34 protein-coding genes and 5 pseudogenes are annotated in these 41563 nt (G+C 60.1%); 17 read left to right on the forward strand and 22 right to left on the reverse strand.

Annotated elements, in window-relative coordinates:
* On the forward strand, positions 1-934 hold a 934-nt coding region (locus tag ABVQ20_RS39150; protein ID WP_354465139.1), incomplete at its 5' end, for an aminotransferase-like domain-containing protein.
* Between the two features lie 937 nt (positions 935-1871).
* Here the strand turns inward: ABVQ20_RS39150 and ABVQ20_RS39155 are convergent.
* From ABVQ20_RS39155 to ABVQ20_RS39185, 7 genes and pseudogenes are all read right to left on the reverse strand, one after another.
* Positions 1872-3698 (reverse strand): ABC transporter ATP-binding protein, encoded by a 1827-nt coding sequence (locus tag ABVQ20_RS39155; RefSeq protein WP_354465140.1) that lies wholly within the window; start codon positions 3696-3698, stop codon positions 1872-1874.
* A 428-nt stretch (positions 3699-4126) separates the two neighbouring features.
* A pseudogene (locus tag ABVQ20_RS39160) lies at positions 4127-4305 on the reverse strand (ATP-binding protein); the annotation flags it as partial.
* 397 nt (positions 4306-4702) lie between these two features.
* Entirely contained in the window at positions 4703-5038 is a 336-nt protein-coding gene (locus ABVQ20_RS39165) for a hypothetical protein (RefSeq protein ID WP_354465141.1), read from the reverse strand.
* Between the two features lie 314 nt (positions 5039-5352).
* The gene (locus ABVQ20_RS39170) at positions 5353-6699 is read right to left on the reverse strand and encodes an LLM class flavin-dependent oxidoreductase (protein ID WP_354465142.1); all 1347 of its coding nucleotides are present in this window, start codon (positions 6697-6699) and stop codon (positions 5353-5355) included.
* A 46-nt stretch (positions 6700-6745) separates the two neighbouring features.
* Entirely contained in the window at positions 6746-7492 is a 747-nt protein-coding gene (locus tag ABVQ20_RS39175; RefSeq protein ID WP_354465143.1) for an ABC transporter ATP-binding protein, read from the reverse strand.
* The gene (locus ABVQ20_RS39180; protein ID WP_354465144.1) at positions 7468-8349 is read right to left on the reverse strand and encodes an ABC transporter permease; all 882 of its coding nucleotides are present in this window, start codon (positions 8347-8349) and stop codon (positions 7468-7470) included. The genes ABVQ20_RS39175 and ABVQ20_RS39180 overlap by 25 nt, the downstream gene beginning before the upstream one ends.
* Before the next feature lie 31 nt (positions 8350-8380).
* On the reverse strand, positions 8381-9433 hold the full coding sequence (locus ABVQ20_RS39185; RefSeq protein WP_354465145.1) for an ABC transporter substrate-binding protein: 1053 nt from the start codon (positions 9431-9433) through the stop codon (positions 8381-8383).
* Positions 9434-9762: 329 nt separating this feature from the next.
* Here ABVQ20_RS39185 and ABVQ20_RS39190 point away from each other — a divergent pair, with 329 nt between their 5' ends.
* Positions 9763-10287: a DUF309 domain-containing protein gene (locus tag ABVQ20_RS39190; RefSeq protein WP_354465146.1), complete on the forward strand. Its 525-nt coding sequence runs from the start codon at positions 9763-9765 to the stop codon at positions 10285-10287.
* Between the two features lie 835 nt (positions 10288-11122).
* Positions 11123-11335, forward strand: coding sequence for a cold-shock protein (locus tag ABVQ20_RS39195; RefSeq protein ID WP_354465147.1), 213 nt, complete (start codon positions 11123-11125; stop codon positions 11333-11335).
* A 127-nt stretch (positions 11336-11462) separates the two neighbouring features.
* Here ABVQ20_RS39195 and ABVQ20_RS39200 read toward each other — a convergent pair whose 3' ends face one another.
* Entirely contained in the window at positions 11463-11924 is a 462-nt protein-coding gene (locus ABVQ20_RS39200; RefSeq protein WP_354465170.1) for a Ros/MucR family transcriptional regulator, read from the reverse strand.
* Positions 11925-12506: 582 nt separating this feature from the next.
* On the opposite strand from ABVQ20_RS39200, the gene ABVQ20_RS39205 reads away from it, so the two are divergent.
* The 6 genes and pseudogenes from ABVQ20_RS39205 (at position 12507) to ABVQ20_RS39230 (ending at position 17536) form a co-directional block, all read left to right on the forward strand.
* Complete coding sequence (locus ABVQ20_RS39205) at positions 12507-13187, forward strand: TonB-dependent receptor (protein WP_354465148.1); 681 nt, start codon at positions 12507-12509, stop codon at positions 13185-13187.
* Positions 13188-13205: 18 nt separating this feature from the next.
* Positions 13206-13608: pseudogene (locus tag ABVQ20_RS39210) on the forward strand (hypothetical protein); the annotation flags it as partial.
* 72 nt (positions 13609-13680) lie between these two features.
* The gene (gene pmtA, locus ABVQ20_RS39215) at positions 13681-14277 is read left to right on the forward strand and encodes a phospholipid N-methyltransferase PmtA (protein WP_184877978.1); all 597 of its coding nucleotides are present in this window, start codon (positions 13681-13683) and stop codon (positions 14275-14277) included.
* An 862-nt stretch (positions 14278-15139) separates the two neighbouring features.
* Complete coding sequence (locus ABVQ20_RS39220) at positions 15140-15664, forward strand: hypothetical protein (RefSeq protein WP_354465149.1); 525 nt, start codon at positions 15140-15142, stop codon at positions 15662-15664.
* Positions 15665-16687: 1023 nt separating this feature from the next.
* The gene (locus ABVQ20_RS39225) at positions 16688-16963 is read left to right on the forward strand and encodes a DsbA family protein (RefSeq protein WP_354465150.1); all 276 of its coding nucleotides are present in this window, start codon (positions 16688-16690) and stop codon (positions 16961-16963) included.
* 351 nt (positions 16964-17314) lie between these two features.
* Positions 17315-17536: a hypothetical protein gene (locus ABVQ20_RS39230; RefSeq protein WP_354465151.1), complete on the forward strand. Its 222-nt coding sequence runs from the start codon at positions 17315-17317 to the stop codon at positions 17534-17536.
* Positions 17537-18322: 786 nt separating this feature from the next.
* Here the strand turns inward: ABVQ20_RS39230 and ald are convergent.
* Positions 18323-19438 (reverse strand): alanine dehydrogenase, encoded by a 1116-nt coding sequence (gene ald, locus ABVQ20_RS39235; protein WP_354465152.1) that lies wholly within the window; start codon positions 19436-19438, stop codon positions 18323-18325.
* A 159-nt stretch (positions 19439-19597) separates the two neighbouring features.
* Between ald and ABVQ20_RS39240 the strand changes: the two are divergent.
* Positions 19598-19696, forward strand: a pseudogene (locus tag ABVQ20_RS39240) (AsnC family transcriptional regulator); the annotation flags it as partial.
* 1085 nt (positions 19697-20781) lie between these two features.
* On the opposite strand, the gene panD reads toward ABVQ20_RS39240, so the two are convergent.
* The 12 genes from panD to ABVQ20_RS39300 form a co-directional block, all read right to left on the reverse strand.
* Complete coding sequence (panD, locus tag ABVQ20_RS39245; protein WP_354465153.1) at positions 20782-21234, reverse strand: aspartate 1-decarboxylase; 453 nt, start codon at positions 21232-21234, stop codon at positions 20782-20784.
* 52 nt (positions 21235-21286) lie between these two features.
* Entirely contained in the window at positions 21287-22270 is a 984-nt protein-coding gene (gene bioZ, locus ABVQ20_RS39250; protein ID WP_354465154.1) for a 3-oxopimeloyl-[acyl-carrier-protein] synthase BioZ, read from the reverse strand.
* Entirely contained in the window at positions 22267-23532 is a 1266-nt protein-coding gene (locus tag ABVQ20_RS39255; protein ID WP_354465155.1) for an adenosylmethionine--8-amino-7-oxononanoate transaminase, read from the reverse strand. The genes bioZ and ABVQ20_RS39255 overlap by 4 nt, the downstream gene beginning before the upstream one ends.
* Positions 23532-24167, reverse strand: a complete 636-nt coding sequence (gene bioD, locus ABVQ20_RS39260; RefSeq protein WP_354465156.1) for a dethiobiotin synthase — start codon at positions 24165-24167, stop codon at positions 23532-23534. The genes ABVQ20_RS39255 and bioD overlap by 1 nt, the downstream gene beginning before the upstream one ends.
* Positions 24164-25303, reverse strand: coding sequence for an 8-amino-7-oxononanoate synthase (locus tag ABVQ20_RS39265; protein WP_354465157.1), 1140 nt, complete (start codon positions 25301-25303; stop codon positions 24164-24166). The genes bioD and ABVQ20_RS39265 overlap by 4 nt, the downstream gene beginning before the upstream one ends.
* Complete coding sequence (bioB, locus tag ABVQ20_RS39270) at positions 25300-26298, reverse strand: biotin synthase BioB (protein WP_435528515.1); 999 nt, start codon at positions 26296-26298, stop codon at positions 25300-25302. The genes ABVQ20_RS39265 and bioB overlap by 4 nt, the downstream gene beginning before the upstream one ends.
* Positions 26299-26345: 47 nt before the next feature.
* A complete protein-coding gene (gene nadC / locus ABVQ20_RS39275) occupies positions 26346-27200 on the reverse strand; it encodes a carboxylating nicotinate-nucleotide diphosphorylase (protein WP_354465158.1) in 855 nt (284 codons plus the stop codon).
* A 2-nt stretch (positions 27201-27202) separates the two neighbouring features.
* Positions 27203-28741, reverse strand: coding sequence for an L-aspartate oxidase (locus ABVQ20_RS39280; RefSeq protein WP_354465159.1), 1539 nt, complete (start codon positions 28739-28741; stop codon positions 27203-27205).
* 19 nt (positions 28742-28760) lie between these two features.
* A complete protein-coding gene (gene nadA, locus ABVQ20_RS39285) occupies positions 28761-29735 on the reverse strand; it encodes a quinolinate synthase NadA (protein ID WP_354465160.1) in 975 nt (324 codons plus the stop codon).
* A gap of 63 nt (positions 29736-29798) precedes the next feature.
* Positions 29799-30761: an NUDIX hydrolase gene (locus ABVQ20_RS39290; RefSeq protein WP_354465161.1), complete on the reverse strand. Its 963-nt coding sequence runs from the start codon at positions 30759-30761 to the stop codon at positions 29799-29801.
* 381 nt (positions 30762-31142) lie between these two features.
* The gene (locus ABVQ20_RS39295; RefSeq protein ID WP_354465162.1) at positions 31143-31472 is read right to left on the reverse strand and encodes a hypothetical protein; all 330 of its coding nucleotides are present in this window, start codon (positions 31470-31472) and stop codon (positions 31143-31145) included.
* 477 nt (positions 31473-31949) lie between these two features.
* Positions 31950-32204, reverse strand: coding sequence for an exopolysaccharide production repressor protein (locus ABVQ20_RS39300; protein ID WP_354465163.1), 255 nt, complete (start codon positions 32202-32204; stop codon positions 31950-31952).
* A gap of 708 nt (positions 32205-32912) precedes the next feature.
* On the opposite strand from ABVQ20_RS39300, the pseudogene ABVQ20_RS39305 reads away from it, so the two are divergent.
* A pseudogene (locus ABVQ20_RS39305) lies at positions 32913-33365 on the forward strand (carbohydrate kinase family protein); the annotation flags it as partial.
* A 629-nt stretch (positions 33366-33994) separates the two neighbouring features.
* On the opposite strand, the pseudogene ABVQ20_RS39310 reads toward ABVQ20_RS39305, so the two are convergent.
* Positions 33995-35143, reverse strand: a pseudogene (locus tag ABVQ20_RS39310) (IS701 family transposase); the annotation flags it as partial.
* Between the two features lie 829 nt (positions 35144-35972).
* On the opposite strand from ABVQ20_RS39310, the gene ABVQ20_RS39315 reads away from it, so the two are divergent.
* From ABVQ20_RS39315 to tnpB, 6 genes are all read left to right on the forward strand, one after another.
* Entirely contained in the window at positions 35973-36917 is a 945-nt protein-coding gene (locus ABVQ20_RS39315; protein WP_354465165.1) for a Gfo/Idh/MocA family oxidoreductase, read from the forward strand.
* Positions 36918-37033: 116 nt separating this feature from the next.
* Entirely contained in the window at positions 37034-38068 is a 1035-nt protein-coding gene (locus ABVQ20_RS39320; protein WP_354465172.1) for a Gfo/Idh/MocA family protein, read from the forward strand.
* A 120-nt stretch (positions 38069-38188) separates the two neighbouring features.
* The gene (locus ABVQ20_RS39325; protein ID WP_354465166.1) at positions 38189-39304 is read left to right on the forward strand and encodes a KpsE/RkpR family capsule polysaccharide export protein; all 1116 of its coding nucleotides are present in this window, start codon (positions 38189-38191) and stop codon (positions 39302-39304) included.
* Between the two features lie 109 nt (positions 39305-39413).
* A complete protein-coding gene (locus ABVQ20_RS39330; protein ID WP_354465167.1) occupies positions 39414-40559 on the forward strand; it encodes a capsular polysaccharide export protein, LipB/KpsS family in 1146 nt (381 codons plus the stop codon).
* A gap of 234 nt (positions 40560-40793) precedes the next feature.
* Positions 40794-41240, forward strand: coding sequence for an IS66-like element accessory protein TnpA (gene tnpA / locus ABVQ20_RS39335; RefSeq protein WP_354465168.1), 447 nt, complete (start codon positions 40794-40796; stop codon positions 41238-41240).
* On the forward strand, positions 41237-41446 hold the full coding sequence (gene tnpB / locus ABVQ20_RS39340; protein ID WP_354465169.1) for an IS66 family insertion sequence element accessory protein TnpB: 210 nt from the start codon (positions 41237-41239) through the stop codon (positions 41444-41446). The genes tnpA and tnpB overlap by 4 nt, the downstream gene beginning before the upstream one ends.
* Positions 41447-41563: the final 117 nt, after the last annotated feature.

Below are 41563 nucleotides of genomic sequence, written 5' to 3' on the forward strand. Positions count from 1 at the left end.
GCTGTCCGACAAAAGCTTTGCCGTCGAGCCGGCACGGCTGTTCCTGTGCAACGGCGCCCAGCACGCCATCGACATCGCGCTGCGCCTGGTGGCGAAGCCCGGCGACAGCATCTTGGTGGATGCCTTCACCTATTCCGGTTTCAAGGCAATCGCTGCAGCCAGCCATTTCACCTTGGTGCCTGTGGAGATGGATGAGGAGGGAATGGATCCAGAGGCGCTGAACCAAGCCTGCCGTCGTTCCGGTGCGCGGGTGCTCTATTGCATGCCAACGCTGCAGAGCCCCACAGCACGCACCATGAGCCTGACCCGGCGCCGGGGTATCGCTGAACTGGCTGAGGAGTTCGATCTCACCGTCATCGAGGATGACGTCCACGCGTTTTTCTTCACCGAGCGTCCTATACCGATCGCCTCGTTGGCACCCGGCCGAACCTTCTACGTCACGTCCTATTCCAAATGCATTGCACCGGGCTTCCGGCTCGGCACATTGACCGTCCCGACGGCCTACATTGCGCAAGCCGAGCTCCTCCTGCACGCCTCCGCCTGGTTTGTGGCTCCAATGCTGAGCGAGGCAGTGGTGCGGCTGATTGAAAACGGCAAGCTGGAAGAACTTCTGCGTGAGCGGCGCCGGCAGGCGCTGGAGCGTTACCGCGTGTTCCTGGAGGTCTTTCCCAATGCCGCAGGACTTCAGTTCCCGGCCTTCTTCGGATGGTTGCCATTGCCGGCGGAGTGGTCCGCAGATCAATTTGCCGCCGCTGCGCGGGGTCGCGGCATATTTGTGACGCCGCCCATCGCCTCCGCGATGGGTGAGGGTAACCCCGGCGCAATTCGCATTTGCCTTGGCGCGCCAAAGGACCTTAGAGAACTCTCTGATGTGCTTCAGGCCCTGCGCGATATCCTGGATCGCCATCCAGTAAACGTCGTTTCCGTCGCATAGCCGGTGCTTGTTCCCGGCCAAGTCCCAGTGGCTGCCAGCGGACCCTCGCGGTTACTGTTTTGCCGTTGGATGGATGGCGGGCCAAAAAGTCCGCCAGCTCATGACGACCTTCGCAATGCTACGACACGCTGCCAGCGCCCACACTGATGTTCTATGTGTCGAAATTTCCATTGCAGTTGAAGCAGCCGGTGAAAGGAAGATGGGGGCTCGGGACCGAACAAGTGCGACCCGGATGGTCATGTTCCCAACAGATACGCCGGGACCAGGTTAACGGCCACACAAGATCGATCGCTCAGATGGCCAATCGCACAATTTGCACGCCAAAGGAGGAGACAGCGTTCCTCGATTCTATCCCCGATCCACAGCCACGTTCAGGTGGGCCCATTGAAGCCGAAGCCGCGTTAGCGTCCCCATCCAGCCGCTTTGAGCAAGTCTACACGATCCTGTCCGAGGCCGCCGCCGAGACGCTCAACACCATTGCCTCGGATCCCCGGCACCTGTGCCAACTTGGCCATCCCGGACGAGACTTGCCAACAGCGCCGTCAAGCCCTCGGCGTTCCCCACCGCGCCACCGCCGCACCGCGGCATGGCCCTTGCGCAGCGGCGCCATCAATACACAGCGCGCGAAGATCAAACGCCGCATCACGCCGTGCCAGCGTCAGCGGGCCAGTTCAATCTGGCTTCAAGGAACGTAGCGCACGGCGTCCGGTCGCCAACCGTCTCCGCGCGATCTCACAGTACCTCCAAGTTTAGCTGGTAAGATGCTGAGTCACGCCCGCCCGAAGGCGCAATCGACAAAAACCGAATTGCACTGCAGGAAAGCTGAAATTACAGAGCACTATTTCAGAGACGTGCGGATAGTTGACGGACGACTGCGCCATTTCTCCTCCAAGAACGGGAACAGCATTCCTCCACCGAGAAGCGTCGTTCTATCGTATTAAGCATTGGCGACCAGCCCCTCCGTCAGTTGCAGCGCCTGCCGCTCGAACAGGCGCCGGTAGATGCCGCCGTCGAGGCGGATCAGCGTGCCATGATCGCCCTCCTCGACGATGCGGCTACGGTCAAACACGAGCAGCCTGTCGAGCGCGCGCACGGTCGCGAGCCGGTGCGCGATCACAAGCGTCGTCCTGCCGGCCATCAGCCTTTCCATTGCCTTCTGGATCAGCGCCTCGGACTCCGAATCGAGGCTCGACGTCGCCTCGTCGAGGATCAGGATCGGTGCATTGACCAGGAAGGCTCGCGCAATCGCTACCCGCTGACGCTCCCCGCCGGAAAGCTTCATCCCCCGTTCGCCGACCAGCGTCCCATAGCCCTTCGGCAGGCGTGCAATGAACTCGTGCGCACTGGCGAGCTTTGCGGCTTCCTCGATCTCAGCATGGCTGGCGCCGGGACGCCCATAGGCGATATTCTCGGCAAGCGATCTATGGAACAGGATCGGCTCCTGCTGCACGGTCGCGATCTGCGAGCGGAGCGAAGCCTGTGTCCCCTTTGAAATATCCTGCCCATCGATTAGGATCCGGCCGCCATTTACATCATAAAGCCGCTGGATGAGCTTTACAAATGTGGTCTTGCCAGAGCCGGAAGGGCCTACCAGCCCGACCCGTTCGCCGGCCATAATTGAAACCGAGAGGTCGCTATAGAGCGGCAGCGGATGGTTGCTGTAGTGGAAATGGACGTTCTCGAACTGGATGCGGCCTTTCGTGATCCGGATCGGCTTGGCTTCCGGACGATCGGCGACGTCGAGCGGCTGGTTCTGGATTTCGACCAACTCCTCCATGTCGTTGACCGAGCGCTGCACGTTTCGCACATGCATGCCGACATCGCGCAAATAGCCCTGCAGCACAAAGAAGGACGTGAGCACAAACGCAATGTCGCCCGGGGTCGCTTGGCCATCCGACCAGAGAAGCAGGCTGTAGCCGATTGCGGCCGCCCTAAGCGCGAGCAGCGTGATGCCTTGGACCGTGCCGTTGATCGTTCCGCGCACCCACGTGCGGCGCGTCCGATGCCGCCACTTCGCGATGACCTTCGCGAGGCGCTCTTCTTCCCGTTGTTCGGCGCCGAAGCCCTTAACGACTGCGTTGCAGCTGATGGCGTCCGCGAGCGCGCCGCCGAGCTTGGTATCCCATCTGTTGGCAAGGCTCGCCGCCGGGGCGACATAGCCGAGCGACAGCGCGATGGGCAGTCCGATATAGACAAGCGAGCCGCAGGCGGTCATCAATCCCATTACGGGCCAGTACCAGCCAAGCAGCACAGTCGAACCGATCAGCATGATGAGTGACGGGAACAAAGCGTCCAGGATGGTGTCGTTCAGAAGACCGAGCGCCGACGTGCCGCGCGTGATTTTGCGCACCGTCGAGCCAGAGAAGCTGTTGGCGTGCCAGTCGGCCGACAAGCGTTGGACGCGGCGGAATGTGTCGCTCGCAATGTTGGGCATCATCTTGAGCGTGAGATCGATGATGCCGATGTACGCGACCTGACGCATGACGAGGGCGGCGAGAGCGAGCGCCATCAGCGTGAAGAAAGCACTGAGCGCTACGTCCCAAGCAGTCTGTTCCGCCGACGCCCCACCGGCAACAGCATCGACGAGTAGACCCATATAGAGCGGCGTCAATAAATCAGCGAGCGTGGCCGCAAGCACCGCGGTCATGATGATCCCGAGCCGGGCCGGCTGGCTACTCCATTGGTGGGCAGTGAAAGCGAGAACGTCGCGAAAAGCGCCGTTCTCTCGGAATGCGTCTCTGACGCGACCATGATATGTTGCCACCTTCGTCACTCCATCGATCGCGATGTAAATACCGGTCGGCAAATCCTGCCGCTTCGCGATGAGGGACTCACAAATCGTGCCAACCGCGCAGAAAGGGCATCAGAGAAAATTTGTCCATGTTATCCAAATCCTTAAATGAGAGTCTCTCAGGAAACCCTGCCCCCAGCGCGTCGCGGGTTTGACAAACCAGACAGTCGGTTGCCCGTCGTTCCGGGAACAGCCGCGAGGAGTCCTGCGCGACTGAGCGGAATTCACGCGCGTTTGCGTTGACCGATGTCCAACGAGTTTGCGCATGGCAGCATTAGAGGCCCTCGTATTGTCCTGGGCATGGTACATGCGTGGTCATCCACGAACGCTTCGCCGATTGAGGAGAAATCGTCCCATGATCACGCTCACCGAAAATGCCGCCGTCGCCATGTCGGCCGCGCTTTTCCGAATCGGCGAGCCTCATGCACAGCGGAACCGAACAGTTCACCGACCTCTTCCAGAGTTCTGGCCACTTTCATCCCACGTCCTCCGCCGCCGAAGCCGGCCTTAATGGCAGGCGCCGAACCGACCTCCTGGCGAATGCGACACCTTCCGCCGCCGAGGCAAGCGGCCCATCCGACTTCCGCCGTGTCGCACGTTCCAGCGGCTCGGCGCCGGCGAGGCGTGCGCCCACTCGGCTTCATTCCGCGTCACCTTCCATTCCCGGCTAAGCAGCGTTGCGAGCGCTTTTTTCGTGAACCAGTCGGGGCCTCGAGCACCACGTCGATGGTCAAGGTGTCATCCGCCTTTGGTAACTTCGTAGCAGGGGGCCCTGAACGGATCCACAGCCAAAGTTGGTTCGCTCGCCGGCGTCAGAATGTCGCCTAGCTTGACCGGCGCGAGGACGACCTTCGCCAAAGTGTCCATCGCGACCGAGCCGAGAAAATTTCTCGCCGGCGAAACCACCGCGTAACTAGCCCCGCGTGCTCTCATCAAGCGCGAAGAATTGACTAAAGGGCGCGGCGAGGCTGCGGCCGTCAGCCGTAACGATCGTCAGCGGCGCCGGCGCCCGTGACGGCAAGTGTAACCGGGCGGCTGGCCTTTAAGGCGAAGCGGCCATAAGCGATCTCGATGGCTGCATCGCGACGCCGATTGCCGAGGCAGTCATTGGCTTCGATAAGACGCACGATCAAGAGCACTCGATTCAAGCACACTTCGGTCAGCCTGACAGGACCGGCCAAGGTCCTGATAGTGGACAGGGCGATCAGCACGGATCGTTGCGCGGCTTGCCAACCGTTTGGAACGGCGGGGACGGCGACTTCCTTTCTCCAGCTAAGCGAGTCCGGCGTCGTAAAGACCGAAAGAGCTGCCATTTCCTTTTTTCGGGTTCCGCTGAAAGTCTTCTGTCTAAACGTGATTATTATGGTCCACTCGTTGTATTTCCCAAAGCCATTGCACGGTATAGTGACAGCACTTGGCGGCGTGCGCGGCACGGAAGGGGAGGAGGCCAGGGCAAAGGCTGAAGCACGGTGAGACGGCGCAGACCGTCACGCTCTTCACGAGAGACTATTCTCCACAGGTAATCGTCATCATCGATCCGGCGGGTCGGGAGACTCCAGAACCAGGACGTACGCATCCCTGCGGGGGTTGTCGAATCCCTATAAGATTGAATGTTCGCGAAGGCAGCTCAGGCGGTCGCCTTTTGCGGGTGGCTGAACGTGCTGTCAGGGCGCGGCAGACCGAAATGGTCCCTCAGCGTTGCCCCGTCATAGTCGTGCCGGAAAAGTCCGCGCCGGCGCAAGATCGGCACCACCTCCTCGGCGAATACGTCGAACCCGCCCTGCAGATAGGGCGGCATGACATTGAAGCCGTCCGCGGCACCGTTGTCGAACCATTCCTGGATCTTGTCGGCGATCTGTTCGGGCGTCCCGGCCTGGACCCAATGCCCGCGTGCCCCGGCGAGGCGGTGGAGCAACTGGCGGATCGTCGGATCCTCGCGCTCGATGATGTCGAGTACAACGTGGAAGCGGCTGCTCGCGCCGCGCTCACCCTCGAGACTGATGAGCTCGCGCGGAAATGGCCCGTCCAGGTCGTAGCCGGAAAGGTCGGCGTCGACGATGCGGCGTAGCTGATCGAGAGAATATTCCGGCTGCGTCAGCTCGTTGAACTCGTCATGCAGTGCGCGGGCTTCAGCCTCGGTTGAACCGATGAAAGGACTGATGCCGGGCAGGACCTTGACGTGGTCAGGGTTGCGGCCAACCGACTTCACGCGCGCTTTGATGTCGGCATAAAATTCCTGCGCGTTGCCGAGAGTCTGATGTGCTGTAAATATCGCCTCGGCATAGCGGCTTGCGAATGACCGTCCGTCTTCCGACGAGCCCGCCTGGACATAGACCGGACGCCCCTGGGGCGAGCGCGGAAGCGTCAGCGGGCCCTTCACCCGATGATATTTGCCGATGTGGTTGATTGGGTGGATCTTGTCGGTGTCGGCAAAAATGCCGGACTCCCGGTCCGAAACGAGCGCGTCGTCCTCCCAGCTGTCCCAGAGCTTCGTCACCACATCAACGAATTCGCTTGCGCGCTCGTAACGGTCGGCGTGGGTTGGATGTCGATCAAAGCCGAAATTCAGCGCTGCCGACGCATCGCCCGTGGTGACAATGTTCCAACCGGCGCGCCCGCCGCTCAGATGATCGACAGAAGCAAACAGCCGGGCCAGGTTGTAGGGTTCGTTGTAGGTGGTCGAAGCGGTCGCGATGAAGCCTATTCTCTCCGTCACGGCGGCGAGTGCCGAAATCCATGTCAGCGGCTCCAGCCTGAAGCGGCTTGCGTAGCGGATGTTGTCGGCGAGCGCGGGCCCATCGGCAAAGAACAGCGCGTCGAACTTGCTCGCCTCGGCCTTTTTCGCCAGTTCCTGGTAATAGGCGATGTCCAGCACTCTCTCAGGGGCGGAATCCTTATAGCGCCAGCCGGCTTCATGATGGCCGCCAGGATAGATGAAAAGGTTGAGGTTCAACTGTCGTGATTCGGTGGGCATATGTTTGTCCTCCTGGGGTGACTCTGGGCGACAAGTCTTCGGCCGCTCAGATCGGCAGCACAGGCTTTGTCTCGACGCCGAGATGACGCAGAAGTTCGGAGCGGATCTCGCCGAACCGGCGATGGCTGTGATCGCGTGGCTTGGGGACATCGATGACGATGTCGGCGGCGATCGCGCCATTGTCGAGCACCAAAACCCGGTCCGCCAGCGTCACGGCTTCGTCCACATCATGGGTCACCAGCAGGACGGCCGGCTGGTGACGGGCGCAGAGCTGGCGCAGCAGATCGTGCATGCGCAGGCGGGTCAGCGCGTCGAGCGCACCGAACGGCTCGTCCGCCAGCAGCAGTTCGGGATCACGAACAAGCGATCGCGCCAATGCCACCCGCTGCTGCTCGCCACCAGAGAGTTCGACCGGCCATGCGTTCTCGCGGCCGCGAAGGCCAACCTCTTCGAGAGCCGCCCGTCCGCGTTGGGCGGCGTCCGGCAGGTCGAGACCAAGAACCACATTCTCCAGCACTCGTTTCCATGGCAACAGTCGGGCATCCTGGAACACCACCGATTTCTTATCGGGTGTTTCGAGCCGGCCGGACCCGGAGACTTTGTCATCGAGATCGGCGAGCGCGCGCAACAATGTACTCTTGCCCGACCCGCTACGGCCGAGAAGGGCGACGAACTCTCCCTTCTCGATGTCGAGACTGAGGCCGTCGAGGATGGTTCGCGGCCCGAAACTTCTCACAAGGCTCTCGACCCGCACCACGGGCGCGCCGCTCAATCCGCCAGGGTGCGACGCCATGACAGGGACCTTTCCTGGAAGAAGCGGACGATGCCGTCGGAGGCGAGACCGAGCAACGCGTAGACGGCGAGACCGACGATGACGATGTCGGTCTGGCCGTAGTTGCGTGCGAGATCGATCATGTAGCCGATGCCGCTGGTGGCATTGACCTGTTCGACCACCACCAGGGACAGCCAGGCATAGGTCACCGCGAAACGCAGGCCAAGGAAGAAGCCTGGAAGGGCGCCCGGCAGGATGACCTCGCGGATGAATTCGCCATAGCCCATTCGCAAGGTCTGGGCCAGTTCGACATAACGGCTGTCTATGCTGCGCAAGCTGCTGTGGGTCTGGATATAGATCGGGATCAGGACAGCCAGCGCGATGGCCGTCACTTTCATGCCCTCGCCGATGCCGAACCACAGCATCAGCAGCGGGATCAGAGCGAGCGTCGGTATCGCCCGCTTGATCTGAACGGGGCCGTCGATGATCGCCTCGCCAAGCCGGGATAACCCTGAAATGAGAGCAAGCGTGGTGCCGATCAGGACGCCGAACACCAGACCCTGCGCTGCCCGCCAGGCAGACGTCATCAAATGATCCTGAAGCTTGCCCGCGGCGATGAGATCGATGGCAGTGCCGACAACCGACCAAGGCGCCGGCAGCGTTCTTGGATCGATCAGGCCGGCGATACTGCCGATGGACCAGATCACGAGAAGAAGTGCGGGCCCGATCAGCGCGCCAAACGGGATCGCTCGCCCAAGCGCCAGGCGACGCCTCGTCCCGGTCTTGCGAGGCTGTACAGCGGGCGCAAGCAACCCCCTTTCATCCGATGCGTAGGGAATGGGGAGTGCAACTGCGGCGGTATGTGAGATTGCGTTCATCTGCGTCGTCTCCAGTCTTGAGAAGCGGGCGTCAGGACGCGTTCAGCGCATTGGCGGCGATCGCCTCGAAGCGCCTGTCGAAAAGATCCTCGGCCTTGATCGGGGGCTTGTTCAGTTCCCTGGCCAGGAGATCGATCGTCGCCTGCTGGCGCGCGATCACATCGTTCCAGTCGGACGGGATGTCGAACCGTCCGTCGGCGTCGACGAGATACTGGCCATCTTCGCTGTTGAGGCCCTGGGTGGCGACGTAGTAGCCCTCGATCCACTCTTTCGGATGCTCCTCCACCCATCGGGCCGCAAGTGCCCAGTAGCGCACATATTCGCCGAGAGCGGCAGCTTTGGCCGGGTCGTCAAGCACGGCCTGTGGGGCATAGAGATGGGCTGGATCATCGCGCAAGCCGTGCGGGATGGTGGTAGCGCCGTCGGCACCATACTGGTGCAGATAGTGCTTGACGAGGACACCCCAGATCGGTGCGACGTCAACTTGCTTGCTGGCAAGTGCCACCGGATAGGCATCGCCTTTGCTGGGCAGTTCAATGAGATTGACATCCTCCTTTTTCAGGCCGGCGGCCTGCAGGACCCTCAGCACCAGCGCGCCTTGCGCCTGACCAGGGCTGAAGGCGATCCGTTTGCCGCGCAAATCCGCGAGCGTCTTGACCTCGACGCCGGGCGCAATGCCGAGTTGATAAATCGGGTGCGCAACCGGATCCTTGCGGAACTTCGCGGCAATGATCTTGACCTTGAGCCCCGTCCAGGTCGCGTGGATGGGCGGAATGTCGGCGACGGATCCGACGTCCAATGCATCGGCGCGAAAGGCTTCGATTGTCTGTGGACCGCCGCTGATATTGGCCCATTCGACCTTGAAGGGCAGTCGGTCGATGAGCCCCGAGAGTTCCAGTGCCCTTTGCGTTTCGGGATCGCCGATACGAAGCAGCGTGCCCTCCGGGATTTTGGTCGGCAGTATACCCGCGTCCGGACTACCCGCCCGGGCACTGAAAGGGGAGGAAAAAGCGACCAAGGTTACCGCCAAAGCGGTCACCAATGTTCCAAACCGTCTTCTCGAAAATCTGTCCACAGCCAACATCATCTTGCTCCAATTTTGGAAAGGCTTCGACTTTCGCTGTCCATTATGTCTATCAATTATGTAGACGATAAAGTATCGGATGCTGTTCTTTGCCACCCGAGGGAAACGCTGTTCGTCTCCAATGCTCATTTGGGGCATGGGGCGCTCAAAGGAGGCGGGTTGGGTCGCTGGCAGCGCAGGTTGCGGCCGCCCATCAAAGATCTTGCGGCCCCACCTTACAGCAGGCAAGCAGGAGAGCAGTGCTCGCCAGATATCCCATCAGATTCCATGCGACATGAATTGCCATCGATGGGGCTTTCATGATTGCTAGGTCTATGTCACGTCCTCGCTTGCTGCCCGAAAAGAATTTTCCGAGCTACGCATACCTGCCTGGCAAACATCCGCATCCTGTGCGCGACCCCTTGGGTCACAGTTACCAAAGCGACCCGGTGACCGTTGCCGTTGGCGAAGCGCTCAGTTCAAACGAGTTTCGGTGGGGTATCGACCTTTTCAACCACGGCTATTACTGGGAAGCTCACGAGGCTTGGGAGCCTCTTTGGCACGCTTCGAAACAAAGCACTCAGCATCGCCTGCTCTTCAAGGGATTGATCCTGTTAGCGGCGGCCGGGGTGAAACTCCGCGAGGGAAAGCGGGTCGCTGCAGCGCGCCATGCGACAAGGGCTGCGACGCTTTTTCGCCAGGTGGTGAATTTGCCGAGCCCAGGCTTTGAGACCGCACTCGGAATGACACCTGCCGCGCTTGCAGTATATGCCGAAGCGGCCTTAACTTCCCTGGCTGCTTTGCGGAAGCCGATGCCTGGCCAGCCTGAGCCCGTATTCGATTTCATTCTCGCACCTAACTCAGGGAGCGTCTGATAGGCCCCCAGCGGCTGGCGCGCCGCTATCAGAGATCGTAGCTTCCCTGTTCTCTTCCGCGACATCGTTCGCGATGGCGGCGATGTCGAAACCGCCCCAGATCGTCTGTGCCGGCTTCCTCACTCCACGCTTCTGTTTGATTTCGACGACAAAGGGTCGCGGCTGTTTCATTCGTGCTCTCGGATGCATTTGGGAAGTTGCGAAGCGTCGTCTAAGTCGATCGGACCGTTTGGTCCACCGCTGCCCGCATTTTCCAACGGTTTTGGAAGACGTTGATGTCTTTGGAGCCACAACGTAAGTGGCTCACCACCGACCCCCGGCTCACGTTCTCGATCTCCTGTCCTGCCTTCATTGCGGTCGCCACGACGATCATGTTGCCCGCATAGTCGCCTTTGCTGTGCCCATTGCTAAGCTGTAGCAGATTCAGAATGCATAAAAGATGGCCGCCCCTGTCCATACGCTCACGTTCCCTCAGGAGATCAGGTGCGTCCAACGCATTTTCGGAATCGGTCAGAGGTGACCGATTCATCCTGGTGATGGACCAAGACTTCAGCCGCCGGTTAAAACGGGCAATCGAGGCGACACTTCGGGCTGGTGCTTCGATCACAGTGCTCGCTTGTCAGCCAGCCGGATGTCGTGGGGGGGGACGCGTGGTTCGGCTCGGCAAGCGATCGCCGGCTCGGTCAATCCTCAAGCCGCTTAGATCAAGCATCTTATCGTCGCTTCGGGCCTTGCGGTCTTTTGCATTTGCTGCGCCTATATTAGCGCTCAATAACAACCGGTCCGGCTTGATGGCCGAACCAAACGCGTTGCGAACTTTACAAGGAATACGCATATGGCGACTGGAACCGTGAAATGGTTCAATAGCACTAAGGGATTTGGATTTATCCAGCCCGACAATGGCGGTCAGGACGTTTTCGTCCACATTTCCGCTGTCGAACGCGCGGGCCTCTCGAGCCTGGCTGACGGCCAGAAGATCAACTACGAGGTCGAGCAGGACCGCCGCACTGGCAAGTCCTCTGCCGGCAGCCTCAGCAAAGCTGGCTGATTTTTCTTCTGCATTCTCGCAAGGTCCCGGATGCATCAAGGCGGGGGTAAATCTCCCGCCTTTCATATTTGTTGCGGGCTGTCCGGCTGGCCGCTTCGCGCGCCAGAACGACCCTTGGGAGAAAAACTCAGGCGGCGACTTTCTTGCGGGTCTTCGCCGGCACCGGCTCTTCAAGCTCTTTCGGTTTGCGGCCGAGCCCCATCGTCTTGGCCAATGCCGAGCGCGTAGCGGCATAATTTGGCGCGACCATGGGATAATCCCCCGGCAGACCCCATTTGGCGCGATATTCATCCGGCGTCAGCCCATAGTCGGTCGACAGATGGCGCTTTAGCGATTTGAATTTCTTCCCATCCTCAAGGCAGATAATATAGTCCGGTGTCACCGACTTCCTGATCGGTACAGCAGGGTTGAGCGGCTCCGGCTTCTCGACGGAAACGCTGCTGGTCGTGCTTTTCAGCGCCGCATGCACTTGGCCGATCAGCGCAGGGAGATCGCCCACCGGGACTGGATTGTTCGATACATAGGCTGAGACCACATCCGCGGTGAGCTCGATGAGAGCTTCGATCTTGTTGTCGGCTTCTTCTGTCATGAAACTCTCCGGGCGGTTTAAAACACAGTCGGCGAAGTGTTGCTTCATAGCGGCGGTTGGCGCGGAAAGCAATAAAGGCGCCGCTGGACCATTGCGATGCTCATCCCGCACTTGGCTGCGCACGCTCCCGCCATTGTGCGCCGACGGATCCGCCCGCTGTTGGCACATCCATGCGCGATGTTGCATTGGGGAGCGATCCTGACCTGAGACCGCGCCGACGAGCTGCATCGCGACCTTGATGGAAGGGGAGGGGAAGGCCGGTGCCCGAGCAACCAGAGGCGCCAAAGCTCGTGCTCACGGGGAGGGGGAGGCAAGAGCCTTGAGCCTATTCGGACATTTCAGCCCTGTTGTCGGAAAATCGGCCACTGGCGGCCAGCATCGCATTGCGTGTCCCTCGGCGCAGCGGCATGGCTCATGACGGCATATATCCAAACGGAGTATAATTTTTGCCGGCTTGCTCGTTCTTTGGAAGCGCGTTCGTCGTCAAAGCCGTGAAATGAGCTCAAACAGGTGCCGCCATTCAACGGTTTCCTCCCATTCCGCTGAACGGTTTACCGCCACATCTCTGATTGAGGGAATATCATGCTTTTTCGCAACATTATCGCTCCATTGGGCGTCTGCCTGTCCATCGCTACGCCAGTCTTCGCGGCCGATCTGGTTGAGGTACCGCCGCCAGCCGCGCCAACCTGGACAATTGGGATCGAGGGAAGTCCCGAGTTTTACGCGATCAACAACGGCAGCAATACCGCTCGGTCGCTTGCGGATACCTACTTCAAGTTCAGCGTTTCGCACAATTTCGACAACAATTTTGTCGGCGGCGTGTTCTTCCAGCCGACCTTCAAGACGGGCGGAAAATCCCAATTTTACGGCGAAGCGAGTCTCGGCTACAAAATCAAGCTGACCGACGCCTTTACCCTGACGCCCAGCCTGGGCCTTGGCTACACCTGGCACGACACGGGGATCATCAAGGGTGGCGACGCCAATGCCCAGGTTCCCTACTACGCCCTGTACCTCGCAGGCGATTGGAAGCTGACCAAGCAGTGGACGTGGAACGTCTTCAATGTGCGCTATCGCAACGCCTTCAACACCACCTGGGAAACGCCTAAGGTGGCGACAGGCGTGACCTACAACATCGACTCGACCAACGCGGTCTATGCCAACGTCGGTTACTCGTGGAAGAAGACCGACACGACTTCGGCTCCTTACAAGGATCTCTCGGCCGACAAGCTCAACATCGCGATCGGATACAAGCACTCGCTCTGACCACGACAATATCGCGGCTATCCGCGGCAGCTTTTCGGGCGGTATGCAGCGCGTCGGCATCGGGCGGCCGCTGACGGTACCGCCCGAAATGCTACTGCTCGACGAAGCGCTCGGCGTCCTGGACGCCATGACCAAGATCTCCATGCAGGAGAGCTGGCGCGCAATGAAGAGAACCTCACCATGGTCACCCCCGACATGGCGGAAGTGATCTATCTAGCCGGCCGGATGCTGATCCTGCCCAAAAAAGGGCGGCGCGGCGCGGCCAATCGACATCGATTTGCCGTGACCGCGAGACCGCGGCGAAAGCCACTTCGTGCGCTACGGTGAAGAGTTGCTGCGCGAGTTCGGCCTGCACTACATGGCGGCTGTTGCATGGCGCTGCAGTGCGCTCTCGGATGGGAACCCGTCGTACCGGGCTTGAAAATGCCGCAAGGCTTGTACAAACGTGCGTCGTCAACATGACCCAGGCAAATAGCCGTAGCAGGGAGTGGATATGGTCTTTCGATTGAAGGAGCGCCTCGGCAGGAAGTTTGAAGAGGAAGTGCAATTCTTCAAGGGCTGGCAGAAGGATAAGAAACGTGTGGGGGCGCTCATGCCAACGTCTGTGCATGCCGCGCGCCGGATGGCAAGCGTGATTAATCCAGCATCGGGAATGCCGGTTCTTGAACTTGGCGCCGGAACAGGCGTCATCACCAAGGCTATCCTCGAAAGAGGCATCAAGCCGCATCAGCTGATTTCGGTCGAATATTCGAAAGATTTCTATCATCGCTTGACGCGAGGCTTTCCAGGCGTGGATTTTCGATTGGGCGATGCGTTCGCGCTGGGGGAAGTGCTTGCCGAGCGGAGCGGGGAGCAATTCGACTGTGTCATAAGTGCGGTGCCGATGTTGAGCTTTCCGATGGAACAGCGCATTGCCTTGCTCGAGGATTTGCTGGCCCGCATTCCTGCTGGGCGACCTGTGATTCAAATCACCTACGGGCCCTTGTCGCCGGTGATCAAAATGCCCGACCGCTACGTCGTGTCTCACTATGATTTCGTCGTCCGCAACATCCCGCCCGCACAGCTCTGGACATATCGACGAGCAGTGTGACCGGGCGAGACCCGCGGAGGACGGCCGAGTATCGCAATCATGCTGAAGCACAGGAAAAACGGTGACGTCACGAAGCCGCCATCGGTGCGAAATCTCGTGCCGACCACCGGCTACATAGAACCGACGTAGCACCTCGAACATCGGTTTGCCGTCCTGGGGATGCTCCTCTTAGACAACATCGAAGATCGCTGTTCTCGTCGCATGCGGTTCGGGCGCGTTGTGCACCCGCCGCAAGCTCATCTGCTGCGCGCTTCGCCTTGTGGACAACGGTCAGCAAAACCACCACCGCATCGAAATCGAGCTCGCCGGGTATAAACGCCGAGCAAGACCCGCGGGCGGGAAGGGAGTTTGAGGAGTGGGCTTTGGGGCAGCCCTTGACCCTGCCCCGCGTGTCGTGAGTGACGTGTTTCTGACATCCAGTCCGGATGTCCGCTGAGATGTGGCACGATGAGGTAGTTCAACCGGTACGCAAATTTCGAGCAAATCGGGTATGGATTCTTAATGGGCACGTGCGCGGTTCGCGTCGCGCACTAAATCCGAACTGGCGACCTGCCACGCCAACTGCACTTTGGCCTTCCCGAGCAGTTATTTCCAGAACCATCCCAGAGATCGTGTTCCTTTAGCAGCCCAGCAACAATCTAGCGCCATTGCCTTTCGTCTCCCCATCGCCGGTGGGAACATTCATTCTCTACAAAAAATGATGAATTAAACTTTTATTATATTTGGTCGATCCGATTTTTGGAATGATCATCCACGTTGTAGTCAAAATTGTTTTCTGATGAAACCTGTGGCTCGTCTTCATCGTTGTCAGGATAGCAGTGCTTGGAATTTGCAAGTACCGCAATTTTAAGGGAGGCCTCAAATGACAGAAATGTTTAAACGTTTGGCTGGCAGCCTTGCGAGCGGAGCTGTTCTCGCAATTCTTTGCATGCCAGCCAATGCAGCTGGAATTAGTGTAGGCGGCGTCGGCGGAGTATCCGTCGGTGGCGGAAGCGCTAGCGCCAACGTCGGCAGTTCCGGTACACCAGCAAACGGTAGTGCCAATGCCTCGATCGGCACCAATAGCGCCAACGCAACTGCCTCAATCGGCAGCTCCGGCGTGACGCCTGCTGTCGGCGGAACAAGCGGGGTTGCCAATGTAACTCTCGGGACCGACAACGCCACCGTCGCGGTCGGGACCGGGACCGGTCTGGGTGTCGGCGTTGGCGTCGGGACCACTCCAACGACCATCGGGATTCCCAGCAACCCCAATCTGCCCGGCATCGCTGCCAACCTGTCGAGCGGCCAGTTGGCGCGGATGAAGAAGCGCTGCGTCGAGGTCATCAACAACGAAGGCACGTATGATAGCGACTTGCGTCAACTTTGCCTGCAACTCGCTCGGCGCTGAAGAGAGGGTCTAAAACCTCCTGGAGCTGCTGACACTCCAGCTTCGAAGGAGGACGGCCCGCCGCGCCGAAAGGCGCGGCGGGCTTTTCGCGTGATGGCGCAATGTCCAGCGTGCAAGCGTAGGCTGACCCGGACTTCGGGCTCGCTGATCCCTGGGGGTCCAGAGCAAAGCTCTTCGATTGTAGCGGCGCTCATCGACAGGATATTGTGGCGTATCTCGTCGTCGCACTGTTCGCTGCGGCCGCATTACGACCCCTGACCACATTGGCGAGTTCCATGCGCACAGCACGGGTCATCTTCGTCTTCATGATGCCTCCTTGGTGGTGAGAGCATCGTGGCGGCATTCGCCTTCACGGGTAACGTTTTAGGTGCGGCAACGAACCCACTTGATAACGTTTTCCTTGAGGCAGTGTCGGTGACCCTGGCCTCGCGCGAAGTGAAATGGCGAAGATCGGTGGGGACGTTTCCCAGCGGCTCGACGTCATCCCAGCACCCGGCCACCGCGCTCAAAGGTCTCGATGACAATCACCCTACCGCCGCAGGATGGGCAGGGCGGCCGCCAATTGGACTGCCCCCTTGATGGATTTGCGCCGCATCTCTTGCTATAGTTCCAGCTTGCTTCGACTGCCGAGGCGAGCCAACGAGGGCGATGTGAGGCAGTTCGATTTCTTTTACTTCTTGGCAGCGGCTATGCCTATCTTTCCGTGATGCGCATCGGAGCGACCGCGAACGAGGCGGGCGTTGCCGTGCGCTGGCGGCCTTTCAATGTCCGCACCGTGATGGCCGAAAACAATATAGCGCTCCGCACGCAGGTGGCGAAGGTCTCCTACATGTGGCGCGCCGGGCGGCGACCCATGGTGTGCCCTTCGTCAAGGCGCCGGTCTGGCCGACGGATGCCGGGCTTCTCGCCAACCGGGTTTCTATGGTGGCGGCGGAAGGGGCTGGTGCGAGGCCTATACGTTGGCGAGCTTCAAGGCTTGGTATTTGGAGGGAATGGCGCTGGGCGATCGCGCCCATTTCGAGCATGTGCTGCCCCCCGCTCAGCCAAGATGTGGACGCCGCAATCGCCGCAGCCAACGCGCCGTCCGCTCATGAGCGGCTCAAGGCACAGACCGATGCGGCGCGCGGCTACGGCATCTTCTTCGGCTCTCCGGCTTTCGTCGTGGACGGCGAGACCTTCTGGGGCATCGACAGGCTCGAGGAGGCTTTCGCGTGGGCCGATGGCAGGCACAGGCTACAGAAGGCGGTAAAGTCAGGGTTGCGCAGCTCAAGCGCGAGCGGCACTTGCTCCCTGTCCTGACACCTCGCAACCGGGCTCTGTGGTGAGATACGACGCGGGCCCAGGCTGCACGCATCGGATGCGGTCAAGCCATAAAAAAATGGCCGGCGCCAAGCAGGGGGAGTTGCCTGATGGCGCCGGCCAAACGGCGGGATAGAGCTCCGCCGCACACCCAAACCTAGCTGAGTCTTTACGTTACGTCACTTGTGGTTGGCTCGCGCGCGTCGGATTGCGGCTCGCTTGGTACGCCAGGGAACGCGATCAGCCGATCAAATACTCGTGATCTATGTGAACGTCACGGATTGGTCACCATGGCGAGGATAGCTGTGTCGGCGCAAGGAAATTAGCTCTTGCTTAATTTAGGAGGACACTATGATTCGCAAGGTTCTGGTTACAGCTTCGGTTGTCGCGCTCGTCAGCATGCCGGCGTTTGCCGCCACCCAGTATTGGGTTGGAAAGGACGCCACAACCAAGAAATGCTCCGTGGTCACCACGAAGCCGGACGGCAAGAAGGTGACCGATGCGGGAACCAAGGCCTACGATTCCCAGGCCAATGCCGAAAAGGCACTGAAGCTGTTGAAGGACTGCAAGTAACTGGCGTCCCCCGACGCGGCCCGCTCGGCTTTCGGCCGGGCGGCCTTTTCTCTTGCACGAAGCCTGGCGGCGCGCGACGCGGGGCCTTGATGGCAGCCCGTGATGGCGGTTCGGCGAGCGGTGTGACTGGATTGCCTTACCGCCGCCGCGAACCGCTGGTTGCGCGACGCATGTCAGGCAAGAACCCGCTCCAGCAATGGGCGGGTTTTTTCATGCATTAATTTATTGGTAGCGCTGTCCCACTTGCCGTTGCGTAATTCGGCGGGTAGGGCAGATGGTGGTCCCCTCTCCGACGGCACTCCCATTACTTTAAAGGCTCTTGGCCTGGACGGCGGTTGGACATCTACTCCCCCACGCGTGTCTTTTGCAAAGGGCCTTTGACAGAGAGGGTTAGACCCACCGGAATGCTCCTGCGTTGAAGAGACAGATAGTCCGTGTGTTCGTCGCCGCGAGACATTGTCTGGCCACCGAAGAGGCGGCGGGACAGGTCCTATCGGTTCCACAGTAACAGTCTGGTCGAGACCGGGACGATTGCACCGAACAGCCAGAGGCGAATGCTCGTGCTTCCGGGGTGCTCCTCAGTCGCACCAGGAAGCGAGCGATTTCGGCTGGCGATGTCCAGGTTCGGACGCGTTCAGCTTCATCGTCGACCAGCGTTTCGCCCCGACGAGCTGCACCGCGACATTGACGAAAAGGGGAGGGGAGACGCCTCTGCCGATCGTCGCCAAAAAAAGCCCGCCGGAACGAACCGGCGGGCGAGACGGGAGGAAACTTTTTTTGGTGAAATCAGGCCGCGAGAACGGCTTTCGGCTCAACCAGTTCGTAGCCGAGTGCCTCGGCGACCGCTCGGTTGGTGATCTTGCCGTTGTAGACATTGAGGCCGTTGCGCAGGTGGTGGTCGTCGACCAGCGCCTTTAGGCCTTTGTCGGCGAGCTGCAGGCCGTGGTGAAGCGTTGCGTTGTTGAGCGCATGCGCCGAGGTGACCGGCACTGCGCCCGGCATGTTGGCGACGCAGTAGTGGATGACGCCGTCGACCTCGTAAGTTGGCTCGGCATGGGTGGTGGCATGCGAGGTTTCGAAGCAGCCCCCTTGGTCGATGGCGACGTCGACCAGCACCGAGCCCTTCTTCATGCCGGACAGCATTTCGCGCGAGACGAGTTTCGGCGCGGCAGCACCCGGGATCAGCACGGCGCCGACGATGATGTCGGCCGAAAAGCACTCTTCCTCGAGCGCCTCGACTGTGGAGTAGCGGGTGTGCACGCGGCCGGCGAAGAGGTCGTCGAGCTGGCGCAGGCGCGGGATCGAGCGGTCGATGATGGTGACGTCGGCGCCAAGGCCGGCCGCCATTCTGGCGGCATGCAAGCCAACGACGCCGCCGCCGAGCACGGTGACCTTACCGGGCAGCACGCCGGGCACGCCGCCGAGCAGCACGCCGCGGCCGCCATTGGCCTTCTGCAGCGCCGTGGCGCCGGCCTGGATCGACAGGCGGCCGGCGACTTCCGACATCGGCGCCAGCAGCGGCAAGCCGCCGCGATCGTCGGTGACGGTTTCGTAGGCGATTGCGGTCACGCCGGAAGCGAGCAGGCCCTTGGTCTGTTCCGGATCCGGAGCGAGATGCAGATAGGTGTAGAGGATCTGGCCATCGCGCAGCTGCACCCATTCGTTGGGCTGCGGCTCCTTGACCTTCACGATCATGTCGGACTTGGCAAACACGTCGGCGGCGGTCTTGGCGATGGTGGCGCCGGCGGCGCGATACGCGTTGTCATCAGCACCGATGCCGGCACCGGCGCCTGCCTCGACCAGCACTTCGTGGCCGTGCGCGACATATTCGCGGACCGAGCCTGGCGTGAGGCCGACGCGATACTCATGGTTCTTGATTTCCTTGGGGCAGCCGACGCGCATCTTTTTATATCCTGATCCGGCCCTTTGAGGGCGCGTTCCCTGTCTAGGCTCAGTGAACCACGAATCGTTGCGCAAGTGTTTGCGAATGCGCTTGCGCAGGAGGGCGAGATTCGATAATCGTTGCGCGAAATTGCCATGTTGTCGCAGGAATCGCGAAAAATGCCGCTCGACAGGATCGATATCGCCATTCTCGAGACATTGCAGAAGGATGGTCGGACATCGAACGATGCTCGCCGGATTCAGTCCGGCTTGAACCGTTGCTCTGCATGACGGCTTGACAAAACGAGTGGGGCGATCGTGACGCGCTGCTGCAAACCACGGCTTGCCGACGATGTCCTGCTGCCCACCAGTCGCGACCTGTTTGCGGCGCAGCGATTAGATTGACTGAAAGCACGCGCCAGCGTTTTCACAGCCGAAAAACCCGCCACTCTTGGGGGCAAGAGCGGCGGGCTTTCTGCAGAGCTACTCGAACTGAATACGCGTTCCCACTCACATTAGCTGCGGATAATTAAGGCCGCATTAACATGCAAAATTTGGGCATCTAAATCGATCCGAGTGCAGGATGCCGCGCACCCGGGCGTTCGGCGCCTAAATTGCCGCCGTGGTTAAATTTACAAACGATCAGCGATCAGAAAATCCGCGCTTGACGCTACGTAAGCTCTCGTGTTTTTCGCTGTGCGGGGAACGACTTCCATTCTCGGTCCAGGGCGACGAAAATGAGGGGCAGCAATGGTGGCTGGCGAACCTAATGACGTGCGCGTCAAGCGTTGCGGTGGGGGATGGGCCGTTCATATTATTGAGGACGGCAAACTGACGATTCATCGGTTCACGACACAGTGTCCCGCCGAGAATTTCGCCGATGACCAACGGGCCAGGCTCGGCCTTGCTAGCAAGCCACCGATTGACGAGCGCTGATGTCAGCACCGGATTTGGGGAGACCTTGGATGGCTGGTGAGCCTTGGCGCCACCGGAAGAAGCATATTCCCGAACGTCTATTTCAATGCTGCTTGCGGCTCTCAGGCTAGCCATGTGACCTGCTTGATCGACACGGCGGCCAAGATCATGAAAAGCCAGGTCGTCAAGGACCCGGCCGCGGTGCCGGAAAAGGCAGTAAGAATTTGCAAGCCGCCACCGCAACTGACTCAGACTGGAGCCGCGTGGCTGTTGGCTCAACCGCGGAGATGCGGACATTGCGCGATCTCACGAAAGCCCCCTTTTGCGAAAGGCGCGACGAGGCTCTCCTCAAAGCTGGAGTGTCATTGATGCGTGAGGCTTAGGTCCTCTCTTCAGCGCTGGGCGAATTGCAACGGGGAGGAGAGGCCCTCTCAGATGTGCGGCGGGAGTCAAGCCCCGGAGACCAGGGCAGGAATGGCCAACGCCTCATTCGCCTCGTCAAGGATGGAGAAACTGTAACGGCCTTCTGCGTCAAGATCGACGGAGTAGCTCAGGCGGTCGAGTATGTGATTGTCCTGGTCGAACGTTACGATCCGCGGTTTTAGCGAGGTGATATGCGCTTCGTCCAGGTAGATGGAGTTGCAGACGATGATCTGGTCGTCGGGCTGGCAGGTGCGAGCGGCAGCACCATTGAGGATGCAGCATCGTGACCCGCGCTCGCCCAGAATGACATAGGTCGAAATCCGCGCACCGGAATTCTTGTTCCATATGTCCACGAATTCCATCGGCAGGATTCCAGCTGCTTCGCAGTGGTCAGGGTCCAGCGTTATCGAACCGTGGTAGTTGAGGTTCGCTTCGGTGACGTAGATGCCGTGCAGCTTGCCGGCGACGAGTTTTCGCATTGGTTCTGTTGTCCCTATTCACAAGGTCAATCTTGGCAGCCGGGTCGCCTCGCTAAATTCCGACGGCGAGGGCACCGCCGCTGAGACCGGCGCCCGCTGCTGCCAGAAGGATTTTCTCACCTGGTCGAAACGGCTCGGTCTGATGGGCCAGCGAGAGCGAGAGCGGGATCGTCGCGGCTGAAGAGTTGCCGTAGTCGGCGATCGTCTTGACGATGGCTTGATCCGCTATGCCAAGGTTTCGTCCGACCGCATCGAAAATGCGGGCATTGGCCTGGTGCGGCACGAACCGATCGATGTCCTGCGGCTGCAATTGGGCCGCGGCGAGCGCGTCCTTTGAACATGCAGTCATCATGTCCACGGCCCTGGCGAACACTTCGCGGCCATCAGCGATCGTCATCCGGGTTTCCCCGAGGTCGAGGCCGCCGTGGAACGGCATGTTGCTACCGCCCGCCGGAATCTGGATCAGCCCGTAGCGTGAGCCGTCCGAATCCACCGAGGCGCCGAGGATGCCCCGCTCCGGGTCCTCGCACGGACCAATCACCAGGGCACCCGCGGCATCGGCGAAAAGGACCGAGCTTGCGCGCTCGGCTGGGTTGATGCGGCGGCTGAGGATGTTGGCGGCGATGACCAGCGCTGGTTTGCCGTGCAGGCGGGTGAATCCATCGGCGAACATCAGCGCATAGATGAAGCCGGCGCAGGCACCAGCGAGGTCGACCGCACCTGCGCGGCCAAGGCTGAGCTTGTGCGCGACCAGGGGTGCACTGGGCGGAAGCAGATGGTCGGGTGTCGAGGTGGCAAGCAACAAAAGACCAATGTCGCCCCGGGCGATGCCGGCATTCGCCAGCGCCATGTCGCCGGCCTGCGCGGCAAGGCCCGACAGCGTGTCTTCGTCCGTTGCCCAGAAGCGCGAACGAATTCCGGTGCGCCGCTCGATCCAGCCGGGCTCTAGCCCGAGACTGTTTTCGATCTCCGGGTTCTCGACCTTGCGCGCGGGCGCATGATGACCAAACCCGAGAAGGCGCGACGACCTGCTCACGGCTTGGCGCCGAAACGCTCGCCGGCCTCCTCGATGGCGTCATAGAGCCCGTCGAGCTCGTCGCCGGTGATGCAATAGGGCGGCAGAAGATAGAGGACATTGCCGAGCGGACGCACGAGCAGTCCGCGCTCGAGGAAGAATGCGCGCAGTTTCGGCCCGATGTCGGCCAGATAGCCGGCGGAGCCTGTACGCAGGTCGAGAGCCGTGATCGTCCCGGTCGCCCGGCTGTCGGTGAAGCGAGGGTTGTCGCGAAAGCGTTGAAGCCCGGCGGCCTGCCTCGCGCTCAGGGCCGCGATCCGCTCGGCCACCGGTTCGTCGTGCCAGATCTCGACATTGGCGAGTGCGGCCGCACAGGCGATCGGATTGGCGGTGTAGGAACTCGAGTGGAAAAACGTCTTCTTCCTGTCCTCGGAATAATGGGCCTGGAAGATGGCATCGGTGGCGAGCGTGGCGGCCAGCGGGATCACGCCGCCCGTCAGCCCTTTCGAGGTGCACAGGATATCCGGAGAGATGGATGCCTGCTCGCAGGCGAACATGGTTCCGGTGCGCCCCCAGCCGGTCATCACTTCGTCGGCGATCAGCAGCGTGCCGGAGGTCTCGGCGATCTTCTTCAATTCGGCCAGAACCCAGGCCGGATACATCAGCATGCCGCCGGCGCCAAGCACCAGCGGCTCGACGATCAGCGCGGCGGCGTGTCGGTCACGGGAGACTGCCTCGAATCGATCCAGCGTCTCCTGCTCTCGCCCCGCGGCCGGGAAGGGGATGGTGTCGACCTCGAACAGCAGCGGTTCGTAGGCAGCGTTGAACACGCCGCGGGCGCCGACGCTCATCGTGCCGATCGTGTCGCCATGATAGCTGTGCTCCATAACGACGATGCGCGAGCGCGGCGCGCCGATGTTGCGGAAATAGCCGAGCGCCATCTTCAGCGCGACTTCGACCGAGGTCGAGCCGCTGTCGGAATAAAACACCCAGTCTAGTCCGGAGGGAGCGAGACCGACGAGCGCTCTGGCCAGGCGTTCGGCCGGCTCGTGCGTGAAGCCTGCGAAGATGATCTGGTCGAGGCTCGATGCGGTCTTCTCGATGGCCTTCATGATGCGGGGATGCCGGTGGCCATGGGTGACGACCCACCAGGAAGAGATGGCGTCCAGGATGCGCGTGCCGTCCGCCTTGTGGAGATAGGCGCCTTCCGTCAGGACGATTTCTGGGATCGCCGGCTCAAGCGCGTGCTGCGTGAACGGATGCCAGACTTGAGACTGCGACATCATTCGCCTCCGGCAATCGAGGCAAGGTCAAAGCCGGCAACCATCGCTTCTCTCAGCGTTTCGCTCGTCAGCGGATCGAGCAGCGGCAGCCTGCCGAGCTGTGGCACCCCGCTGAATTCCACGATGGTCTTTTGCGTGTCGGCCACCTCCTCGCCAATGAAGGCGAGGCCGATGATCGGGATGGAGCGGGCCCGCAGCGCCTCGATTGAAAGGAGCGTGTGGTTGATTGTGCCCAGCGCCGTGCGGGCGCACAGAATGATCGGCAGCCGCCACTGCGCGAATATGTCGATGAACTTTGTCTGCCGGTTGAGCGGCACCATCAGGCCGCCGGCGCCTTCGATGACGAGCGGACCCGGCAAGACTGGAAGCGAGAGCCTTGCCGCCTCGATCGCGACGCCGTCGATCTCAGCCGAACGATGCGGCGACAGCGGCTTGCTCAAGCGGTAGACTTCCGGCAGCACGCGCCCTGGCGGCAGGCCGGCAAGCCGCGCAACCGCCTCGCTGTCGGTCTCGTCGTCGAGACCTGATTGAACCGGTTTCCAGTAGAAGCCATCGAGCAGGCCGACGAGCCCAGCCGAAAACACGGTCTTGCCAATTCCGGTGTCGGTTCCGGTGATGACGATGCGTTTGGTCATGCCGAGCCTAGCACCTCGGCAAGTGCCTCGACCATCGCCGAAATGTCGGCTTCGTCGACATTCAGCGTCAGCGAAATGCGCAGACGCGACGTGCCCTCGGGCACAGTCGGCGGACGAATGCCGCGTATGTCGAAGCCGCGCGCCTGCAGTGCCGCCGCCACCGCCATGGTGCGCCTGACGTCGCCGATCACAACTGGCTGGATCTGCGAGCCGCTCGGTAGAACGCCGCAGCGCTCGGCCAATTGACGGCCCGCCAAGGCGATGCGCTCATGCAGCTGAACGCGGCGCAGCGGCTCGTCGGACAGTATGGCGAGCGCTTCGCGCGCCGCGACCGCCATCAGCGGCGATGGCGCGGTAGCGTATATGAATGGCCGGCAACGGTTGACGAGATAATCGCACAGCGTTCCCGGTCCGGTGACCAGTGCGCCAGACGCGCCGAGCGCCTTGCCGCAGGTATGGAGCGCAATGGTGTTGTCGCGGCCCTCGAATGCGGCGGCCAGTCCCCGGCCGTCCGGTCCCCAGACGTCGGTGGCATGCGCCTCGTCGACGACGAGGAATGCCTCGTGCCGGTCGGCAAGCGCAACCAGGCCCTTCATCGGCGCGCGGTCGCCATCCATGCTGTAGAGGCTTTCGACCGCGATCCAGACGCGCCCCGTGCCGCCTTCGGCGCGCCAGCGCGTGATCGCATCCTCGATGGCATTGATGTCGTTGTGCGCGGCCAGCACGAACTGCGCGCGGCCGGCCTGGGCGCCCTCGTGCATGCTGGCATGGGCGAGCTCGTCGAGGACCAGCAGGTCGCCCTTCTGCGGCAGGGCGGTCAGGAGTGCGAAGTTGGCGATGTAGCCGCTGCCGAAGAACAGTGCGCGTTCGGCGCCAAAGAACGTCGCCGCGTCCGCCTCCAGTTGCTCATGTTCCGGTGCATTGCCGCGCAACAGCCGCGACCCGGTGGCGCCAACCGGTGTGCCCCGCGCGATCGCCGCCGCTACCGCATCGCCAAGCCTCCTCGAGGGGGCAAGCCCGAGATAGTCGTTCGACGAGAAATCGAGGCCGGCGCGCGGCGACAGTGTCCGCAACCGGTCCTTGCGCGCCAGTCCCTGCAAGGTCGCGTCGTAGCGGGCAAGTGGTGCCCCGTTCATTGCGCCTCAAGTTCCATCGGCTCGATGCCAAGGCGGCGGAACAGGAGGCTATCCTTGTCTTCGCCGGGATTGTTCGCCGTCAGCAGCGTGTCGCCGACGAAGATCGAGTTGGCGCCGGCAAAGAAGCACAGCGCCTGCATTTCATCTGTCATGGCGATGCGGCCGGCCGAAAGTCGGACATGCGATTTCGGCATCATGATGCGCGCCAGCGCGATCACGCGCACGAATTCGATCGGCTCGATCGGCTTGGCCTCGGCAAGCGGGGTGCCGGCGATCGGGATCAGCATGTTGATCGGAACGCTTTCGGGATGTTCCGGCAGATTGGCCAGCGTCACCAGCATGTCGATCCGGTCCACCGGCTCTTCGCCCATGCCGACAATACCACCGCAGCAGACCTTGATGCCGGATTGGCGGACGAGCTCGAGCGTTTCGAGCCGGTCAGCAAAACTGCGCGTGCCGATGATCTCGCTGTAGTAGCGTTCCGACGTATCGATGTTGTGGTTGTAATAGTCGAGACCCGCCTGTTTCAGCCGAGCGGTCTGCTCGAGATCGAGCATGCCGAGTGTCATGCAGGTTTCCATGCCGAGCGCCTTGACGCCTTCGACCATCGCCACCACCGCATCCATGTCGCGCGTCTTGGGGTTTCGCCACGCGGCACCCATGCAATATCGGGTGGCGCCCGCATCACGCGCCTTGGTCGCCTCGGCGATGACGCGCCTGACCTCTATCAGCTTGGACGCCTTCAGGCCGGTTTCGTGATGCGCCGACTGGCTGCAATAGCCGCAATCCTCCGGACATCCACCTGTCTTGATGCTGAGAAGTCGGCTGAGCTGGACCTTGTTGGGTTCGAAATTCTGCCGGTGAACGGTTTGCGCCAGGAAGAGCAGATTGTTGAAAGGTGCATCGTGAACAGCCCGGGCCTTCTCCAGGGTCCACATCCCGTCATCGTTGGATTGCGCCTGTGAGATGTTATGGGCCGGGTCGGTGGCGTGCATGTTCATCCTTTTCCTCTCGGCGCGTCCAGTCCGATGACCATCGCTGGTCACAGCCCTTGATAATCCAGTCCGATGTCAAGGATCGGCGCGCTGTGGGTCAGCCAGCCGATGGAAATCAGATCGACACCGGTCGCCGCGATGGCTGGCGCCGTCGCGGCCGTGATCCGGCCCGATGCTTCGGTGATGGCTCGACCGGCCACCATCGACACCGCCTGGCGCAATTCCTCAACCGACATGTTATCGAGCAGAATAGCGTCGGGGGCCAGCGCCAGCGCCTCTTCCAGTTGCGTCAGCGTATCGACCTCGACTTCGATTTTGACCAGATGACCTGCACTTGCCCGCACGCTCTTGATCGCCGGGCGGATCCCGCCGGCGATGGCGATGTGGTTGTCCTTGATCAGGATGGCGTCGTCGAGGCCGAAGCGGTGATTGGCGCCGCCTCCGGCGCGCACGGCGTATTTTTCGACTGCGCGCAAGCCGGGCGTCGTCTTGCGGGTGCAGATGATTTTTGCGCCGTGACCGCGGATTGCATTGACGATCGAAGCTGTCGTCGTGGCAATGCCGCTTAGATGGCAGAGGAAATTGAGCGCTGTTCGTTCCGCGGTGAGAATGGCCCGGGCGGGACCGCCCACCGTTGCAATGACCTCTCCTTGCGCCACTTCGCTCCCGTCTGCCCGCTCCACGGTCAATTCGACGCTCGGGTCGATGAGCCGGAAGGCGAGCATCGCCAGATCGAGCCCGGCGACAACCCCGGTCTGCCGCGCAACCAGCACGGTCGTCGTACGATGATTCTTCGGCACGATGGCGTCGGTCGTCAGATCACCCGCCCGGCCGAGATCTTCGACAAGGGCTGCCCGCACCAGAGGCTCAAGCATGATTGCTGGAAGCGGCGAGAGGTTCATTGCTAGACCTCTTCAAGCGTTGACGAACATGCGAATTCCCGAGCTGTCGCTAAGGCTTCATCGAGGGTGAATTCGGAACGGCGGGCGATGGCAGCACGATCGGGAAAGTCCGTGCGGTAGTGAGCGCCGCGGCTTTCTTCGCGCCGCAAGGCGGCAACCGCGATCATCAGTCCAACTGCTGCGGGATCAGACGCCGCATCGTGACGTTTGGCGAGCGGAAGCAATGCGCTCACGGCCTCGCGCAAGATCTCGCCATCTCGTTTCACGCCAAGGGTGCGTGAGAGGAGAGAGCGCGAGGGAAGTGGATCGGGAGCGGGAATTTCCCGTGCCGTTGATCGTGTTCTGCGACCAATCGGAGATCCCGCTACGCTTTCGGCGACCCAGCGCGCGCACACGACCGCCTCGGTCAGCGAGTTGCTGGCCAGCCTGTTGGCGCCGTGCAGCCCGGTCGAGGCGACTTCGCCGCAGGCCCACAGTCCGGCAACGGAGGTACGACCGTCCCGGTCCACCGCGATGCCGCCCATGTGATAGTGCTGGGCCGGCCGTATGGGAATGAGGTCGCGGGCCGGGTCGATGCCGGCGCTACGGCAGGTTGATGCGATCGTCGGAAACTGCCGTGCGAATGCCGCGCCCGGCTTTTGTCGTCCGTCGAGAAAGACCCGGTGGCCGTTCGCAAGATGCGTCCAGATGGCGCGCGCCACAACGTCGCGCGGCGCCAGTTCCGCGTCCTGCAAATCTTCGAGGAAACGTCGGCCTGTCTCGTCGACGATCGTCGCGCCTTCGCCGCGAACCGCTTCGCTGATCAGCGGCATCGGGCGGTCCGGCCCGTCGAGCGCGGTCGGGTGAAACTGGATGAATTCCAGATCGGCAAGGACAGCACCGGCGCGCGCCGCAAGCGCCAGGCCCTGTCCGCAACTGCCCAACGGGTTGGTGCTGTCGAGGAACAATCCGCCAATTCCGCCGGTCGCGAGGACGACCCGTCCCGTACCCAGGAACACAGGACTCATCGAACAGCTTGCCCAAACGCCTCTGACCGTATTGTCCTCCACCGCCAGCCGCCGCGCCTCCACACCCTCGACGACCACAATGGACGGATGAGAACGTACGGCTTCGACTAGGGCGCGCATGATTTCCTGTCCGCTGCCGTCGCCGCCGGCATGGACGATGCGTCGGCGGCCGTGGGCGGCCTCCAATCCCAGCAGCAGTGCTCCTTCAGGCGTCCGATCGAAGCGGGCCCCAAGGTTCGCCAGGGCTTCAATCGCGTCAGGAGCTGCATTGAGGATGCAGCTTGCGATTTCTGCGTCGCACAGTCCATCACCGGCAGCGAGCGTGTCGGCGAGATGCAGTACCGGATCGTCGTCAACGCCAAAGCTGGCAGCCAGTCCGCCCTGTGCCCACGCGCTCGATGCCTCGGACCCGAGCGGCGTCCTAGACAAAATAAGCACGGGTTCTGCCGCCAGATGAAGCGCAGTCAATAATCCGGCAATTCCGCCGCCTATGATAATAGGCCGGCCAAAGAAGCTGCGGACATCCGCGCTCACTGGTGCACCTTAGGGTGTCTCATACGGCGAGCATCCGCTCGACGGCAAGCCGCGCGCGCTGGGCGATCGCGGGCTCGACGGTGACGACATGCCGGTTCTGCTCGAGCGCTGCGCGGATGTTGGCCAGCGTGATGCGCTTCATATGCGGGCACAGATTACACGGCCGTATGAACTCCACATCGGGATGGTCCACCGCGACATTGTCGCTCATCGAGCACTCCGTCATCAGGACGACGCGTGGCGGCTTTTGCCGTTCGACATAGTCGGACATGGCGGCAGTAGAACCGGAGAAGTCAGCTTCGGCGACTACTTCAGGCGGGCACTCGGGATGCGCCAGCACGATCACACCGGGATGATCCTCGCGCAACTGGCGGATGTCGGCACGCGTGAAGCGCTCGTGAACCTCGCAATGTCCCTTCCAGGCGATGATCTGAACGTCGGTTTGGGCGGCGATGTTCTGGGCCAGATATTCATCTGGCAGCATGATGACCTGGGGAACGCCCAGCGATTCGACGACGGCCTTCGCATTACCCGACGTGCAGCAGATGTCGGACTCGGCCTTCACCTCGGCCGATGTGTTGACGTAGGTGACGACGGGCACGCCGGGATAGCGTTGTCTAAGCAGGTGGATATCTTCGGCGGTAATGGAGTCCGCCAGGGAGCAGCCTGCGCGCAGATCGGGAATGAGCACCGTCTTTTGCGGATTGAGCAGCTTCGCTGTTTCGGCCATGAAATGCACGCCGGCGAGCACAATGACATCCGCTTCAGTTGACATCGCCTTGCGGGCCAGCGCCAGGCTGTCGCCGACGATGTCGGCGACGCAATGGAAAATCTCCGGCGTCTGATAGTTATGCGCCAGGATGACGGCGTTGCGCTTCCGTTTCAGCTCAAGGATGGCGTCGATATCGTCAGCGAACGTCAGCCATTCGGCTGGCGGGATCACGCGCCTGACGCGGTCGTACAGGGACGCGCCCGAAAGCAGCATGGTGCTCATCGAGCCCTCCGGTTATATCCCAGCTGAATATAACGCGTATATATTCGTGGGGAGTATAAGCGGTCAAGCCCGCGGGAGCGGCAATTTTGTCCCGGCTACAGGTCTCTCATCGAGGACGGCGTGGCGGAAGCGATAAAGTTGCGCCGGCCGGCCGCCGGTTTCGGCGGTCGTCTCACCGGTCTCCTCCACCAGCTCCTGCTGCTCGATCAGCCGGCGAAAGTTCGGCTTACGGACGAGCCTGCCTGCGAGTGCCTCCACCGTGCGCTGTAGCTGCAAAAGCGTGAAGACCGGCGGCATCAGCTCGAACACGACGGGCCGGTATTTGATCTTGGAGCGCAGCCGCGCAATGCCCGTCGCCAGGATGCGGCGATGATCGGCGATCATCGATCTGCCCGACACCGAGGTGGGCGCCGCGGAATGTCCGCCGCGTATTGCTTCCTCCACCAGGGCGGCTTCGTAGAGCAGCTCATAGCGCTCCAGCACAAACTCTTCATTCCATGACCGGCCATCGAACCCAAAGGCGATCGCCGCCCGCCGTCGCCGGTCGAGGCGTATCGCTCCGTCCTCAGCGCCATCGGCCCATTCAATGAGGCGCGGCCGCAATTCGTCCAGGACGACCGCCGGTGTGCCGGAGCGGTGATCCTCCCACGGGAAATAGTCGTACCAGCTTCCCCAGTGGCGCCCGGCCGAGCCGCCAGCTTCGTCTTGGTGCGTGAGCGCGAGGTAGCTGATCGAAATCACGCGCTGTTCGCCGCCGATCCGGTCGCGATCGGCGAAGGTGTAGAGCTGTTCGATATAGCCCAGCGGTTGGCCGGTCTGTTGTTCCACCCATCCCCTAAGGCCCGACTGCAGCGAACGATGAGCAAGCTCGAACGGTCCCGAGGGCAGCGCGGCTTCCTCTCCAACGGTGAGAACGCAAGGTCCACCACCGTTCATTGCCACAACGACGGCGATCAGGTCGGCTTTGACGTCGTTGGCCTCAACTGCGGCCTTGCCTTTCCTGATCCCTTTTGCGCGATCGTCCATGGTCCCCGAAGTGGTTGGGCAGAGCTTTGCCGCGTAGGCGGCTGAACCGATTTAATTCGGTTTGTACGATAATTATGGGCGCGTCAACACCACGCGTCGTCGCGATCTTAGCTTTTCGCGGCTGCACAAAAATGTGCCAAATGCTACAGCCGTGGTTGGTAACCTTGGGGAAGGGGGCGTCCATCGAGTGCGGGACCGCCGGGTCATATGTGTAGCGCTTCCGGCCTACATTAGCGCCGACTTATGATGTATAATGGCTGTGATAACATCAGTAGCCGCTTGGGGACCAGTGGGGTGAAGCTCGAGACCTTTCACAGATTCAGATGGACATGCTTCTTCGCACCAATGGGCACAGGTTCGATCGATGGGATGTAAGGGAGCCTACATCGCGTTTGCAGGTGCGAAGAAGCAGTTTTCGTGTTCCTCGGTCGGATGCAGGCAGATGTGGAAATTGTCGTCGCCGGACCGAATGACCACGTCGTATGGCACGAAGTAGCGATTCTGATGAGTGACTTTCCGATGGTCGCCTGGTCGCAAAATGATCTCATAGCCATAGGGTCGCGGTGTTACTGTTATGCTGGGAATTTTACCGCACTCTCCGGTCACCGGGTCGCCGTGACAGCAGGCCGGTGGATAGGTCCAGCTATCAGCGCTGTGCGCAAACGCAGAGACATCCTTGAGCGCTGCAGCCGCGACGATCACGCCTGCCACGCCCGCTATGCGTCGTGTTCCGACCGCATTCAGCCACGCCCCATCGGACCCGTTGCCGCAGGTGAGCTCCGCTTAGACGACTGCTCCATCCCGGCTTCAGCGTCGGGCGCGGCGGTAGACCTTTCAGACGCCGGATCTCATCCTTCAGAGCCGCATTCTCGGCGCGAAGCCCGGCGACATCTGCCCGCAACTGCAGGATCACGTCGAGCAGGTCCGCAGGGGTCAGCGTTCGAGAATCTGGTGGCTCCGCTATGGCCGAATGGAACCACGCCGCTCGCCAAACCGCCACCCACCCCAACCCGATACACCCGAGTCATAACGCCGCGTCTGCCACCGGTTTTGCCCCGGCTACCTCAATTTCAGGTAAGCATTTGATTTAGTTTCTTTTTATTTAAACAATCGTGGAGAAGCCCCCGGATATCGAAGGGAACTTGAGCGCATGATCCCAAGATGAAGGTGTGACATCGGATTTTCAATTTAATGGAACAACGATCCTGTCCCGTCAAATAGGTTGACGCGTTCTTCGTCTCTTGCAGATAATTGTTCCAGTTTGGCCGCGCCGCTGCGAAAAATGAGGAAACCAACAACCAGAAAGTATCCAAGTTGCAGGACCAAAGCGCCGAGTGCAGTCCAAATCAATGAGTACCAAGACGATCCGGTCACATAATATGCCAAAATCAGAAGAACTGTTAATACAACTGTCGCGCTAACTACAAACCTCGGAAAATACATTCTTCCCTCCAAACGCCTGCCCAGAAAAAGGGTCCGTCTGCCCCAATCGCATTGCCTATCGTCTCATCTTTTCCATTTGGTGGCAAGCGGGTCACAGAATATTGCTCCAATGGGATGGTATATCATCCGAAAAAGTACAATGACTGCAACGTTCTGAGAAGACTACACTCTCCACCAAGTGGCGAATCCTATCGCGAAGACGGTTACGACGATCCAGAACACACACGTCTCGTCCCCGCTTCGGCCAGATTTCCCATCATCGAACAAATCGTAACCGCGCATTCCTCCAAGCGTCAGCATTCCACAGGACAATAGGAACAATATCAATAAGCTCATGAGCGAGGGGGGCAACATGGCTCAGTCTAGTCTCCGCTGGAAAACTCTCTGGACATACTATTAGAGTCGGTAACGCGTATCCACGGCCTATCGCGTACTCGACCAGGCTTGAGCGGTCGCGGGATCGCTTTCACCACTGCGTGAACATGGCTTTGTGCCTCGACATGCACGCTACGGATGATCTTCGTGCCGTCCATCTCTTCGACCTTGAAACTTCCCATCGACCTGCTTTCCTCGCTCCGACCAATTACCAAAATTCCGAAACGAAAGAACTCCATGGACCGCATCTTTCGTGAGCGAGAACGCAACGAATCGCTAGACCCGCGCCCGTGGCGTGGCAAGAAGCCGGCTGGGTTTTTGGCGGAGACATTGATGCCGGATCATGACGTGCTTTGCATCGGCAATGCCCTTGTCGAGATCATCACCCAGTGCGACGAGGAATTCCTCGAGACCAACGGCATCATCAAGGGCGCGATGAACCTCATCGACACCCAGCGCGCCGCCAGCCGCATTGGCCTGGCGTTCGAGGCGTCCGGCGGCAGCGCCGGTAACACGGCGGCAGACGTCGCCAGCTTCGGCAAGGTCTCCAACGGTGTTCTCGGCGAAATCTGTGCACATGACATCCATGCTCAGGGCGTCGCTTTCGACACCAAACCACTCAAGGGCGGGCCTCCGACGGCGCGCTCGATGAACACATATCTGGGCGCTTGCCTCGAGCTCGGACCGTAGGATCTTGAGACCGACAAGGCTTCGGGCGCCAAGATCACCCATTTCGTGGGTTATCTGTGGGACTCGCCGCGCGACAGCTACCGCTGCCGCGAGACCGAGCAAGCAGTGTTGCTGAAGGCTGTCTGAGGTAAACGGCAGGTTCGCGACCCAGCCTTCGCAGGCTCTCAGTGTGTTTGAGCTCGAAAAGGCAGGCACGTGCGTTTTCGTCCGGTGCACGGTGGTTGCTTTTGATTCAGCTAAGGAAGGCTCGACGCTAAGCTCAGCTGTAGTGAAGTTCTCGAACTTTCTGGACTGTTTCACTGGAATCCCAGCCCCAAACGGTTTGCTCCCAAAGGATGACCGAACGTCGCCCAAGTCACAAACCCGACTCCGCGCGCGTTTAGTAGCGTCGCCCTCGGCCAAGTCGTTATCGTGAACTGGGGCACACCGGTTACGGCATTTTGTCGCATGACCATCTCTTCATTTCTGCCGATCCAGGCGAATCCGGCCTTCCGGCCTCGATTCGAATGGCGGCTGAGGGCTCCTTTTCACGGATAATTTCAGGTTTGAACCTCACGTTACTATTGCTTTTCGACCGGCGGGAAGGGCTTGCGGCGACATTCACTGGATTGATCTTGCCGTGGGAGGGCGGCGACGGCCCCGAGCGATCCCGGTTTCGGCTTCCTGGGAGTCCTCAGCAGGCGTTCGAATCGGTGACTAGTCCCCATGAGCCTTCCGACCGCTCCCGGGGACTCGTGGCTTGCCTTGTGACGAACGGTCGACACCATCGCGAATGCGAGCATGACCATCGAGACGTGGCGATGCCATCCGTGCCAAGAGCGGGTTTCGTTATGGTCGAGGCCCAGTTCGTTCTTCGCCGTGCGAAGGCCTTCCTCGATAATCCTGCAACATTGCTGCACTGCGACCAGTGTTTCGATCTCGGTTCCCGCTGGAGACCAGGTTGAAAAGTAGCAGAGAGCGTGGTTCGCATCGCGTCGGATCAAGAGCCCTGGCGTCCAGAGCCCGGAGCGCGTTTTATCGTATTCCGCGACGTCCAAGTTAGTGAACGGGCAGTAAGCCCATGATTCCGAGCCCTGGAGCGCCTCTCCTTGGGGCAAGCTCCGCCAGAGGGAGGGGTCGAGATTCCCTGCGATATCTTCGGCCGTGCCGCCTACTGGGAAGAAGCGATTTCGGGAAGCGAAATGATGGTTAGCGTTGACGGCGAGCACATAGCCCTTGCACCGGCCTCGCAGGGTCATTTCGATGTCGACGCTAGCGTAGATGCGGTCAGTGGCTACCCAGCTTAAGGGTACGTCGGCAGCGACGGTGCGTGCGATCATATCCAGTGCCAGGCGGGACTTTGTTGCGAAAGTCTTGCCGGCAGGCACCTGGGTCCGCGCCAAGCGGGCAGGGTCATCCGTCCAGGCCCTCGGAAGATACAGCGCGCGATCAACGAAAGCATGCCCGTGCCTGGATGCATAGGCCGCAAACACGCCGATCTGGCAGTTGGCTATCTTGCCAGTCGAGCCGTCGACCTGCCGCGCTACTCCGCACGAAGTGTTGCCTTGCTTGATGAAACCCGTCTCGTCGATCACGAGGACCGCTTCGTTGTCGGCCAGCGTTTCAAGCGCGTATTTGCGCACGATGTCGCGTAAGGCGTCTGCGTCCCATTTTGCCCTTCCGAGAATGGCCTGTTGGCGCCACGGCCCGGGGTCACCCGCAGCCTCGGCCCGCATCCAACCGGTCTTGCGATGCTCGTCCCGGAGCAGGCCTTCAAGGAACAGTCCTGCCGAAATCGCCACGCGTTCCTGAGGGAAAAGCCCGCTGATCCGGGCCTTCACCTCGCGTATTGATGAGGCCCATATCTCGAATGTCGTTTCAATCGATTGAACCATCGCCAATAACCCCTTTTGGCCGCCCGTCACGGAATCGAAGAAATAAGTACTTCACCTATGAAATGCAATTGTAATACTTATCTCTTTCTCGATTGCTTTTTGCCGATAGCAGTAAGGACATGGCGGCAATTTAGGCGTCACACAAATCTCATATTATCTTGTTCGAAACAAGCTTGACTTGGCAAATCCTGATTGCCATAACCCAGACGCAATCGAAAGTGTAAGCATCGACGCGAGAATGGCTTTGGGTATCACGTCACAACATTAGCCACACGTAATAAACGCTGGTCATATGTGAGTCAGGACTTCGTGTATTCTTTACATGAATCCGACATGTTCGAAGTATTGTCCGTGAGTAGTCGCGCTAGCAGTTTCCCAACTCTATGGCCCACGACGTTCTCTTGTGTTGTCGGATGGGAGCATGAATGGGACAGGACGCCGATCGGAACGCGTGGACGTATGCGTATCTCAGTGCAGCCGATTTCTGCTCGAATGCACCAAACGGGTTACGGATCAGTACTTCGAAACCAGGGGGGAGAACTGGGATGACCAGCTGGATAGTGTGCCGCTTGCGAAGATTTATGGTCGGCGCGTGGGAGACTTTTTCGGGAAGCTCACGCTTGCGGCGGCGTATTTTGATCGACGGATGAGCATGACCCACCTTCATGCCGCCGATTGCTCGGCCGGACTCTTCGACGTCAGGCCGTCGGCGCCGTACCGCATGGCGCGCGGGTCGGAAAGCCTTTCATAAATGCAGCGATGGGCAAGAAAAGGGTCACTTGAAAAGTGGCGTAATTAATCCATGCTTTGGCTTGTCGGAACTGGTCCCATGGCGCGCGATTACGCCTTGGTCCTTAAAAATATAGATATACCGTTTACTGTTGTCGGAAGGGACGGTGAGCGAACTGCGATCTTTGCGCGCGACTTCGGTTGCGATGGTATCTCGGATGGAGTGGGCCATGCTGTACGCATAGCATTCCGTGGCGAAGTTGCTATGCCTAGCTTTGCCATTGTCGCGACCCCCGTTGATACCCTTGCCCCGCTTACGGCGCTTCTCGCTGATATATGTCCTCAGATTCTCGTGGAAAAGCCGGGCGCGCTTGAGGCGGCTGAGATGGAGGCAATATTTCGGCATCCGCGTATAGCTAGCGGAGTGACCTCCGTCTTCGTTGGTTACAATCGCCGTTTTTTGGCGAGCGTAAATACTCTCCGCAATCGATTGGCCGAAGAAGGATCGGTTCTCTCCGCAAGCATTGAATTCGACGAACCGGTTCCGCGAATCGAATCGCTTGACACCAACGCAGCAATTAAGGCGCGCTGGGGCTATGCCAATGCCTCTCATGTCTTCGATCTTCTCTTCTATCTCTGTGGCCGTTCCGTCGAGCTACACACCGTCGCGTCCCAGCCGGTGGATCCTGCGATTGCATGGCATCCAGGGCACTCGGTATTCCTGGGAAGCGGTCTTACATCAACAGGAACACGTTATGTATACCACGGCAACTACGCCTCGGTGGGACGCTGGCGCATTGCGATGAGTGTTCCTCGGCGACGGTACATACTGATGCCGCTTGAGACTTTGAAGATGGTCGAAGGGCCGTCAGTCGCCGAGCAAGATGTGCCGTTATTGTATAGGGATGACTCCAATCTCAAACCTGGTCTCAAGGGACAGGTTGAGGCTTTCCTCTCAGGCGACCCTGCAGCCCGCTTGGCCACAGCTGCATATCAAGCTTGGCACCTTCGTCATCTCGCAACAGTCTTTGGATATCCCCTGTGACCTCCCAGATCCTAAAAATAGACGTTGCATCGCACTCTTCAGTTCTCGCAGGAATAGGTGGCCCTGACCACCGCCGGGTCGGCAGTCCCCCGGTGGTAGAGGGTGCACGAGTGGCGGTGGTTGGGCTCGGTCTGATGGGCGCGCGCCACGTCACTGCAGCGCTACGTCGTAGGTGCACTATCGTGGGACTTGTTGATCCCTCCGCCAAGCCGCATGCAATCCAGTTAAATCCTGATCTTGCTTCGCTTCGCTGCGACAGTCTGGCAGAGCTTCCGTCCGATAATGTGGATCTCGTCGTCATTGCCACTACGGCAGACCTTCATCATAGGCTCGCGATAGAGGCAATCGGCCTTGGCTTCAGGCGCATCGTAATTGAGAAGCCTGTCTCTCAATCCGTTGATGAAGCAATCGATATCAAGCTCCGATCGGAGGACAAAGGCGTTCGCGTCATAGTCAATCATGGGAGACGCTATTGCGACGCCTACGCGCGCGTACGTCATCTGAAGGAGGAGATGGGCGATATTAAAACTGTTACGTTACGATTTGGCGGGGGGGCACTGGGCTGTGTCGGCACCCATTGGATAGATCTGGCGAACACGCTGATCGATGCAAGAGCGACCCATGTCTTTGCTACCGAAACCCAGCCCGCCGACAATCCGCGTGGGATGCGTTTTAATGATCCGGGCGCAAGTTTAATGATTGTTTATGAAAATGGAGCGTCTGCTTTTATTGACACCCGTGATGATGTTGGGTTTATGGGGGGAGCAGCGATTTCTTTCTCAAAGGGCGAACTGACTTGGACCGAAGAGTTCGGTCCTTGGACACTTCGCCGACGTCGCGGAGCAGATTTGGAACGGCCGCTTGCTCGTTACGGAACGCCGTTGTTTGCATCTCCTTTCTCCCCCAGTGCCACTGCACTAGATCCAAACGATATTCTCTGGCGACATAATGGCGAACAGGCTGTTCTTGGCTATGCCCAGAGCGCGATGGACGATGCGTTGGGGGATCATCCTCCGATTTCGGGAATCGACGCTGCCATTCAAACGATGCGTATTTACGCGGCGGCTCGAGCCTCCCACGTTAGCTGCAATTCGGTCTGCATTGATACCATTGATCCGGCCTCTCTGGCAGCTCGTTTTTCCATTCCCTAATGTGTTCCTCCCTGTGAAAATTGGACATCGTGTATGTCATTGCAAGTCAGAAACGGGGTGGGAGAGCCTCGAGACCCTTCGACCTATATTGAGCCTGATAGCCACACTCGGTCGGGAACGATGTCGCGCCAACATAAGCAATTCGCATGGGGACGGCTTGTTCTTTTCCTGACAGTTGCGGTAGCGCCCACCTTAGCAGCCGTTATCTACTCACAAATCGCAGCCTCGCCGATTTATGCTTCAGAGGTTTCTTTCGCGATACGCTCACGAGATGGGCAGTCCTCAATCTCAGGACTTGGAGCACTTGCGGGTAACCTCGGTGTCGGACTCGCTGGATCGAACGATATTTATGCAGTCCGCAGTTATTTGCAGTCGACGGGCCTGTTTGAAAAGATAGACGCCGCAACAGGTTTCAGCACCGGTGCTGCAAAACATGATCGCGATTGGATCGTTCGTCTGCCAGACAATGCTTCGACCGAAGAGAAATTAGCCTACTATCTTTCTATGGTTCAAGTGAAAATCTCCAACGTCGAGCAAATTGTGACCATCCGTGCAGAGGCGTTCTCGCCGGAGGATGCGAGGACATTGGCGACGACCCTAATCCTTCGCACTGACGAGTTCGTAAACAAACTGAACGAGCGCGCCAAGCTCGATTTCGTAGCCTTCGCGGAAAGCGAGGTGAGGAAAGCTGAAGATCGTGTTAGCCGAACTCGTCTTGATATCATGCAATGGCGCAATGCTAATCTCCAGGTGGATCCCGAGAAGGCGGTTGAGTCTCAACTCACTATCATCAGCGGCCTCGAGACTGACTTGGCGAAGACGCGAGCTGACATCTCTCAGATGGAGAACATGACGACCGATGTTCAGGCGCGCATGCGGCTGATGCGGCTGCGCGAGCAAGCTCTGGCCAAACAGATAGAAGAGGAGCGGGCAAAGATCACCGGCAGGAATTCAGCAATGGCTACGATGCTGTCTGAATTTGAGCGACTCCAGATCGAGCGTGACCTGGCCGAGAAGTCCTATGCGACAGCGCTCGAGTCGCTCAGGGCGGCGCAGCAAGAGGCTACGCAGAAGCAGAAGTACATCGTCGTCACCGCAGATCCCTCACTCCCACAAGACCCGTCTTTCCCGCGCCCAATATTTCATCCGGCGATTGTTGCCGCCTCGGGGATCGGTATTTATCTTGTGCTGATTTTCCTTTTGTCTCTGGCGCGTGATTACCGTGACAGCCGCTAACGCTGCGGTATCCGCCTGTTCAATCCTTCTTCTCGGAGGGCCTGTCGGGCCCTTCTTCGCGAATCTCGCCCGAGTTTTGCGTGGCCGCGGGTTTGTGGTTGAGCGTTGCATGTTCAACCCAGGCGATCACCTGTTCGGCCTCGGCGGCGCGCTGGCATTGTCACCAGGCGAGGTCGAGACACAACTAGGAGTTCCGCCCTGGCATGCCGCAGTCGTCTTTGGTGTTGATCGTTACAGACACAAGATCTTCTTTGATGCTCTCCGCGCCAGAAATGTTCCCGTGCTTTGTCTGGAAGAGGGATACATCCGGCCCGGTTTCGTGACATGCGAATGGAACGGTTCTCATCACCATTCTCCTCTTCGCATGAGTCCAAATGTCGAGAGAAGAGATCATCTAGATCTTTCTGACGTTATGGAGCCGGACGAAGGGTGCTGCCATGGCTTACGTCAGGCGTTGTTCGCCATTGCGCAAATCGTATGGCTCCGTGCGTTCATTCCCCTCATGGGCGGAACCTGGCACCGCAAACGAAGGCTTGCGAAAGAGGCCTTGTGCTGGCCGCTTGGATGGACGCGACGGGCTCTCCATCGGCGTTCGGACGCGCGTGTTTTGAGGGAGCTGGTCAAGGCTGGCACGCCTTATCGCGTGGTGGCACTTCAAGTTCACGACGATGCCAATCTAGTAGCCAACGGGGAGGGGTGGCGTGTCGAGACAATGATCAAAGAGCTCTTGGCAGCCTTCTCTCACCACGCGCCACCTGAGGAGCATCTGCTTTTCAAGATTCATCCCCTAGACGCGGGGCATCTGGACCATCGTTCCATCGTGGCTAATAGTTTAAGCTGCCACGTCAATGCCAAGCGAGTGCATGTCGTTTGCGACGTGCCGTTGGGGGAAGCCGTAAAGGCGTCTAGCGGACTTGTCACCATCAATTCGACTTCGGGCCTCTCGGGTCTCCATCACGGCGTTCAGACAGATATCCTTGGGCAGGCCTTCTACGAAGGCAACGGACTCGCCCGGCACTGCCGCGATCTCATGAAGATTTGGACATCCCCTCATTCCCCCGATCCGCGTAGCGTCGCAACCCTACGAATGCGCATCTACACGCACGCTGTCATCCCCGGCTCATTTTATGGCGCCGGCGCTATGGAGCGTCTCGCTTGGCGCGTAGCGAGTCGCTTGACGACCGGCCTGCCGCGGCCGTCAATCATGGACAGAGAAGCTTTGAACCAGGAGTTCAACCCCAACAAGAGTTCATAGAGCACCCAAATCATGTCGGATCTTTATAGGCGAACTGCACGCGTTCGTCGCCATCGATCGCACTTCGATATTCGCCTTCATTGAACTATACGAAGGCCAAAACAGCGGTCGCGATAGAGTTTCATCTCAGTTGATCCCGGTTGCCGCCTGCAAGAATCGTAAGCGCTGTCCCGTTGGCACCTTTCGCGCGTTGTCGTGAGCGACGATGCTCGGAGCCTTTGAGGGCTTCGACACATGACGATTTCAGAGCTTACGCTTAAGTCCAGGGACGAGGAGCCGGTTCGACGGCTTGAGATATTCACGGGTTCTGGACGGCGGCGCGAATGGTTGCCGGAGGAGAAGGCGCGGATCGTGGCGGAAAGCTACGATGCTGGCGGGACCGTGAGCGCGGTGGCTCGGCGACATGCATTGTCCCCGCAGCAGCTGTTCGCCTGGCGCCGGTTCGCGCGGGTGCCGTTGGCGAATGCGCCGGCACCGGAGCCGTTGTTTGTTCCAGCGGTGGTCGCGGCACAGGAGCCCGAACCGGCGGGGAAGCGCGCGAGATCGACACGGAAGCGGAAGGCCGCGCGAGAAACCGGCGTGATAGAGCTGGAGATTGACGGCGTCGCCATGCGGGTCGGTCGTGGCGCCGACGCCAGGACGGTGGCGGCGGTGATCCGTGCGCTGAAGGCGCCGTCGTGATCGGGCCGACGGGTGTGGTCAAGGTGATGGTCGCGACGAAGCCGGTGGACTTCCGCAAGGGGGCCGAGGGCCTGGCGGCGCTGGTGCGCGAGACGATGGGCGCCGATCCGTTCTCTGGCGCGGTCTACGTCTTCAGGGCCAAGCGCGCCGACCGGGTCAAGCTGGTGTACTTCGACGGCACCGGCGTGTGCCTGCTGGCGAACTAACTGGCTTCATACTACAGCCCTTTCCTTGAGATCGGAGCATTTTGAGGAGTTGAGTCGGCGGATAGCCTCTGCCCGATGGGCAAGCTGGTTCCATCGGCTGGATTGTTTGGCTGGGAC

Origin of the sequence: Mesorhizobium shangrilense (genome assembly GCF_040537815.1) — a bacterium.
Taxonomy (GTDB): Bacteria; Pseudomonadota; Alphaproteobacteria; order Rhizobiales; family Rhizobiaceae; genus Mesorhizobium; species Mesorhizobium shangrilense.

Excerpts from the sequence above, each read along its gene's own strand:
- ABVQ20_RS39165 (WP_354465141.1), bottom strand. The coding sequence starts at position 5,038 with ATGGCAGCTCTTTCGGTCTTTACGACGCCGGACTCGCTTAGCTGGAGA.
- ABVQ20_RS39170 (WP_354465142.1), bottom strand. The coding sequence starts at position 6,699 with ATGCCCACCGAATCACGACAGTTGAACCTCAACCTTTTCATCTATCCT.
- ABVQ20_RS39175 (WP_354465143.1), bottom strand. The coding sequence starts at position 7,492 with ATGGCGTCGCACCCTGGCGGATTGAGCGGCGCGCCCGTGGTGCGGGTC.
- ABVQ20_RS39180 (WP_354465144.1), bottom strand. The coding sequence starts at position 8,349 with ATGAACGCAATCTCACATACCGCCGCAGTTGCACTCCCCATTCCCTAC.
- ABVQ20_RS39185 (WP_354465145.1), bottom strand. The coding sequence starts at position 9,433 with ATGTTGGCTGTGGACAGATTTTCGAGAAGACGGTTTGGAACATTGGTG.
- ABVQ20_RS39195 (WP_354465147.1), top strand. The coding sequence starts at position 11,123 with ATGGCGACTGGAACCGTGAAATGGTTCAATAGCACTAAGGGATTTGGA.
- ABVQ20_RS39200 (WP_354465170.1), bottom strand. The coding sequence starts at position 11,924 with ATGACAGAAGAAGCCGACAACAAGATCGAAGCTCTCATCGAGCTCACC.
- ABVQ20_RS39205 (WP_354465148.1), top strand. The coding sequence starts at position 12,507 with ATGCTTTTTCGCAACATTATCGCTCCATTGGGCGTCTGCCTGTCCATC.
- pmtA (WP_184877978.1), top strand. The coding sequence starts at position 13,681 with ATGGTCTTTCGATTGAAGGAGCGCCTCGGCAGGAAGTTTGAAGAGGAA.
- ABVQ20_RS39220 (WP_354465149.1), top strand. The coding sequence starts at position 15,140 with ATGACAGAAATGTTTAAACGTTTGGCTGGCAGCCTTGCGAGCGGAGCT.
- ABVQ20_RS39225 (WP_354465150.1), top strand. The coding sequence starts at position 16,688 with ATGTGCTGCCCCCCGCTCAGCCAAGATGTGGACGCCGCAATCGCCGCA.
- ABVQ20_RS39230 (WP_354465151.1), top strand. The coding sequence starts at position 17,315 with ATGATTCGCAAGGTTCTGGTTACAGCTTCGGTTGTCGCGCTCGTCAGC.
- ald (WP_354465152.1), bottom strand. The coding sequence starts at position 19,438 with ATGCGCGTCGGCTGCCCCAAGGAAATCAAGAACCATGAGTATCGCGTC.
- panD (WP_354465153.1), bottom strand. The coding sequence starts at position 21,234 with ATGCGAAAACTCGTCGCCGGCAAGCTGCACGGCATCTACGTCACCGAA.
- ABVQ20_RS39255 (WP_354465155.1), bottom strand. The coding sequence starts at position 23,532 with ATGTCGCAGTCTCAAGTCTGGCATCCGTTCACGCAGCACGCGCTTGAG.
- bioD (WP_354465156.1), bottom strand. The coding sequence starts at position 24,167 with ATGACCAAACGCATCGTCATCACCGGAACCGACACCGGAATTGGCAAG.
- ABVQ20_RS39265 (WP_354465157.1), bottom strand. The coding sequence starts at position 25,303 with ATGAACGGGGCACCACTTGCCCGCTACGACGCGACCTTGCAGGGACTG.
- bioB (WP_435528515.1), bottom strand. The coding sequence starts at position 26,298 with ATGCACGCCACCGACCCGGCCCATAACATCTCACAGGCGCAATCCAAC.
- nadC (WP_354465158.1), bottom strand. The coding sequence starts at position 27,200 with ATGAACCTCTCGCCGCTTCCAGCAATCATGCTTGAGCCTCTGGTGCGG.
- nadA (WP_354465160.1), bottom strand. The coding sequence starts at position 29,735 with ATGAGCACCATGCTGCTTTCGGGCGCGTCCCTGTACGACCGCGTCAGG.
- ABVQ20_RS39290 (WP_354465161.1), bottom strand. The coding sequence starts at position 30,761 with ATGGACGATCGCGCAAAAGGGATCAGGAAAGGCAAGGCCGCAGTTGAG.
- ABVQ20_RS39300 (WP_354465163.1), bottom strand. The coding sequence starts at position 32,204 with ATGTATTTTCCGAGGTTTGTAGTTAGCGCGACAGTTGTATTAACAGTT.
- ABVQ20_RS39315 (WP_354465165.1), top strand. The coding sequence starts at position 35,973 with ATGGCGCGCGATTACGCCTTGGTCCTTAAAAATATAGATATACCGTTT.
- ABVQ20_RS39325 (WP_354465166.1), top strand. The coding sequence starts at position 38,189 with ATGTCGCGCCAACATAAGCAATTCGCATGGGGACGGCTTGTTCTTTTC.
- ABVQ20_RS39330 (WP_354465167.1), top strand. The coding sequence starts at position 39,414 with ATGTTCAACCCAGGCGATCACCTGTTCGGCCTCGGCGGCGCGCTGGCA.
- tnpA (WP_354465168.1), top strand. The coding sequence starts at position 40,794 with ATGACGATTTCAGAGCTTACGCTTAAGTCCAGGGACGAGGAGCCGGTT.